Source organism: Phytobacter palmae (assembly GCF_039409775.1).
In the GTDB taxonomy this organism is placed as follows: Bacteria; Pseudomonadota; Gammaproteobacteria; order Enterobacterales; family Enterobacteriaceae; genus Phytobacter; species Phytobacter palmae.
In genome coordinates this window covers 173,014-228,460 of sequence record NZ_JBCIVJ010000007.1, presented here as the reverse complement: position 1 = coordinate 228,460, position 55,447 = coordinate 173,014, and the positions used below count along the sequence as shown (strand labels likewise).

The following is a 55,447-nucleotide window of genomic DNA, read 5'->3' as shown; positions in this document are numbered from 1 at the left end:
TGGCGCGGGTCACTCTGTGAAGTGGGATCCGAATCTGACCCCTTACATTATCGAGCCGATGAACTGCCTGGCATCCCGTGAATATGATGCTGTGGTGTTTGTCGGTCCAGCCCGAACCGGGAAAACCATCGGCCTGATTGATGGCTGGATTGTTTACAACATTGTCTGCGATCCCGCTGACATGCTGGTTATTCAGGTATCGGAAGAGAAAGCGCGTGAGCACTCCAAGAAGCGTCTCGACCGCACTTTCCGCTGCAGCCCGGAAGTGAGATCACGGCTCAGCCCACGCCGTAATGACAACAACGTCCACGACCGCACATTTCGCGCCGGTAACTACCTCAAACTCGGCTGGCCGTCGGTCAACATCATGTCGTCGTCTGACTATAAAAGTGTGGCGCTGACGGACTATGACCGCTTCCCGGAAGATATCGACGGGGAGGGTGATGCTTTTTCCCTGGGGTCGAAGCGTACCACCACCTTTATGTCCAGCGGGATGACGCTTGTGGAAAGCTCCCCAGGCCGGGACATCCGGGACACAAAATGGCGTCCCTCGTCTGCCCACGAAGCGCCCCCGACGACCGGGATTCTGTCGCTGTTTACCCTGGGGGTTGGTGCACTGGCCGTCGCCGTCGGGCTGCTGACGTATGCATGGTATAAGGGCTCAAACGAGCTGGATGAATATACCGAACAACTGATCCTGACCGGGAATTACGCCGGGAAAACTGCCAGCCAGCTCGATGGTATGGCCCGTAAGCTGGGTGACAGTACCGGGGAGGTCGGGAAGTATGCCGCCGCACTGGCGGCAGCGGTAGGGACGGGCAATTTAAAGGGGAACATGCTGGAGGCGGTCGCCTCTTCTGCTGTTGCTATGGAGGAAGCCACCGGGAAGGCAGTTGAGAAAACGATTGCTGAATTCTCGAAAATTGCAGATGACCCGGTTAAGGCCGCGCTGTCACTCAATGAGCAGTATCATTTTCTGACGGCATCCGTCTATGAACATATCACCGCGTTACAGAGAGAAGGGGATACAACGGGGGCGGCAAGAGTCGCAGTAGAAAGTTATGCGGATGCGCTGAAATCGCGTTCATCGCTTATTCAGGAAAACCTCGGGACTATTGAAACACTCTGGAAAAACATCAAGGATGCCGCCGGAGCTGCCTGGGATCAAATGCTTAATGTGGGAAGGGAGGTATCACCTGAGCAGACTTTGTCAGGTCTTAAGGAGCGCCTCGAAGCTCAAAAATCTTCACTTAAAACACTAACTGCTTTCCCCGCATCTTCGCCCGATTACGGGTACGGGCGACAAAGTAGTAATTTCCAGGATCAGCTTTCCAGACAAAAAATCATCGAGCAGCAGAACGTTGTTTCATCAACCGAGGCGGAAATTGATGTACTTGAAAGAGCATTGGCCCTCGAAGGCGACATGGCGGCTGTTCATAACAAGTCGGCTGAGGCTCAGGCAAATAATCTGGCAGCATCAATTCGCGCTAATAACTTCCGGGAAAAATACGAATCTAATGCAATAAAACGTGCCCGAGAGCTGGCCGCGCTGGAGAAAGACCGCGGTAAATTTTCTGAGTCTGAATATAAGATGCTCCAGGCCGGGATCGAAAAGCGGTATGCCGACCCCAAAACGGCAGAAACAAAAACCTCAGCCGGAGATAAAGCGCAGGATACTGCACGCGCGGAATTACAGGCATTGCAGTCGCAGCTAAAAACGCTGGAGCAGCATACCAGTGTTAATGATGTTATCAGCCAGCAACGCAAAGACCTCTGGAATACGGAAAATCAGTACGCTGTTCTGGAAGAAGCCAGTCGGCACCGTGCCCTTTCAGCTCAGGAAAAATCCCTGTTAGCGCACAAGAGCGAGACACTGGAATACAAGCGCCAGCTCGCTGATTTAGGCGATAAAGTGGCGGTTCAGCAAAAACTGAATCAACTGGCAGATCAGGCCAGTCGATTTGCCGAGCAACAGGCGGCGAAACGGGCAGCAATTGCCGCTCAGGACAGCGGTACGTCTGCCCGTGAAGCAGAGCGACAGGCCACACTGTCCCGGCTGAATGAGGCCTACAAATTCAACCCGGCCGCACAGCAGCGGGTTGTACTTGAACAGCAAAAAACATATGAGGCTGAGGATGCACTGCGCCAGAACTGGGTGGCGGGTGCGAAAAGCGGCTGGGCGGAATACCAGAGCGATGCGACCAATGTTTTCACCTCGGTCAGGGATGTGTCAAAAGCAGCTTTCACGGGACTGGCAGACCAGATGACGGCGGTATTTACCACCGGGAAATCAAATTTTAAAAGTTTCACGACTTCCATGCTGAAAATGCTGGTGCAGATCACTAATCAACTGATTGTGGCGTACACCGTGCAGCAGGCAATGGGCTGGATTGGTGGAGGGGTTAAACCCGCCGCATCGGGCCAGTCTTTTGCCGTTCCTTCTTACCCCAAATTCGACGTCGGCGGATATACCGGAGATGGGGGAAAATACGAGCCAAAGGGGATTGTTCATGGTGGTGAGTTCGTCTTCACCAAAGAATCGACAGCGCGCCTCGGCGTGGGAAACCTTTATCGCCTGATGCGAGGGTATGCCTCTGGCGGGTTCGTCGGCAATGCCACATCGGGCAGTCTGCAGACTGGCGTTAGTGTCTATGCGCCCGTATCTGTCACGACGCCACAATCCACTCAGGGTCAACAGGGTTCGGCAAATGCTGATGCGCTTGGTCGGGCTTATCAGCAGGTTGTCGACAAATCTATTCGGGAAGGCATTGAAAGAGAATCCCGACCGGGTGGAATGATTTGGGCTCTGACCAAAACGAGGTAAATATGGCTATTGATGCGTTTGCCTGGAAAATTCTGGCATCGGGACAGCCTGCTGTCACCGTCAAAGATAATATCCGTAAGGTTCAGTTTGGTGACGGTTATACGCAGGTAAGTGGAAATGGGCTTAATTCGGAGACCCTGAATTACGCATTTTCCTATACAGGGAATAAAGATACTGCACTTGAAATTTATGCGTTTCTCCGGAGCCATAAAACAAAGTCATTTTCTTTTCAGCCCCCCTATGGGGAACTCGCATTATGGCGTGTTCAGGCTGACAGCCTGCAACTCATCGTTAAAAGTAAAAAACTAATTACCATCACTGCAACCTTTGAACAGGCGTTTGCACCATGAGTCTGAATAATGATTATCAAAAACTGGAGCCGGGAAATGAAATCCGGCTTTTTGAAGTTGATGGTACCTCTTTTGGTGTGGGGGCGGTGCTACGATTTCACAGTCACAATATTGCTCATACCCCGGCAGAAATAACCGTAGCAGGTGGTGATGAATCAACGCTTCCGGCTAAATCCATCTGGTGGCAGGGTAACGAATACAAAGCCTGGCCCTGTCAGATTAACGGACTGGAAAAATCGACTACCGGCAGTGGCGCCACGCCAAAACTGACAGTGGCGAACCTTGACGGCTCCATCACGGCTTTGTGCCTTGCATATGACGACCTGTTGAAAGCGACGGTAACGGTACACGACACGCTGGCGCAGTATCTGGATGCGCGTAATTTCCCTTCCGGCAATGCCACGGCAGATCCCGCTCAGGAAAAGTTGCAGGTCTGGTATATCGACGGGAAAAATACCGAAACATCAGAGGCTATCGAGTTTCGGCTAACCAGCCCGATGGACCTGCAGGGTTTAATGATCCCGACCCGGCAGCTTCATTCTCTCTGCTCCTGGTGTATTCGTGGTAAGTACCGCAGCGGTGATGGCTGTGACTATGCAGGCACGAACTACTTCGACAAAAACAACAACCCGGTAACTGATCCTTCATTAGACCAGTGCAACGGCACGCTAACGGCGTGCAAGTTACGGTTCGGTGAAAATAACGAACTTTCCTTTGGTGGATTCCCAGGCACGTCACTCATCAGGAGCTGATATGCGTCAGAAAACCATAGATGCCATCATGGCGCATGCCGCCGGTGAATATCCTCGTGAATGTTGTGGTGTCGTGGCACAGAAAAGCCGCATTGAGCAGTATTTCCCGTGTCGTAATCTTGCCGTGGCACCGGAGGACAATTTTGTCCTTTGCCCGGAAGACTACGCCGCAGCCGAAGACTGGGGAACGGTAACGGCTGTTGTGCATAGCCACCCCGACGCGACAACGCAGCCCAGCGAACTGGATAAGGCGCAATGCGATTTGATGGCTATAATCCATGCAGAAGCCAATGCGTTAGAAGTTACTGCCGCTACAGGTAACATTTCTTTCCGTGTTAATGGGGGGATTCGTGCTGGTGGTACAAACTATGCAGGAGCACTGAATATATACAGAGGTAACGGTGATGCGAATGCATTGTGGGGACTGAATTGCTCAGACGGAAATCTGAATATTGCATGGGGGTCGGGTTCTGGCGGGACTATCGTAATGGGCGACTCATTTATTCAGCAAGTAAGAGGTATCCGGGGTAAGCAGGGCAGTATCGGCCCATATCAGGTCAATACCTGGCAATTTTACTGGAATACTTCTTCTCAATTAGAAGCCTGGGTTGACAGTATCAACATTGGTGCTGTAAACCTGTTAAGCACATCTGATAAGGGACTGAAAAATAGCATTAGATACGCTAATAACGCAGCAGAATCTCTTGCCGAAGTTATGGGGTGGATGCCTGCGTACTTCAAAATGAAAGCGCGTGGAATTATTCCAGAAACAGAAACCATGCTGGGCTTTATCGCGAACGATCTGGTTAAGGTCTCCCCGGAATGCGTTAGTGGGAAGGGTCTGCCAGAGGATTACGACATCGAGGCGGACCCGAATAACCCCGATGCATATTATCTGAATCAGGTTCCGATGATCGCCAAACTCACCCAGGCGATACAGGCCCAACAGAAACTAATCGACGATCTGACTGCTCGTATTGCTGCAATGGAACCGAAAAAATCTGAGGAACCAGCGGCAGAGTAATCAAAGCGTTATTCAGTGCTGAAAATTGATAGTCAGGAATGACATTGATCTGCCCGCTTATATAATCTCTATCGCTATAGTCGGTTTAATTTTAGGGAAGGAAAAAGAAAAGTTTTCGTATAGTTCGCTTCTGATTGTTGAAGGGTATTCAAACACGCAGCATAAAAAATCCCGCCGTTGTTTTAATGGCGGGCTGGAAAGAAAAAATTCCAAACGTAGATAAGCGTGTTGCTGCATAAACAGTTTTTGAATATTAGTATATTCGAAGAGGTTTTAAATTTGCGGTTCATATCGTATCAATGATTCTTTTTAAAAAGCAGACAGAAAGTGGAAGTTCGTTTTACAACCATAAACCTTCCTTTAAATATATAATAAAAAGTAACTCATTGTTTTCACTAGCAGTGATTTATTATTCTATGCAGCTTTATGTATTATATTTTGTACTCTTCGCGCACTGTTACTGCTGATGTTTTTATCGGTGACATACTTGGCACTATCACGCAACGCTTGGTTAAATGCAACCACTGTCACCGGTTTCGCTATGGATTTGACTCTATTAGAATGGCTTTGAAATATAAATTCGTCATTAGGGTATAATGAACGGCGTTTCTGGATAATATGCCTTACAGGATTCGCAGCCAGTAATTGAATAATTTCATTTTTTTTTAATGGTAAGTCTGACTCCGTAACATCTTCAAATCGTAATACCAGCAATTTCCCAACATTTATCTTAGTGTAGTAGATAGTAACCCACAAATCAGCCCAAGTGTCGCTAACTTGCCTAAGCCTGCTGTTGATCGATGAAAACTCCGTAAAGGTTAACTCATCAGCTTTAGCCATAAGATAACTACCCCTTATCCCAACAATAATACCGCTCTCCATGACGATAAAATACACAAAAGAAATAAAGAGGTAAACCTGCGACTTATAAAAAATCCTTTACTAACTCGCGAATCAGATAACAGATTTCCATGTGGAGGTTCATTGAGATTTCTATTGTCAGCGAAATAACCAGTCATCCGCCGATTCACACGTTTCCAGTAATACACCCTGCACCTATTTGTTATCGCCTTCCTTGTTCTTCAAACGAGCCACCAGCAAAGCAGATAACCCGACCATCCTGCCATAGTGGTTAAAATGTTCTGCTGATGGCTGCTGTCTTGACGCGAGCATAAATCAACGGGGCTTTATCCCACCAACAGGGAGAGTAACCCCAGATTACAGGATCAAGATGCAGTTGCTTATCGCGTTTACTGGACAGGAGAACTTGAAACGGCTATATCGTCGTCAAGGCCAACCCCGGCAAACTGGAACAGTGATGCACTGTCGCTCTGTCTCTGTATGGACGTCAGCAGTTCGCGAAACTGACGAGGCAGTCCTTCATTACGGAAGGAGGGAAAGCGATCGAGAGTGATGGTGTTGAAGGAGTTGAGGCGATTGGACGGGTGCAGTACTTCATCAATAGCAAAGTTGCGCCCCTTTTTCTGATTTAACATGACTTTAACTGAAAAGTTCGAAACATATATCTTCAAAGCTGAAACTGAATGATGATATTGTGAATAAGATATTTTCGACAATGTTATCAGCGGACTCACGAGACTTAATCCAAATTAAAGAGTGCCAATGTTGTATATGTCCGCACTAACATATAGGCGATCATTGATTGCACAGCAATTCTCTGAGGGTTATTTTAGAAATGGAAGAACTTAAATCAAATTCAGCTTCTGACCGCGGTTTTAATCCGGTCTATGCATCTGCCTGTTCGGGCGATATTGATGCCCAAATTAAACTCGGAAAGATGTACCGTGATGGTGACGGGATTGAGAAAGACGGTAATAAAGCCGTCGAGTGGCTGACCAAGGCAGCTAACCAGGGAAGCACTATAGCCAAATTTATTCTGGGCTATATGTACAAGGATGGCGACAGTGTCCCATTAAATTATTCGAAGGCCATTGAGTGGTTTACGTTAGCGTCAGAAGAAGGAGATCTTGATTCCCTGGTTTGGCTTGGGCTTCTTCACGAACGAGGCCACGGGTTTCCAAAAGACCCCTCTAGGGCTGTTGAGTATTACTCAATCGCCGCAGCCAAGGGAGACAGCTACGGACAAAATAATCTCGGAAACTCATATCGATATGGAAAGGGTGTGCCTAAAGATGAAAAAAAAGCCATCGAATGGTTATCAAAGTCTGCAGCACAGGGAAATGAGATAGCTCTGATGTCACTGGGCGAGATGTGCATTGAACAGGGTGACTATGAAAAGGGGAAGGAGTATCTTCGTCGGGCGGGTGAAGAGGGCAACGAAAGGGCCCTTGAAAAGCTGAGCAAGATTGAAGCAGTTCAAGAAAAACACAGAATCGAAGACAGTGTTAAAAAAATCACCTGTCCCTTCTGCGGCAAGCAAAGCGTTTGGAAGTCAAAATTTTGCCACGGCTGCACAGCTCGGATTACGTACGAACCTATAAGAGAATATGAATGGATAGGTATAGGTCTCGGTATTATTTTCGCTGTAGTTGGTATTGCAAATGATCCGAATAATATCGGTAGGATACTATTTTGTTCCTTCATTATATGGTGTCTATCCATCGTCCTCGGTAAATTGTTCGGTAAACAAAGAGCTATGTTCAGCAGAGTCTAAGTCTTCATCCTCAGAAATCGATTTTATTTTACTCTGATTTGGGCAGTGAGTTGCCGGATGGCAAAAATTCCGAAGTAAAGTTTGTCGATATAAGATAATAAGTAAAAACTTACTGAGCGTAGACGTACGCCACGTTTTTCGTCGTCACTGTCCCGGCGAGAAATTATCACAGCCGTGAAGATTCCCCCTTCACGGCTTCTTTTCAGGAAAATATCGTGACGCCCGAACGATGAAAATTTTTGAATAGTCGCTCGCGCTCATGGCCAAAAATGGAACGAGACAAACCTTTTCTTGCTGACGTGTATCTTGCGTCTATGTGACACCAAACGTCCTACCGTAAGCGCTACAGTTAAATCAACTTTTAAATGTTTAATCCGAAACGAGCCACATATCTGCTTCTTCAAACATCTCCTCGATCATGCGGTTGAGTCGCTCCTTCTCCGTTTTCGTGCAATCACTGTTCAGCGCGTTTGCCTGCATAGGTTTCACTCTCACCTCTGCACTTGGGAAAATCTTGTGAACTCTCTTTGTCAGTTCAACCAAGATGATGTCTTTCGCGCCGGGTAAATCCTCAACATTTCTTTTGTCGTAAACGAGCTCAACTAACATAGCTACCTCAGTCAAGTCACTGGTTGGATATACAGTTATTATTGGCTGGGTGTTTATACGGCGTCAAGTGATCGCTCATCTTGCAACGAATCAGTGGGGTATTTTCGACCGGAGGTTTAGCGCAAGGCCTTTATCCGTCTGGGCTGCAGTGAATTGTCTATGGGGCACCGGTGGGACATTTTAGCTTGATAAAGTTCGCCAAAGTTCGGAAACATCATTAATCGATTATTATGCCCAACCGTGAAATACGGCGCTCCTGGACGATATTTGTCGATTTTAAAAATTAAAAGGTCATGGTGTTGATATGTTCAGCCTCGGCGCGTTTACGCTGCATCGCAAAGGCGTAAGTGTTATTCATATCGGCAGGTTTTAACCACACCAGACCGTGTCTGGCATCCAGACGTTTTACCGTCTCGTAAGACTGCTCAGGCGTCATACGCTCTTTTATATGATTGAAGATAATTAGCGAGGTGCCGGTGTATTCCCACGTCATATCAACCTGTTTGTTGATCATCGCGTTGCGGGAAATCACCGTGGCAATGTTGGTTTGCGGCTGCACCTGAAACCCTTTCTTTTGCAGATACTGCATGGTCAGGGCAGAGAGAATGTGCTGCTCAGTAAAGCTTTTGGTCGCCAGAATCAGCGGGGCGGCGTGCACGCTGGCGGTAAAAAGCAGCGTTGCACTCAATAGCCCCAACAGGCGGGAAGTCAGTCTCATAGGGATTCCTTTTCTTATTATCAGGCCGAGTGAGGGCTCAGAAAACGCCCGAGCGCTGCCAGCAGCGTGTCCAGAATCAGGGCAAACAGAGCGGTAGCCGCCGCTCCCAGAATCAATGTCGGGAAATCGTTCAGATAAATGCCCGGGAAGATCAGCTCACCATAACTGCTGGCGCCGATTAAAAAGGCCAGCGGCGCGGTGCCCACATTGATTGCCGTGGCGATACGTACCCCGGAGAGGATCACGGGCAGCGCATTGGGTAACTCAACCTGACAGAGCCTTTGCCATTTGGTCATACCGATGCCGTTCGCGGCTTCCAGCAGTGCTGCCGGAACCGAGCAGAGTCCTGCATAGGTATTACGCACAATGGGCAGCAGTGAGGCCAGGAAAAGGGCGATAATGGCGGGTTTATCACCAATTCCGATGATGACCATCGCCAGGGCGAGCACGGCCAGCGGCGGCAGGGTATTACCGACATTAAAAATCTGCATGACGTATTCGGCGACACCGCGCGCAGCCGGGCGGCTAAGCGCAATCCCGCTGGGAATACCGACCAGCAGAGCAAAGAACATGGAACTGAACACCAGAATAAGGTGCTGTTGCCCGAGATAAATCAAATCCACCTGGCGGGCTCTGATGGTATCCAGACCAATACCCCAGACCAGGAGCGCCAGTACGACGACGATCGCCGCAGTAAACAGCAAGGCGCGTGAGAGTGCGGAAGTGTGCATTGCAGTGTGTCTCCCTGTGTGCATGCGTTATGGCAACGGAGGGTTGCATGTTGTTATGCCATGTTCGGCAGGGTATTTGAGCTATAGCAAGCACCTGGGAATGATTCCAGTCGAAAGAGAATCTTTTAAGATGCGGATTTTGCAGATGATTTACGCTATCGCTGATGGGATAACGGTTAAGAGGGTGGCTAAAGAATTGTCTTAAAATCGCGCCCTTAAAGTGACGTTGTCACGTAAGGGCGCAGTGTCAGGTATTACCGGGATAAGGCTTTTTGGGCAACAGGCATTAATAAACGGCTCTGCCAGTCACTGAGCGTTAATTGGGCAAGCCTACCGGCTGCCTGCCAGAACGGGTGGCGGGCTTCTGCAACAAAAACCTCAAGAAAGCGCCCGGCCCAGGGAAGAAGATGCCAGGCAAGGAGCTCATCACAGGCGGCGTCGCGCTGATTTTCAACAAGCCAGGCTGCCAGCATCAGCAGGGTACCAAAATGATCTTCCGGCTCATTCTGGCTGGCATCCCAGACTATCTGGTTGTCACGCATCCACTGGCGAAGCTCCAGGGTGGATTCGCCAAAGAGAACGTTTTCTTTATCCAGCCAGACGGATCCCCATGGCGGCGCAGGCAACGCCCACGGACCGATAAACAGCCGCTGCCATGCCTGGGGGATCGTTTCCTCGCTTTCAGCGCAGAATAAGGGTACGAGAGGTGCCAGCGCCTCTGGCGCCAGCGGCCATTGTGTATGCCATTCACCCTGGCTGAATGCTGCGATCAGCGCCTGTGTCTGCTCACTTTCCGGCGGGTAGTAAAATAACGCGCCCAGAACGCGTGCTGAAAAGGCGAAATCGTTTGTGTATAAAGTGTCAGTCATTACGTTCCCTGCATCTCTGCTTAACCCGCAACTGCCATACCGACAGTCATATGTAACCCATAGAACAGACCACGGCCCATCAGCTCGCCTGCAACTACCAGTACGATACCGAGAAGCAGGCTGGCAGCACGTGGCTGTTTTCGCATGATCAATGGACAGAGCCAGCAGCCGAGACCTGCAGCCAGCAGAACCATACGCCAGACCTGCATTTCGCTCCAGGCGGGCACCAGCATGCTGGCCTGCTGTACGGAACTGTGGATCCCGGCAAGGCTCATCCCTTGCAGAATAACCAGACCGAGGCTTGCCAGCAACGCTATCACACTCAGCGAGGCGAAAAGGGTGCCATTGAAACTGATTTGCGCCAGACGCAGCAGCAGTGCCGCCAGTAACGGGCCGCCGAGTAGCATAGTGAGAAAGAACCCGGCGGTGGTATAACCATTATGCCAGGTCGGAACGGTATCAATCTGATAGACACGGCTCATGGCCCAGACAAACATGACGCCCAGCACCATGCTGACCAGCAGCCAGATTTTTCCCAGCGCAGCCGGCATTTTACCCAGCACCGTCACCAGCCACCAGAAGCCGCCTGCGGCGAAGAAGATCGACCCCGCAGCGATTTCATTACTTAACGCGGACGCGCCCACCCGGTTTAGTGAGTTAAGTGCGCGCACAGGCGAACCGAGGTGCATCATGGAGGCGATAAAACCAATACCCATTAGCGCCCAAAGAAAGAACATGTGCAGCGCAATGCGCCGCTGACCGGGCGCATCGTCTTTCGCCGCCATCCATCCTATGCCGGTGACGATAAGGCCACCCGCCACGCATTGCCCTAATACAGTGAACAGGACCAGCGGCCACTCATGCCATCCGTTTCCCATCTCACACCTCCAGCGGATTTGCCAGGTAGCCCGTCGTATCCCCTGTCGGGCGGCTATTGGCGTTAGGTTTAATCACAATGCACGGCTTCGTGAAGTGCGAAGCAGGGAGCGGGGCGACAGCTGCCAGCTCCCCGTGCTTTTTACGCAGCTCTTCAATCGGCCCGAAATCCAGCGCGCGTAACGGGCAGGATTCCACGCAAACAGGTTTATGGCCTTCGGCGACACGGCTGTAGCAGCCATCGCACTTGGTCATATGACCTTTTTCCGCGTTGAACTGCGGCGCACCGTAAGGACAGGCCATATGGCAGTAACGGCAACCGATGCAGATATCTTCATTCACCACCACGAAACCATCTTCGCGTTTATGCATCGCCCCGCTGGGACAGACTTTAGTACAGGCCGGATCCTCGCAGTGGTTACAGGCGATAGAGAGGTAATAGGCGAAAACGTTCTGGTGCCAGACGCCGTTATCCTCCTGCCAGTCTCCCCCCGCGTATTCATAGATGCGACGGAAGCTGACATCCGGGGTTAAGTTCTTGTAATCCTTACACGCCAGCTCACAGGTTTTGCAGCCGGTGCAACGTGCGGAGTCGATATAAAATCCATATTGTGTGGTCATCGGTTACTCCTTAAACCTTTTCGATTTCGACGAGATTGGTGTGCTGCGGGTTACCTTTCGCCAGTGGCGACGGATGATGGGTCGTTAACGTGTTCACGCAACCGCCATGGTCAATGCGATCGCCATTCATATCGGCGTTGTGCCAGGCGCCCTGGCCCATGGCGCTGACTCCCGGCATGATGCGCGGTGTCACTTTGGCAGCAATGCGTACTTCACCACGGCCGTTGAACACCCTGACCACATCCCCACTGACAATGCCGCGTTTTTGCGCATCAATCGGGTTAATCCACACTTCCTGGCGGCAGGCCGCCTCGAGGATATCGATATTACCGTAGCTGGAGTGTGTCCTGGATTTGTAATGGAAACCAAAAAGCTGTAGCGGATAGTTATGACGCGCCGGGTCATCCCAGCCCTCCGGCGTTGAAGCGTAGACCGGTAAAGGGCTTATTACTTCCCCTTTGGGTATCTCCCAGGTGCTGGCAATCCTGGCAAGGCTGCTGGAGTAGATTTCAATTTTGCCAGATGGCGTTTTCAGCGGATTGGCCTGCGGATTGTCACGGAATTTTTTATAGGCCACATAGTGTCCGGCGGGGTCTTTACGCTTATAAATCCCCATTTTTTTCAGATCGTCATAGGAGGGCAGTAGGGGATCTTTTGCCAGCATTTTGGCGTAAAGGTACTTAAGCCACTCTTCCTGGGTGCGCCCTTCGGTGAATTTCTGGTAAATATCCGGCCCGAGGCGTCTGGCGATTTCACTGGTTATCCAGTAAATCGGTTTGCGCTCGAATTTCGGTGCGGTAACCGGCTGGATAAAAATCAGATATCCCATGTTCCCGGCGTAATCGTTCGGGATGATATCTTCCTGCTCAACGGTCATTAAATCGGGCAGCAGAATATCGGCATACATTGCCGATGAGGTCATGAAATTCTCAATGACGACAATCATTTCGCATTTCTTGTCGTCCTGTAAAACGTCATGGGTATGGTTGATGTCACCATGTTGGTTGGTGATGGTGTTACCGGCATAGTTCCAGATAAATTTGATGGGGACATCGAGTTTATCTTTACCCTGAACACCATCACGCAAGGCGGTCATCTCCGGGCCACGCTCTATGGCATCGGTCCAGGTAAAGCAGGATATTTTGGTTTTTACCGGGTTTTCCGGCATCGGCATGCGTTCAATGGTAATGGTATAGGTGGACTCACGCGCGCCGCTGTTCCCGCCGTTGATACCGACGTTGCCGGTCAGGATAGGCAACATCGCGATAGCGCGGGAGGTCAGCTCGCCATTTGCCTGACGCTGCGGTCCCCAGCCCTGGCAAATATAAGCAGGTTTGGTTTGACCGATCTCACGCGCCAGTTTGACAATGCGATCGACCGGAATGCCGGTCACGGCAGAAGCCCACTGCGGCGTTTTGGCAATACCGTCGTCGCCCTGGCCTAAAATATAGGCTTTGTAGTGACCATTGGCTGGCGCACCTTCCGGCAGGGTTTTCTCGTCGTAACCGACGCAGTACTTGTCCAGGAAAGGCTGATCGACCATATTTTCATTAATTAATACCCAGGCAATACCGGCAACCAGTGCGGCATCAGTACCCGGACGGATAGGGATCTACTCATCTTCGCGCCCGGCAGCAGTATCGGTATAGCGCGGGTCGATAACGATCATCCGTGCACCGGAACGTTCGCGCGCCTGTTCCAGAAAATAAGTGATACCGCCGCCGCTCATGCGGGTTTCGGCCGGGTTGTTGCCAAACATGACTACCAGTTTGGTATTTTCGATGTCAGACGTGCTGTTTCCTTCATTGGAACCGTAGGTATAAGGCATCGCACAGGCGATCTGCGCCGTACTGTAAGTACCATACTGACCGAGGAAGCCGCCATAAATGGCCATCAGGCGGGCAATGATAGAAGCAGAAGGGGAAGAACGGGTGATGTTGCCGCCCACGATACCGGAGGAGTAGTTAATATAGACTGCCTCGTTACCGTATTTTTCCACAATCCCTTTCAGGCTGCCTGCAATGGTATCAAGTGCCTCATCCCAGGAGATTCGCTCAAATTTACCTTCGCCACGTTTCCCCACGCGCTTCATCGGGTTGTTAAGGCGATCCGGATGGTTGATGCGACGACGGATTGAACGCCCGCGAAGGCAGGCACGAACCTGGTGATTACCGTAAACATCATCCCCGGTATTATCTGTCTCGACCCAGTAGACTTCGTTATCGCGTACGTGTGAACGTAACGCGCAGCGGCTACCACAGTTGACGGAGCACGCGCCCCATACAACTTTATCTTCTGCAGGTTGCAGGGCGCTTTGAACCGCAGCAGCAGCGGTGCGCATGCCAAAAGGAAGAGAAAAACTACCTGCTGCCAGCGCCAGCGAACCCAGCGCGGTGGATTTAACGAGTGTTCGTCGACTGATCCCGCCACCACTCTCAATAATGGACATAGCTCACTCCGTTATAGCTTATAATTGAAAGATATTACCCACTGAAATTACGAGCAGGCTAACTATGAGAGTAATGCTACTTAACGAGAGGCAGAGGGATCTTAATGGGGATCAATAAGAGGGCTAATCCCCATTCTTTTTGCAGGGAAATACACTTATTGCGCGGCGGGTTTATTGCTCTCTTGCGGCGTTATTTCTCCGGATTGTGAATTTGTGCTCCCACGGGTGCGGGTATAAAGAATTTTCCAGTTGTCATTACTACAATGGCCCACCACCTGGGCACCGGACCCGCTATTTTGGTCGTTAGGTTCGATGGTCAGCGTAAAGTCTGTTTCTGGTACGCCATTATTTATAATCTTTTGTTGTATATCACTTTTTACTCTTTCGCAGGAATCCGGTGCGGCATAAGCGGATGCCGAACCGATAAACAAAATTGCGCCTATCCAGAGGGAATGTTTCATTTGCGACTCCTTATACATTAATCACATTAAATGCGTGGCGACGAAGATGTAAGGCTAGGCGAAATCAGGCCAAAACAGAAATGCGCATTATCTTAGTTTTGTATCGTTATATTATTATGTATATAGCGTGGTATATTTTCCTGCAAAAAAAGGGCAAGTTTATCGATATTATTTTGCCTTGCTGAATCTGCAGGCCAGACCAGGTAATAACCATCGCCGGTATCGATCGCCACAGGGAACGGTGCGACCAGAAGGTGCTGCTCCATCGCGGTCTGGCTAAGCAGAAGATCGCCAATCGTTACACCATGTCCCCCCATCGCAGCCAGCATGCCCTGTTCAAGGGTATCAAACACTTTGCCGCCAGCCAGACTCAACCCGCTATATAAGCCGCTGCTGTTAAGCCAGCGCCGCCAGTCCCGGCGGTCGCGTGAGGGGTGGATAAGCTCGCAGGACGCCAGATTAACGCGCGCCTTATCAAGCAAATCCGGGGCGCAAAGGGGGATCAGCCATTCATCAAACAGACGTAAACAGCGCGTTCCCGCACCGAAATTTCCGTTGCCTAGCAGGATGGCGCAATCGAAAGGTTCTTTGGTGAAATCGACATTGTCGATATCCATCCAGATGCTGGACACTTCGACTTCCGGTGTCGCGTGTTGCGACCGGAACTTAGCCATCACATCCAGCAACCAGCGCATCGTCAGCGTGGAGGGAGCCTTTAGCCGTAGTTGTACATGGGTGCTGCGCAGTTGCCGACAGGCATTCTCCAGCTGTGAAAACCCTTGCTGTAACTGAACCGCGAGCATACGCCCGGTATCGGTAAGCATGACCTTTGGCCCATTTCGCTCAAAAAGCTGACAAGCGAAGTAATCTTCCAGCGTGCGGATATGCCGACTGACCGCGCCTGGCGTCACGTTGAGAAGTTCAGCAGCCTGGCTAAAGGAGCTCGACTGTGCCGCTACGGTAAAGGCGCGTAACGCATACAGATGAGGGAGGTTTTGATTCATAGCGCTTTTTTATATTGAGTTTTACTCACGGTTGAAGCCAGTTTAACTCGTTTTTCTTCCGCTGGGTCTGTCTTTACGCTGAACAGCAAAGATGTTGTGGAGAAAGGTATGATGGCTGAATTCAATCTTGCGCTACTGAGCACGTATATCATTGCAGTGCTTTTTTTACTCTTAACACCGGGTCCCGTCGTGCTGTTGGTGACCGGTACGGCGGCGCGGGTAGGTTATGCCAGGGCTTTTTTAACCCTGCTGGGAACGAATCTCGCCTCGCTGGTATTGATTACCTTTGCCGTTCTCGCTATCGCCGGGGCGGTAACGCTAAACAGCGGATATCTGTCGCTGCTGGGCATCGGGGGTTCGTTATTTATAGGCTGGGGGGCAGTACAGTCACTGCGCGAACTTCGGGCGCACAGGTCTGTACGGGAGAGTGATACAGCTGTGCAGACTGGCGGCTTTACGCGCGGTTTTTTCACCGGTATTTCCAATCCCAAAGATATTCTCTTTTTTGTCTCATTTTTCCCGCAGTTTATTGCTATCAGTCGCGATTTTACCACCAGCATTACCACGCTTTGCCTGCTGTGGATCTTGTTCGATTTTGCTGTCATGGCGGGTTATATCGTCGCCATCAAACGTTTTCTCCCTGTTACGCAAAGCCGCCGTTTTGCTGCCTGCGCGGCGCTTTTTTTATTGCTTCTGGCCGTCTGCGGAGTTGCCTTGAGCCTGACGGGGGTAAAATCGCTCTTTCTGTGATGAAAAGAGAGCGCCACTGCCCGAATAATTACAAGATTTGCTAAGATAAGCGTAACGCATTGTGATATTTGGGTGAACCTATTGAAAAAACAGATGATATTCATCGCACTTGCCGCCATTCTGGCGGGCTGCGATGACAACAAAGGACCTGTATCTTTTACGCCGGAGATGGCGAGTTTTTCGAACGAATTCGACTTTGACCCTTTGCGCGGTCCAGTAAAAGATTTCAGCCAGACGTTACTGAATGAGAAAGGTGAGGTATCGAAGCGCGTCAGCGGCACGATGTCCAAAGAAGGGTGCTTCGATTCACTGGAACTGCACGATGTGGAAAACAACACCGGGGTTTCACTGGTGTTGAACGCCAACTATTACCTCGATGCTGACACGCAGGAAAAGCGTCTGCGCCTGCAGGGGAAATGCCAGCTGGCGGAATTCCCCAGCGCGGGGCTGACCTGGGAGACGGATGAGCGCGGCTTTATCTCTTCCGCACGCGGTAAAGATGTGGAAGTGAACTACCGCTACGATGACGAAGGCTATCCGCTGGGGAAATCAACAACCTCGAAAGATATGCATTTGTCGGTTGTCTCGACCCCATCGGATGTAAAAGGCAAGAAGCTTGATTATACGTCGGTCAGCACGCTGAATGATAAACCACTCGGTAATGTCAAACAGACCTGCGAGTACGACAAGCATGATAACCCGGTAGCCTGCCAACTGGAGATTGTCGATACGAGCGTGACGCCTTCTGTGGCGAAGAAATACAGCATTAAGAACACCATCGAATACTATTGATGGCATTTTCCACCGCACTTACTGTGCGGTGGGTTTCAGTAATGTCCCGCCGCTGCTTTTATGGTTTTCCAGGTATTGCTGCTGGAAAATGCACATCCGAATAGTATTACGGTACTCACCGTTAATAAAAAATTCGTGGATCAATTCGCCTTCCACCATAAACCCGAGTTTACGGTAGATATGGATGGCTTTCTCATTCTCTTTATCCACGATGAGATAGAGTTTATACAGATTTAATACTGTAAATCCGTAGTCCATCGCCAGCTTTGCAGCGCGGGTGGCGAGGCCTTTTCCCTGATGCTCCGGTGAGATGATTATCTGGAACTCGGCCCGACGGTGGACGTGGTTAATCTCAACCAGCTCGACCAGGCCGGCTTTATCGCCATTACACTCCACCACAAAACGGCGTTCACTTTGATCGTGAATATGCTTGTCATATAAATCTGACAGTTCGACAAAGGCTTCATACGGTTCTTCGAACCAGTAACGCATGACGCTGGCATTGTTATCTAACTGATGCACAAAACGCAGATCTTCACGTTCGAGCGGGCGAAGTTTGACATGAGCAACGTCGGTCATATGAAATCCTTTTTGACAGCGGCGTAGACGGGCGTGGGGGAACGCCCGTGGCATGAAAGGTGTTATGGCGTAATCTGACGACCGGTGCGGCGATCAAGACAACGCAGGGTGTTGGGTTCCCAGTACGCGTTGACGTTGGCGCTTTTGTGGCAATTATCCTGGGCGTCAAAGGCGACGTCAGTTTTATCCCACTCTTTTTCCACACGTTTGTTGACCTTGTGGCGCAGCGAACGGGTGTCATCCCACTGTTCTTTTTCCATGGCTGCCTGCTGGCGACTTTGCGCGCTGTCGCCGGATTCAATCACTAACTTATTAGTCTGCGCTGGGGCACTGGCGGTGTACACGATGGCACCCAGCGTCAGCATTGCCGTCAGGCACAGGCGTTTGCTAAGTGAAATGTTCATTGCAATTTCCTTCGTTGAGGGGATCTAAAAACAACAGAGCAATTCTACTTGATTCATCCCTGGGCGGATACCCTGCCGGGTGTCCACATATTAGTGGGTTATCCGTTAAGATAGTTCAACCACGACATAATGAAAACGCGAGAGATGATCAAAACAACCCTGCTTTTTTTTCTGACCGCCCTATGTGAGATAGTCGGCTGCTTTTTACCCTGGCTGTGGCTGAAACGGGGCGCCACGCCGCTGTTGCTGATTCCGGCTGCGGTAGCGCTGGCACTTTTTGTCTGGCTGCTGACTCTGCATCCTGCCGCCAGTGGAAGAGTCTATGCCGCCTATGGTGGGGTCTACGTCTGCACCGCCTTAGTATGGCTGCGGGTGGTCGATGGAGTGAAACTCAGCTTGTATGACTGGACGGGAGCCGCCGTCGCACTTTGCGGCATGCTCATCATCGTTTCCGGCTGGGGGCGCGTATAAGCGCCTCTTTTTGTGATCACACGCGGCTTTTTTGATCGTTATACTTGTATGGTAGTATGTGTAAAGATAATTTTCTTCCATCACAGTGAAAGTGTAAGGAATGAAAAATGAAGATTGTTGGGGCCGAGGTCTTTGTCACCTGTCCGGGGCGTAATTTCGTTACAGTCAAAATCACTACCGATGACGGTATTGTGGGTCTCGGCGATGCCACCCTTAATGGTCGCGAGCTCTCCGTGGCGTCATATTTGAAAGATCATCTCTGTCCGCAGCTGGTGGGGCGTGATGCACACCGCATCGAAGATATCTGGCAGTTCTTCTATAAAGGCGCGTACTGGCGCCGTGGCCCGGTCACTATGTCGGCCATCTCTGCCGTGGACATGGCATTGTGGGACATCAAGGCCAAAGCCGCCAACATGCCGTTGTATCAGTTACTGGGCGGGGCTTCCCGTGACGGGGTGATGGTCTATTGCCACACTACCGGCCAAACCATTGATGATGTACTGGAAGATTACGCGCGGCATAAAGAGATGGGCTTTAAAGCGATTCGCGTGCAGTGTGGCGTACCGGGAATGAAGACCACCTACGGTATGGCGAAAGGTAAAGGTCTGGCCTACGAACCGGCAACCAAAGGTCTGTGGCCGGAGGAGCAACAGTGGTCCACCGAGAAGTACCTCGATTTCACCCCTAAACTGTTCGACGCCGTGCGCAGTAAATTCGGTTTTAATGAGCATCTGTTGCATGACATGCATCACCGTCTGACGCCAATTGAGGCCGCTCGCTTTGGTAAAAGCATTGAAGCGTTCCGCATGTTCTGGATGGAAGACCCCACACCGGCAGAAAATCAGGCCTGTTTTCGTCTGATTCGCCAGCATACCGTCACGCCTATTGCGGTGGGTGAGGTGTTTAACAGTATCTGGGATTGCAAGCAGCTTATAGAAGAGCAGCTCATTGACTATATCCGCACCACGATTACGCATGCGGGCGGAATAACCGGTATGCGCCGTATCGCTGATTTCGCTTCGCTCTACCAGGTCCGTACCGGTTCGCACGGTCCGTCAGACCTCTCACCGATTTGCCATGCTGCGGCGCTGCATTTCGACCTGTGGGTGCCGAATTTCGGCGTCCAGGAGTTCATGGGGTATTCAGAGCAAATGCTTGAAGTCTTCCCGCACAGCTGGCGCTTTGATAACGGCTATATGCATCCAGGCGAAAAACCCGGCCTCGGTATCGAGTTTGACGAAAAACTGGCGGCGAAATATCCCTACGATCCAGCCTGTCTGCCGGTTGCCCGGCTGGAAGATGGCACGTTGTGGAACTGGTAGTCACCTCGTTGATAAGGACGTTGATCAATTAACAAGCTTCTTACTTGGGAATACGATTATGGTAAGTTCAGTGGATATCAAAAACGCAACAGATAACACACCTGTTATCAAACGTGTCGCCACGGCGTCGGCAATCGGTACTGCGGCGGAATATTATGATTTCTTCGCTTACGGTACGGCGGCTGTTCTGTTTTTTGGCCACCTTTTTTTCCCCACCACCGATCCTCTTATTAGTACCCTGGCCGCATTTGCTACCTATGCAGTGGGCTTTTTAGCCCGTCCGCTGGGCGGTATCGTCTTTGGTCACATCGGCGACAAAGTCGGGCGTAAAAAAGCCCTTGTTATCACGATCTTAATCGTAGGACTGGGGACATTCTGTATCGGCTTATTACCAACGTATGAAAAAATCGGTATCTGGGCTCCGGTATTACTTATCCTTATCCGTGTATTGCAGGGTTTTGGCGTCGGGGGAGAACAGGCGGGAGCGGTATTAATGACCGCCGAGTACTCCATACCGACACGCAGAGGTTTCTTTGCGAGCTGGGTACAGATTGGCGCACCGGCTGGCTTCCTGTTGCCGATGGCGCTGTTTGCCTTACTAAACGGTCTTCTCTCGCCAGAGGCAATGATGGATTACGGCTGGCGTATTCCATTCCTGTTGAGCGCGTTGTTGGTTATCGTTGGCCTGTTTATTCGCTTACGTATTGATGAGTCGCCGGTGTTTGCCAAAATTCGCGAAACTAAAGCGGTAGAATCCCGGCCGGTTGTAGAAGTTATCCGTCATTATCCGGGCATTGTGATCAAAGGGGTGTGCGCGAAATTAATCGAAGCCTGCACTTTCGCCATGTTTACCGTGATTGTGCTGGCCTACGGTAAAGCGAATAACTTAAGCGCCAATATCCTGATGGATGCCATGATCGTCGCTGTGCTGCTGGAAATTATTGCCATTCCGGCGATGGGGGCGTTAAGCGACAAAATCGGTCGTAAGCCGGTTTATATCGCCGGAGCCTTATTACAGGTGATTGCCATTATTCCGTTCTTCCTTGCCATTAATCAGGACAGCTACTGGCTGACGCAGATTGCGATGGTCATGGTTATTACCTTTGGTCACAGCATGTGTTATGCCCCGCAGGCTTCGTTCTTCCCGGAATTATTCCCGACGCATATTCGTTGCAGCGGTATTGCCCTGATCTGGCAGGTCGGCTCGTTAATCGGTAGCGGTGTTCTGGGGCTGGTGGCGGTGAAAATCCTGCAAATGACCGGCGGTCATTATTACGGTATGGCAGCGTATGTCATCGTATTGGGTGTGATTTCTGTGGTGGGGCTTGCGCTGATGCCTGAAACCGCACCGCGCCGGCGTCAGGGTGAGTATCAACAGTGGGGACAACACGAGTAAAACCCGACTTACTGGTCTCTTCTTATCACCATCTCTGCGAGAGATGGTGATGCATTTATTAAAACAGACCGCAAAACCTCATCCTTCTTGTATGGTAGTTGACCTGCATCAAAGATGTCATACCAATCAAATGAGATGGTTTACAACATGATGATGTCACACACCGCAATGAAGCGATTTTTAACTATCAAATGAGTAAAACCATGGAAAATCAGCTGTTAAAGGCAAATGCTGTTGTTCCGGCATACGACCGTCAACGTCTTGTCCCTCGCATTGTGCACCTGGGATTCGGTGCGTTCCATCGCGCACATCAATCTGTCTATGCCGATATTCTGGCAACAGAGCACGGTAGCGACTGGGGTTATTGTGAGGTCAACCTGATTGGCGGTGAGCAGCAAATTGCTGATCTGAAAGCGCAGGATAATCTCTATACCGTGGCGGAGATGTCTGCTGATGCATGGACTGCGCGTGTTGTCGGCGTCGCAAAACGCGCGCTGCATGCGCAGGTCGATGGCCTGGAAGCAGTACTCGCGGCGATGTGCGAACCGCAGGTGGCGATTGTGTCACTGACGATTACGGAAAAGGGCTACTGCCACTCACCGGCTAGCGGGCAATTGATGCTCGATCACCCGTTTATCGCTGCCGATTTACAAAATCCACAACAGCCGAAATCTGCCGCCGGGGTGATTGTGGAAGCGCTGGCTCGTCGTAAAGCCAAAGGGCTCGGTGCCTTCACCGTGATGTCCTGCGATAACATGCCGGAAAATGGCCATGTAACGCGTAATGTAATTTGCGCCTATGCCCGCGCTGTCAATGCAGAACTCGCCGACTGGATTGAAGCAAATGTGACGTTCCCGTCAACCATGGTTGACCGTATCGTTCCCGCTGTGACGGCGGATACGCTGGATAAAATTGAACAACTGACCGGTGTACGCGATCCGGCGGGTGTTGCCTGTGAACCGTTCCGTCAATGGGTTATCGAAGATAACTTTGTGGCTGGTCGCCCGGAATGGGAAAAAGCCGGGGCAGAGCTTGTCTCCGATGTGGTGCCGTTTGAAGAGATGAAACTGCGCATGCTCAACGGCAGTCACTCTTTCCTCGCTTATCTGGGCTATCTGGCCGGTTACCAGCACATCAATGAGTGCATGGAAGACGACAACTATCGCCGTGCGGCCCATGCCCTGATGCTGCAGGAGCAGGCGCCGACGCTGAAAGTTAAAGGGGTTGATCTGGCGCATTACGCAGACTTACTGATTGCGCGTTACAGCAACCCTGCGCTACGTCACCGTACCTGGCAGATTGCAATGGATGGCAGCCAGAAACTGCCGCAGCGTATGCTGGACTCCGTACGCTGGCATCGTGTTCACCAGCATGCCTTTGATCTGCTGGCTCTGGGAATTGCTGGCTGGATGCGTTATGTGGGCGGTGTTGATGAGCAGGGCAATGCGATTGAAGTAAGCGATCCGCTGTTGGCTGTGATCCAGAAGGCCGTGGCGGGCAGCGCCGAAGGGGACGCTCGCGTTAACGCACTGCTGGGTATTGAAGCGATATTTGGTACTGAACTGCCGAAAGATGTGACCTTTGTTGAGCAGGTAACTCGCGCCTATCAGTCACTGCTGGCGAACGGGGCGAAAGCCACAGTTGCACAGTACGCGGCGAAATTCTGATCTAAATGCCGCCCTCGGGCGGCATCACACCATTAGTGCAGGCCAAGGCGAATCAGTTCAACAGGTTCGAACTGGCCTTCACAACCTTCCACTTCTACCGTTTTGCTACGACGCAGCTGAGCTGGCGTCAGTCCATTGGCATGGATAGCGACAATTTTCCCGGTACGACCTGTGCCATTAATCATGACGCGGCTGCCGGTGGTGATTGCATTACGGTTACGATCATAAGTCATCATGGTGGTTTCTCCTTTTATCATCCGCAAAACATGCCGGGGCAGAAGGCGTCCCCGTCACGGACGCCTTATGAAAACGCTTTTGCTAAGATGATTTTTTGTTTTTGATCAACGTCACACTTTTTAACGGGCAAAAACAGCACGACGTTTTAAAAACAGAAAGAAGGAGAGGGGTTACTCTTCACTAAACCAGTCTCGATTTTCCTGGCTGATGAGTTTTACAGAACCGCTAATTTCCTGGAGATGGCGGGTCATGGCGTTATCCACCGCATCGGCGTCTCTTTTCTCCAGCGCATCAAAAATATCCTGATGCTGGCGCAGCAGCATTTCCGGAGGAGAAACGTGGTCGAGACTCATATAGCGGACACGATCCATGGTCGCCTTCAGGTTTTCAATCGTATCCCAGGCAAGCTGACAATCGGCAATTTGCGCAAGCTTCTGGTGAAATTCGTCATCCAGCTGGAAGAAATCATTTAACTGCTTGCGCTCGATGGCGGTGCGCTGCTGATTAAGATTCTGCTCAAGTTGGTAACAATAACTGTCCGTCATCATCCCTGCAGCGCGGCGGGCGACCGCACACTCAATGGCCTGGCGCACGAAGCAGCCATTACGGACCTGAGCCAGAGATATTTTATTTACATAGCTGCCGCGCTGCGGACGGATTTGAATAAGACCGTTTTCCGCCAGCTTGATAAAGGCTTCACGCACAGGCTGACGTGAAACGTCAAAACGGATCGACACTTCTTTTTCAGAAAGCGGCGTTCCTGGCGGAATCAGGCAATGAACAATATCCCGACGAAGAATACGGTAGATTTGCTGGTTGACGGGTTGTGTCGGGTTGAGCTGGGTTTCAACGATCATTCGCACTTACTTTTTAAGAGGTTAACCCATCTACCATACCATTAAATAGATGCCGTTCCCATACCCGGCCCGCAGGCCGGGGCGGGAAAATTAGCCTGCGCGATGTACGCTCAGACCCGCATAGGTCTGGCTTACTGGCATCATCTCCAGGGTATTGATATTGACGTGTTTTGGCAGTGTAGCCACCCACCAGACCGCCTCGGTAACATCTTCCGGCGTCAGGGCGTTAGTGTTTTCATAGGTCTTTTCGGCTTTCGCGTCATCGCCTTTAAAACGCACATTAGAGAACTCGGTACCACCGACCAGACCCGGTTCGATATTGGTCACGCGAACGGCGGTGCCGTTAAGGTCGGTGCGCAGGTTCAGGCTGAACTGACGCACAAAGGCTTTGGTGGCGCCATAGACGTTGCCACCGGCATACGGCCAGTTCCCGGCCGTGGAACCGATATTGATAATATGACCACGATTGCGCTCCACCATACCCGGCAGCACTGCCCGGGTCATATACACCAGACCTTTGTTGTTGGTGTCAATCATGGTTTCCCAGTCATCCACACTGGCTTTATGGGCTGGTTCGAGTCCCAGCGCTAATCCGGCGTTATTCACCAGCACGTCGATTTCTTTCCATTCAGCAGGCAAATTCGCCAGCATCTCTTCAATGGCCGCACGGTTACGCACATCGACTTGTGCGGTAAACAGGTTGTCGCCCAGTTGATCTTTCAGTTCTTGCAGGCGCTCCTGACGGCGGCCCGTTGCAATAACTTTGTGTCCATTTTCGATGAAACGACGTGTGATACTCTCGCCAAAACCCGCTGTTGCCCCGGTAACCAAAATTATCATCTTGCTGTTCCTCAACGCTTTTTGTGGTGTATTACCATAACACGCACCGCTCAGTGGCGGTAACCTAAGTTAAGCCTGGCAAAAATTCTTCACTTTGTGCTACTGATAGATAATCACAGCCAATACCGTAGATGTCTTGTCTGGGGTAACTAACCGCATTCAGGAGTAAAATATGTCGGTAATGAATCCTTTCTTCGATGTCAGCACGCTGCCGTATCAGGCACCGCGCTTCGATCTTATCCATCAGGAACACTATCGCCCCGCATTTGACCGGGGAGTTGAGGAAAAACGGGCGGAGGTTGACGCCATTGCGCAAAACCCGGCTCCCGCCACGTTCGATAACACCTTGTTGCCGCTGGAGTGCAGTGGTGAGCTGTTAACGCGAGTAACCAGTGTCTTTTTCGCAATGACCTCCGCGCATACTAATGATTTTTTACAGCAACTGGACGAAGCGTTCTCCGCTGAACTGGCGCAACTGGCAAATGATATTTATCTCAACGACACTCTGTTTGCGCGTGTTGAGTCTGTCTGGCGCAATCGGGAATCAGCCGGTCTTGATGATGAATCATTGCGTCTGGTCGAGGTAATGTATCAGCGTTTTGTGCTGGCGGGCGCGACGCTTTCCGCTGACGATAAAGGTGTGCTGAGAGCATTAAATACGGAGGCGGCGACGCTCACCAGCCAGTTTAACCAACGCCTGCTGGCGGCTGACAAAGCCGGTGGCCTGGTGGTGGATTATCTTCACCAACTCGACGGCCTGAGCGATGAAGCTATCGCCGCCGCCGCTGATGCCGCGCGAGAAAAAGGGCTGACAGATCGCTGGCTTCTTTCGCTATTAAACACCACACAGCAACCGGCTCTGGCCGCGTTGCGTGACCGTCAGACGCGAGAGAATCTCTTTACTGCCAGTTGGTCACGTACTTCGCATGGGGATGCCAATGACACGCGAGCAATAGTATTACGCCTGGCGCACTTGCGTGCGCAACAGGCCTCGTTGCTGGGGTTTGCGGATTACGCCAGCTGGAAAATGGCGGACCAGATGGCGGAGTCTCCGCAGGCTGCGTTTGATTTTATGCGCGGTATTGCCCCGGCGGCACGCGCCCGCGCTGAACGCGAACTGGCGGATATCCAGAAGGTCATTAATGAACAGCAGGGGGGATTTACCGCCCAGGCCTGGGACTGGCCGTGGTATGCCGAGCAGGTTAGACGAGCAAAATACGATCTCGATGAATCACAGATAACCCCATATTTTGCGCTCAACACGGTACTGAACGAAGGGGTATTCTTTGCCGCGAACCAGCTCTTTGGTATTCGCTTCGTTGAGCGTACCGATATTCCTGTTTACCACCCGGACGTGCGGGTCTGGGAAATTTTTGACCAGAATGACGAAGGGCTGGCACTGTTTTATGGCGATTTCTTCGCCCGCGACTCAAAGAGCGGCGGCGCATGGATGGGGAATTTCATCGAGCAATCGACGCTACTATCCACCAAACCAGTTATTTATAACGTCTGTAATTACCAGAAACCGGCTGCCGGGCAGACGGCGCTGTTGTCGTGGGATGACGTCATAACCCTGTTTCACGAGTTTGGTCATACCCTGCACGGTTTGTTCGCCCGCCAGCGCTATGCCACGCTTTCGGGTACCAATACGCCGCGTGATTTCGTCGAATTCCCGTCGCAGATTAATGAGCACTGGGCAAGCCATCCTGAGGTGTTCACGCGCTATGCCCGCCACCATCAGACCGGTGAGCCGATGCCGGAAGCCTTACGCGAGAAAATGTTGCGCAGTACCCGGTTCAATAAGGGGTATGACATGACAGAGTTGCTCAGCGCAGCGCTGTTGGATATGAACTGGCACAGTCTGGATGGCGCAACTCAGGTCAGCGACGTCGATGCCTTTGAAGCACAGGCGATTCGCCACGAAGGGCTTGATATCGCAGCAGTACCGCCGCGTTATCGCAGCAGCTATTTTGCCCATATCTTCGGCGGTGGTTACGCAGCGGGTTATTACGCCTATTTGTGGACGCAAATGCTGGCGGACGATGGCTTCCAATGGTTTGTGGAGCAGGGCGGCTTATCCCGTGAAAACGGGCAAAGATTCCGCGAAGCGATTTTGTCCCGTGGCAATAGTACTGATTTAGCTGAACTTTATCGCCAGTGGCGCGGTCATGATCCGCAGATTGAACCGATGCTGAAAAACCGTGGACTGAGCGAGTAACGCGCATTTAGCCAGAAAAAAGAACCGGGTGTGATACCCGGTTTTTTTATGTATGGTTATTAAATATTACATAAATGTTAAATCAAAGCGCTAGCCGTAGAGACATATTGTGATTCAAACGACATAGTTGATAATGAAATAATTAATTCATGTAATAATTAACGAAGTATGACTATCTTTAGACGATGGTCGCATGGCTTTTGAATATTTGATTATTTCAATCATGCTGACTGATCCTCCTGGTTGTATTTTGTTTGCTTACTTCCGACTGTGAAGGGGAGAGTAAAGTAAGCCTGGAATCTGAGCCGTTTCGCTAAGTAACATTTGCTCTCAGATTATTCCTGAAATTAATATGCCAGCCAGTGTGATGTAATAATTACACTCCACTCAGGTACGTGTTTATTAATGTGAATGCAAAATGAGGAAAGTTCTTTTATTTATTAAGGATAAACCTGCTGAATTAATCGACGTCAGACCTTATGAACGTAAGATTAATTGTATTTATCCGGGGGCGGTTGTAAGAAGCCTGGCTATAGAGATTGCGTTTGTAACATTTAGCAATGGTAAATGTGGCGCCATCTCTTTTGTCGCAGACCGCTATGTTTCTCAAATGCATCTTTTAGAAGCTTATAATAAGCTTGTACTTAACAGTCAGGAGTAAATATGTTGTGGGCCTGCGTTAATACAGCAGGCCGCATCATTTACTGACGGCTTATGCGCCTCGTACATATGGCGACATTTTGCGCCATGAGGAAAAAAGATTCAGTGTCCCACCCCAGAACAAGCCATCAACAAGTCCGGTAATAACGCCGAACAAGGCGCTGAATGGCACTGTATGATGCATCGCAGGATGCAAAGATAACCAAACCAGCAGACAATATTTCGAGCCAAAGGCAATAATAATAAAGATCAACGTCAGGGGCGTGCCCGCCCGAATGATTTTTTCGCTATGTGGTTTGTTTTTTAAACGCGGTTGATTTTCCCACAACTTCCACCCGACCAGAATACCAAACGCCAGCCCGATTGACATCCCTGTTAATGAAGCAATATTAAAATTAAATTCCTCTTTTAAACTCCATATCCCCCAAACCAGAAAGAGCAGCGGTAAAATAAACAACTGGCTGACATTCATTTCTCGCTCTGAGAGTGCGGCATAACCCCGCATAATAAGAAAAACAAAAAGTATCCATACCCAGAACGGGGTGTGACTGATGATGTCGAAAATGGTCATGATTATACTCCTGACTGAATGTTTTACCCGGCGCAAGTATGCAGGGGGGCAGCAGAGAACAACACGACTTGCGCACGACACCGGGATGACATCAACACGACAGTGCGTTATTCCTGGCGCAAAGCGCTCTTTTAATTGAGGTGATACGTCCTGTAACGACATCGTTTTTGTTTATTCGATGTAAGGTGCGTTAAACTCTCCTCCCTTGTTGGTAGATGACATAGCTAATAATGATTTTTCCTGGTTCATCAGATGTGCAGGTTCCTGAAACAGAACTTGCACGCAAAAGCATGTTTAAAGCGTTGCTGTACCGTGACCGGACGCCAGTCGCAGTATTAATTTGCGCCGCAATTGTCGGTACGCTCGTTGGGTTTGCAGGTGTTGCATTCTTTCGCGCTGTGAATGCTGTGCAGCACTGGCGAACAGGCATTTTGCATCAGACAAACTTAAGCGGGTGGTCCCTTTGGATCCTGGCTTTTATTATCTCCGGGCTGCTGGCGATGCTTGGTTATCTTCTCGTCAGACGTTTTGCGCCTGAGGCATCGGGTTCAGGTATTCCGGAAATCGAAGGTGCACTGGAAGAATTACGCCCTGTACGCTGGTGGCGTGTTATTCCCGTGAAGTTTTTTGGCGGCATGGGAACGCTTGGGGCAGGTATGGTGCTGGGCAGAGAAGGGCCAACCGTTCAGCTCGGCGGTAATATCGGCCGCATGGTTACTGACCTGCTGCGGATAAAACATGGTGAGGCCCGCCATTCATTACTGGCTACAGGGGCAGCTGCCGGACTGGCCGCCGCGTTTAATGCACCGCTGGCGGGTATCCTTTTTATTCTCGAAGAGATGAGACCGCAATTTCGCTACAACCTTATCTCCATCAAAGCCGTTTTTATTGGCGTGATCATGGCCAGCATTGTCTTTCGCATCTTTAATGGCGAAAACCCGGTGATTGCCGTAGGGCAATTATCCAGCGCGCCAGTCAATACCTTGTGGCTTTATCTGGTGCTGGGGATGTTATTTGGCCTCGTGGGTGTGTTATTCAACCGCCTCGTGTTTCTTTTTCAGGACGGTTTTCAGCATATCTATGCCGGGCGAACGGGACGAACTCTGGTGATAGGGGGTTGTATTGGCGGTGGCTGTGGCATCCTTGCGCTACTTTATGCGCCTGGTGCCGGTGGTGGTTTTGAGTTGATCCCCGATGCCGCCCGCGGCGGTTTTACGTTTTATGCCTTAATTGTAATGTTTCTGGTCCGTCTGCTGACAACACTGCTGTGTTTTTGCTCCGGAGCGCCAGGCGGAATTTTCGCGCCAATGCTGGCACTGGGGACCGTACTGGGTACCGCCTATGGTGTAGGCGTTGCCGATTTATTTCCGGCCTATGGGCTTGAGGCTGGTACGTTCGCGATTGCCGGAATGGGGGCATTATTTGCTGCTTCTGTTCGTGCTCCACTGACGGGTATCGTCCTGGTACTGGAAATGACAGATAATTATCAGTTAATACTGCCCATGATTATTACCTGTCTTGGTGCGACATTACTCGCACAATTTCTCGGCGGAAAACCGTTATATTCTTCGATTCTGGCGCGTACACTGGCAAAACAGTCGCCGCAAGAAAGCGCTGCGCGCTCATAATCCTGCCGCGGCACTCTGCTCTGGTTCGACGGCTCTTATCCCGTGCCGTCGAATTATTCCGCAATCTGCTTGTTTCTGACAGCAGAACACGTTTATTAATCTGGATCTTTTTCCCGTTAACTTATTCTTGTTACGCAGCGCCATAGTATGCTGATAATGCCATTACGTCGTTATTGCCGGGCAATTCATTAAAAGTAATCCGTACTAAAGCCTGTTCAGGAGAGGGAGTGCGATTATAAAAAGCGTGATGGCCGGCGCGCCCGGGTACATCCTGACGCTATCAGAGAGATGTCTGAACGGTCAGGTGAAAAAAGGATAAATATTTCTGCTGTCATCCTGCAGCCGATTGCATTGCAAAAACTGACAGATGTACACCGGGAACACATAAACAATCTTCCGGGGAATATCATGTTACTTGCAGAGCAAGACGCCCTGGAAACATTCAAAACGAAAGTTAAAGCGTATTGCGAAAAATGCAATCGCCCAGCTAGTCAGAGGTGAAATGCATAAGGAATCGTTAAAAGCGTCGCCGTACAACCTGAAAGCGACGCTTTCACTGTAAACAATCCAGGCAGTTATTTGACGCTCTCATCCATTGTCACATTCATTGTGATGCCGCCTTTATTGTTTGGATCGTCAGTATAGGTAATCAGTACGTCTTTGCTGGCGACACGTAACCCTTCGGCTTTTGGCGTAGAAGAAACGTACCCTCCGTTATTAAACTCGACGGTTGTTGTCGTTACACCGCCATCTTCTGTCTCAGTAATGAAGAGGGAACCGCCATGTTTGACATTGACGGTCGTGATCACACCAATAACTTTATGTTCACCGGACTCAGGATCAAAAGAAATTTTAGGCATTTTTCTCTCCTCGGGCAGACAGGCTATCTGCATTCACTTTTTATCCCATATTTATATTAACGGCCTGATGGGGAATAAGTTGAGTTTTTTTCGCTATCTGTTATTAATTTTGTAGTTAAGAATATGTTTACTTTGCATTAATTCATTATGTCGCACAAAAGCGGAGAGCCTGGCTGGTGAAACATTTCCGGTGCGACTAAACTTATACGGTCAGGTTTGGCAAGCCGATAAGCCAATAGTTCTGACGTGATGAATCCCCCTCAGCGGCGGGGCTGGTCTCCATACCATGCAAGTCGTGAATAGCGACAGCGTTTCTGACTGACCGTCAGGAGCACCGGGAGGCACCCGGCATCACGGTTTCGACCCCCTTGCAAGACTCCTTTATCCTTTTTGAGTCTTTCTCTTTTGCCGTGCTTTGAGTGAACTTGCATAGCACTCATCCCGGCGAGTAGCACGCAGAGCGTACCCATGAAAGAGGGTTATTACTGGATCCAGCACCAGGGTATTGTGCAGGTGGCTTACTATACCCACGATAAAGTTGAAGATATGGATACAGGGAAAATAATGACCGGTGTCTGGCACCTTACGGAAGGGTTTGAGATCTGTCATGATTTTGATGTCGAAATCGTTGGCGGACCGCTTGTCTTCCCGGGTAAAGGCTAAATTTGCCTGAGCATGGACTCCTTAGCTCAACAGGCCCGCCTATTTTTATCCTGCTTCTGCCAATGTCCCGTTGCAGTAATATTTATGTAACAGTCTGGGCTGCGTATATGCTCTGGCAGAAATGTGATATCACCTGGAATACGTAACTAAGAATGTACGAAATGTGAACACTATTATTTCACTCCTCATTTGAGCGCATATACTTTTGTTGAGTCGCTCAGGAAAGGGGTAAGCCAATGATTTATTCATCCATAAAAACGCACTACCTTTCAGCAGAATCCGGCGATCGCCTAGTTCGTTATGACGTTATTGCGACAGACGCCGATACATATTTAGTGAAGGTCATTGACGAGCAAAAAAGTACGATGGCTGATCCTAAGCCATTGTTACTTATTGACCAGTTTCACGTAACGCGCAGTGATTATTTTGAACACTACGGTATTAACGTCGTGCAACAGGCGATAACGTTCAATTTACCTCCCTCATTTGAAGATTATCTTCTGCTTTATTGCCAGCGACACCGAAACAAGTATGCGTAGCGCTACGCCACTACTGCGACTTTATCCATAAAAAGGATCCGCTGCCGTTATACTTACCGTTTGTGATTGGTCTTTTGATGACAACAGACCTGGTTAACCCGAAGGAGAGAGACAATGAGACCGAAAATCATGCAGGAAGAGGTCGCGTTACTGGTAGAGGATTTAGATATGCTGGGCGAACAGAATCTCGTTGGTATTGAGGCGTATGAAGCGCTCCACCTGCTTGAAATGCGCCGTCAGACAGCGAAGCTAAATGATATCAAGCGGTTACTGGAAGAGAAAAATGAATGAGCATTGCGGACTCACTCACGACTTCGTTGTTAGCGTGATGTCCGCATCGTTCATCATCATGCCTCTATGGCCTTTTACTCAGCGGGCAGACCAGTTCACGGATAATTTCTATCTTCTGCTGCGGCGATAGCCACAGACACCGGGGCATCCACGCGGGTTTGTGTTGTTCGGCGAAAGAGTTAAATAGTTGATTGAGCCAGTTATCAATAGTCATACGCACCTCCTGAATGGTTAACAGGAGTGTACGTAATAATTGCGGAACAAAAACTGAGCTTATTTGCTCAACTGTTCCGTATTTAAGTATCTCCTCATATTGAGGAACATCGAACAGCCTCCCGGTGCAATAACAGACGTGGCAGATTTGCATATACAGGACATGGGTTTGTCTCGTTAGCAAAGTGCCTTATTCGTGAAAACGACAGCGGTGAACAAAGCGTATTTAGCGCAGGTTGTGCGCAATCTGCCGGCGTCCCGAGACGCCAGCATTCTTGCAGAGATTGCTGGCGCGAATAAGCTGACACAAAGATATGGTAGATTAACGCCTCCACTAACAACGGAGTGTTGTAATGAAAGCGATTGGTATCTTTTGTGGTTCATCTTCCGGGGAGAATCCGCTGTATATCGAAACGGCACGCTATGTGGGCAAAACCCTCGCGGCGGCTGACATTTCTCTTGTCTACGGCGGCGGTAAGGTTGGCCTGATGGGGGCCGTTGCCGATGCCTGCCTGGCGCATGGCGGACACGTGGTGGGCGTTATGCCACGTGGGCTGTTTGAAAAGGAAATAGCCCACCAGGGGCTGAGTGAACTTCACGTCGTTGAAAATATGCACGAGCGAAAAACCAAAATGGCGGCGCTCTCGGATGGCTTTATCGCATTGCCAGGCGGTGCGGGTACGCTGGAGGAGATTTTCGAACAGTGGACCTGGGCACAACTCGGTATTCACCATAAACCCTGCGCATTCCTTAATATCAATGGCTATTACGATCCGTTGAAGGCGATGGTTGAGAAAATGGTTGCCGAGGGATTTATGCATGGCCGCTACGCCGAAATGCTACCGTTTTCCACGGATGTCGAAAGTGTCGTGACCTGTTTTCGCAACTATCAGGCGCCCGCAAGCAAGTGGGTTAAAAATTAATCGCATTTAATGCTGCTACGGGATCTCCCGGCGCAGTTCACGCAGGACAGAGTGTCATGCCACACGCTATCTATCCCGTCGCCGCCGTTCTGGGGGTGATCGTTCATGAATCTCGCGTACTTCTTGTACGCCGTTCTAACCCACCGGACGCCGGTTTTTGGGGGTTCCCTGGGGGGAAAATCGAGGCAGGAGAAACCCTGGAACAGGCGGCAATACGCGAAGTAAAAGAAGAGACCGGACTGAGAGTGATTTGCCTGGCGAGAGATGTACCTCTTGAGGCATTCGATTACGACGCTACCGGAGAACTTCGCTACCATTATCTGCTGATCCCCGTTGTTTGTGCCTGGCAGGGAGGAGAACCGGTTGCCGCATCGGATGTGTTTGACGCGCGCTGGTTTGACTCTGGCGCTTTACTGAGCGGTGATTTTTCCTTCAGTAAAGATGTCGTGGATCTGGCGATAAAACAGATAAACGCTGTTCATTCCTGAGTCTTCACACTAACGCAATGTCGTTTCCGAAAAGCGGTATCACACTGGCAGGCCGCAACGTTCATAGCTGTGGCCCGTCAAACCGCTGCGCCTTAATGAAGCGCGTTATCCTTTCGAACGATATTTTGCTCGTAATGGAAAGCGGGCACTCCACACGCCGCAAAACGCCATATTCACCATTAACAGAAAGGCACCGACCCGGCGCATACCCGCGTGGTTAAGGTGCGATGGATATACTTGCTGATAATCCAGCCACTAATTCTACCCCCTGGGGCAACGTATCGATGTGAATACGCACCGGAATGCGCTGGGCCAGGCGTACCCAGTTAAATGTCGGCTCTACTTCGGGCAGGCCAAGCCCGCCCGCGTCGTCGTTATTATCACCAATCCCATGGCCGATACTCTCAACATGGCCGGTCAGTACTGGCTCGAATCCCATCAGCGCAATGTGCGCTGTATTTCCCACGCGAATATGGCGCAGTTTGGTTTCCTCAAAATAGCCCACTACCCAGAAGCTTTGAGCATCGACGATGGCGACTTTTGTTTCCCCGGCAGTCGCATAATCACCAGGGCGAAGCCTGAGATGGGTGACATAACCCGAAACCGGTGCCCGAACGGTGGCATGAGAGAGATTGAGTTCTGCCAGTTCCAGCGCGGCCAGCGCACCATGATAATTCGCTGTCGCGACACTCGCCGCGCTGTTTGTTTGCTGCAAATCCTCGCCGGATATCATGCCTTTTATCTGTGCGCGGCGTCTGGCGGCATCCTGGCGCATCAGCATTTCATGACGTTTAGCGTCGACATCAGCCTGCGCGCTGAGCAATGCCAGCGTCAACCAGTGTGGATCGATGGAATAGAGCACATCGCCGCGATTAACCCACTGATTATCTCTGACCGCCACGCTGGTAATCGGCCCTGAGACGTCCGGCGCAATTTGCACCACATCAGCACGAACCCGGCCATCACGGGTCCAGGGCGTCTGCGCATAATGTTTCCACAGCATGTAAGCCAGAATAGCTGACACGGCGGCAGCGCTGAGCGTCAGCGCGTAGCGGGCCAACAACGAGAGGAACGATTTCATGCAAATAACCCCAGTGCGTGAAGATCCTGCTGGAGCAGGAAAAAAGTGACGATATACAGTGAGAAACCAATCAGCGGGCGGCAAGGCAAACGGCAATAGAGCCTGCTGAAAGAGAGAAGCGGCACCAGTAACAGCGTGCAGGCCAGGCTAATAAGCGCAATGACCAGCAGTCCGGGGAGAAAGACGCCCCCAATGTTAATGTCATTCAGCATTCGCATGCTCCTTGTTGCTATCCTGTAGCGCGCAGTACAGGTCAACGAGCCTGTCAACAATCTGGCGCGATGGTTCATCAGCCACTGGCATGGAGAGGCTAATCGTTGACGCGATATGTTCGCGTAAGGCAATCATGTCTTTCGTGTGGATAAGCTGGTAAAGCAGGTCATTGATCTCTCTGGCGGTGCCCCTTTGCGCGTGCGAATAGCAGTGGCGTAAATGCATGACAGAGAGACCAATACGCAGATAGTGCAACATATGCTCAAGCACCTTCCCGGAGTCGTGCTGACTGCGTTGCAAACGCGGCAGTAATAATGCTGTTCTGTCTATCATCAGATTGGTCCAGTACATTTCGTCGGGTTTAAAAACACCTTTCACACTGCGCCGGATATCGCGTCGGCATAGTTTCAGCAGACGGTTAATGGCGGCATCTGCCTGCACGGTTTGCAGTAAACTCATGCTGACTACGGCAAAACCGATGGCGGAAAATAATGCAATGGCAGTATTGATAGCTGCGGCGAAGTCCCCGCTGTAATGCGCGCCCAGTTCGCAAAGAATGGGCAGAGTGAGTGTGATCCCCATGGCCATAAACGTTGTAGGCGGGCGCGCCTGCAGCGACCCGGCCAACAAATATGCCGGTGCAAGCACCGCAACCAATACCGGGAAGTCGGTCACTTGCGGAAGCAGGACAAAGCTGTAGATCAGGCTTATCAATACTCCCCAGACAGAGCCAATAATGTATTTCACAAGGTGTGGCGCCGGGGTGTCGAAACTGGCAAACAGCGTGCAGCAGACTCCAAGCACAGAGACCGCCGTTGCGCCATCGGGCCAGGCGGAGTAAATCCAGATAAGACAGCCGCTTAATATTATCGAGAAGGCGCCCAGCGCGGTGCGTGCTGCGCTAAGAGGATCACGGTGGAAAACGTAGCCTTTTGCAGCCTTTACCTCCACCAGCGCTGATGCTGGTTTCGCATGGCGAATCGCGTCAGAAAGACGTGCGCATTGCTGCAAAAGGTGGATGGCCTCTGTCAGGTGGCGCATAAAACTGACCCTTATCGCCCCCTCAAGCGTGGCAGTCTGCGAAACGTACAGCGCCGTTAACTGCTCACTGCGTTTTATTAGCCCGTCTGCGGTGATTTTTCGCTCGCTTTCCTCCCCGACGGTAAGCCAGGTATGCACATCCTGTAGCAATATCTGCAGGTCGACCGGCATCTCCTCCGGCGTCTGTAAGCGATCGCGTAATTCACAATTCACTATTAACAGGCGCGCCAGCCTGTCATGGATCGCTTTTCTTGCCAGTCGGACCGGCGCTGCAAGGGTAAAGTCATAAGGGATATGGTGGCTGATACCCTGCAAAAATTGCAGGGCCAGCGCCAGATGAAGACTATCAGAATGTTCATCGGGTTTGCCTGCAAGCGTGTCGGCCATCCTTAGCCGCGCTGAGCGTAGGGTTTGCGCTAATTTGTTGTTGAACACCCCTGAAATACGCGCAGGTAAGACATATCTGTGAACAAACGCGGCGCAGAAAATACCAATCATGATCTCCTGCACGCGAAGAATGGCGACGTTAAAAATAGTGCCGGGATCAAACACCGCAGGAAAACCAATCAGGCTCGCGGTATAACCGGCTAATACAAAAGCATACGCACGTGAAGTGCGTACAAGGAGGGATAAATAGAGGCAGAAGGTAATCCAGCCTGTGAGCATCACGCTGCAAAGTACGGGCGTGTTCACAAACGTCGGCACGATCAGAACGGTCGCCCCGGCTCCGATAACCGTCCCGGCCAGACGATAAAGGCTTCGGCTCAGTGACGCACTTACCGAGGTTTGCGAAACAATATACACGGTAATGATTGCCCAGGACGGGCGCTCAAGACCTATCGACAGTGCAATAAAATAAGCGAGCATCGCGGCGCTAAAGGTCTTTGCTGAATAGAGCAAAGCGTTAGCATCGTTTAGCAGAGCGGGTGAGGCCGCACGGCGTAACAGATCGCTGACAGCACGCAAAAAATGACAGTGAGAGAGAGCGAATGTATTCATGCCGGGAATTATTACCGGCTTGCGTATGCCATTAAATACTCTATTCTGTCAAAAAATACCTAAATGTTGCCAATCACATGAAACCGCAGTTCGTTACAACATTGTTTGACCCTGATGCCACATCTTGCCCCGCTGTGGCGCGCCATCTGGATTTTGTTGATTACGAGGCCGAAGTGCCGATGCATACGCACCGCAAAGGGCAACTGATTATTGCGCTGTATGGCGCGGTAATTTGTCGCGCGGAAAATGACATATGGATAGTGCCGCCAGATTGCGCTGTATGGATTCCCGGAGGGATCCCTCACAGCGCCAAAGCCACCTGGAATGCGCATCTCAACTATCTCTTCATTGAACCCGGTGCCGTAGCGCTTGCGCAAAAATGTTGCACGCTGGCGATTTCGCCGCTGATTAAGGAATTGGTGGATCGTTTAACGCGTGAGGGCGCTGATTACCCGCCCGATAGCCATGCGGCAAGGCTGACCAGAGTGACCCTTGACGAGTTAGCCACGATGCCGCAACAAAAATTAAGTCTGCCTGTGTCATCCAATCCCAAAATCCGTGCAATGGCTGATGCGCTGGTCAGTAACCCGGAGGATCGCAGCACCTTTAAAATATGGGCAAAACGGCTGGCGCTCAGCGAGCGATCGCTGGCCCGTCTGATGCTGCGTGAGACAGGGCTAACCTTCGGGCGATGGCGGCAACAGCTCCATCTGATTCTTGCCCTGCAGGCGCTGGCAAGTGGCGTCTCAGTACAAAATGTGGCGGCAAACCTGGGGTATGAATCGGTGAATGCTTTCATCACCATGTTCAAAAAAACGATGGGCAGCACTCCTGCGCACTATTTTGCGGAACGAAAAACGGACGTCCATTAATTAGCCAGGTTTTGTACGAAAGCTTAACAAAAGTGATCCAGACGGCGACCTGAAAAGAAAGTTAACGTGCGTCTTTGAAGCGAAATGACATGCATGTATAACTATTTAAGTAAGACAGACATGAGTGGTCTGTGGCGCCATTTATGATTCCCCTGAGTGTTGAATCCAGACGAGCATTTTTTGAATATGTACTGTTTTAAATAAACGCTATCGCTTTTCTCAGCCGGAGAATATGCCGTGAATGCCAACTTAAAATATGCCAGTAGTGAATTACGCGATCCTGTCCAGGCCGTAGCCGAATTTGCCAGCATGATTGGCCCTGAGGATATCGAAACCATCCTATTTTTTTGCTCTCCGGATTATGATCTTGAAATCTTAGGCAGCGAATTAAAAAAAACTTTTTCATGCACCCTTATAGGCTGTACCTCCTCGGGGCAAATTGGGCTGGACGGTTTCCAGCACTCCGGGATGCTGGGTCTGGGCTTAGGGCGTGATTTTCGCGCCACCGCGTTTATGATCCACCCCTTAATTGAATACTCTGCCGTTATTGCTGATATGGCTGAAAAAATCCGTTTTGACAGCGAGGCGAGGCCGAATATTAATCGCTTCGGTCTGTTGCTCGTCGATGGACTTTCGATGGCAGAAGAGCGCCTTGTCGCGAATCTTTATCAGCAGACAGGCAATGTACCTATCATCGGGGGATCGGCAGGTGATGACCTGCGTTTTGAACAAAGCTTTATTTACGACGGGAATGGCAAATTCGTATCAGATGCAGCGGTATTTGCGGTCATTGAGACCAGTTCTCCTCTCACCACCTTTAAAATTCAACATTTTATTCCCAGTGACGTGGAATTAGTCATTACAGAAGCCGATTCTGAGAAACGGATTATTTTTGAGATCAATGGCGAACCCGCGGCAAAAGTTTACGCCGAAGCCCTCGGCCTGAGCGTGGACGAGTTAACGCCCACGATATTTTCTCGTAACCCACTGGTGCTTTCATTCGGAGATGAACCTTATGTCCGCTCTATTCAAAAATGGAATGACGACTTTTCGTTAACCTGTTATTGCGCAATTGAAGAGGGGTTAATTATTTCGATTGGAATAGCGGAAGACCCCATTGAGACCTTTAAACAATCTTTTGAAAAGGTTCGTGAAATCATTCCTGATCCACGTGTCATCATCGGTTGTGATTGTATTCTTCGGCGTCTCCAGTTTGAGGAAGAAGGGCTTGAGCAACCTATCAGCGACATTATGCGGCAGAATAATGTGATCGGTTTTTCTACCTACGGTGAGCAATACAACGGGCTGCATGTAAACCAGACATTCACGGGTGTTGCTATCGGAGGATAAGTTATGTCTTCTTTTACCAAAGAACCCAATGCGAGCCTGTCTCTGGAAGATTATGAACGTAAACTTCTCGCTCGCGATAAAACGATAGATGTACTGAAGCGTCGCATCGCGCAAGAGGCCAGGCATAGCAACGCAACGCCTTTTGCTATTCTGGAACAAAATATTGGTCTGGAGAAAGTCGTTGCCCGCAAGACAATGGAACTTGAGAACGAGCGGCGTGAACTGGAAAAAGCTTTATCCGAACTGCGATTAGCGCAGGCGCAACTGTTGCAGGCGCAGAAAATGGAATCCATTGGCCAGCTTGCCGCAGGTATTGCGCATGAAATTAATACGCCGACCCAGTACGTTTCAGACAATGTTGGTTTTGTAAAAACCGCGCATTTGACGCTGACAAATGTACTGGATGCCGCGATTGCGGTGGTTGATGTGGCGCGTGTGAAGCTGGGTAATGAGCCAACGATAGAAGCATTCGACGCGGTTTTAAAACGTGCCCGAATTGATTTTCTGCGCAATCAGATCCCCTCCGCTTTAGATGAGTCCCTGGAAGGGCTTGGTCACATTGCAAAAATTGTTGCGGCCATGAAGGAGTTTTCTCACCCATCGCAAAACGAGAAAGAAGCTGTCGATATCCGTGAAGTCATCCGTACAACGGTGACAGTGGCGCGCAACGAATGGAAATATGTCGCCGATCTCGAAACCCGGATTGGCGATGATTTGCCCTTATTGCCATGTCTGCGCGATATGGTTAGTCAGGCCATACTTAATTTGGTGGTCAACGCTGCCCATGCAATTGCTGATACGCTTGAGAAAGGCGTTAAGGAAAAAGGCCGTATTGTTATCTCGGCTGAGCAAAACGGCGATCTTATGGAAATACGCGTACAGGACGATGGTAGCGGTATTCCCGCCGCCATTCGTGACCGTATTTTTGATCCCTTCTTCACGACCAAAGCCGTGGGTAAGGGCACCGGGCAGGGACTTGCCATTGTTTACTCGACGGTCGTCGACAAACACATGGGGCATATCCGCTGCGAGTCTGAGGAAGGCGTGGGGTCAACGTTTATATTGCAATTTCCGCTTCATTGCCGCAAGGAGGGTTGAACGGCATGCAGGTCATGTTTGTCGACGACGAAAACCGTATACTCTCGGGCATTGAGAGAGCCGTCATGATGCATAACCCCGACTGGGAATGTCGCTTCGCAAGCAGTGGTCCACAAGCGCTTGCCATGCTTGAAGAGACACCAGCGGATGTTGTGGTATCGGATATGCGCATGCCTTTTATGGATGGGGCTGAATTGCTCGCCCAGGTTCGCGATCGCAGGCCTGGTACGGTACGAATTATCCTCTCGGGCTATTCGGAACCCACATCAACCCAGCGTATGCTCCAGGTCGCTCACCAGTTTGTCTCTAAACCCTGTGACAGTACGGTGTTGATCGAGATGATCGAAAGCACGCTTACGCGACGCAGTGCTCTTGAGGAGCCACTGGTGATTGACAGAGTGGGGCAGCTCAGCCACCTGCCAGCAGTGCCGGAGATTATCGCTGAACTCCAACAACGCCTTTCTGACTCAGATATTCACTGTATCGCCGGACTCGTTGGACGCGATCCCGCGCTGGCGGCCAGATTTATGCAGATGGCGAATTCAGCATGGTTCACGCGAGGCGCGCACATTCACGATATCGGCAGTGCGCTCACCCAACTGGGCCTGGAACAGATAAAGTTATTCATCCAGACACCTGAATTTTTTACCGTCTGTAGCAGTGATCCCCGGGTCAATAAGTTACAACGTAACGCTTTTATCGCCTCACAACTTGCCGCCCGCATTTGTGGTCATCAGGGGCTGGAGTCGACGGCCGCACTGCTCGCCGGTATCGCTCTGCTTGTTCCTGATGCGCATGTGTCCTCAACGAGCCGCGCAACCGTGAGCGCCTATATGCTGGCGTTGTGGGGGCTGCCGGGGGATCTGGTAGACATTGTTGCCCGGCACGCGGAGCCTTCCCGCTTTGCAAATAATCTCTTTGGCGCGATCGGTGCCGTACATGTTGCGGTCGCGCTGGCGCACGACGACGTACCCGATCACGTTTATCTAGAACAGACAGGCATGCTGAACCAGCTCCCTCTGTGGCAGCAAATGCTTGCTCATATAAAGGAGACGCTTCATGACTGATACTGCCCTCGCTCGGGTGCTATGCGTGGATGATGAACCCAATGTGCTCGCCGCCATTGAACGAAACCTTTTTGGCGAATTTGAGGTAGTGGTGGCAAAGAGTGGCGAGGCGGGTCTTGACGCCGTTCGCTGGGGAGAAAAGTTTGCTGTCATCGTGTCTGATATGCGCATGCCGGGCATGGACGGGGCGACCTTTCTGGCTAAAGCGCGGGAAATTTCTCCCGATAGTGTCCGCATACTGCTTACCGGCCAGGCTGATGTGCAATCTTCCATCGCGGCTATCAATAAAGGCGCCATTTTTCGCTATCTGTGCAAGCCTTGCCCAAAAGACGAGCTGATTGCCACGCTCAATGACGCAGTGCGCCAGTATCGGCTTATCTGCGCCGAGAAAGAGTTGCTGGCCACCACCCTGACGGCTTCCGTGAAAACGCTGACCGAAGTGCTTGCAATGGTCGCGCCGTGGGCGTTTCAGCGCTCCGCTTTCGCGCAGTCATGTGTGACTCATGCGCTGTCGAAACTGGAGTGGCCCGATGAATGGATTTACACCATCGCGGCTGCGTTAAGCCAGATAGGCTGCGTCGGTATTCCTGCGGACATCGTCCAGGCAGATGCGGCCCAACGAAAACTGTCAGATGAAGAGAAAAAACTGCTGCTTGGCCATCCGGAGGTCGCTGGTCGGTTGGTTGAAAACATACCTCGCCTGGAGCTGGTGGCGGGAATTATACGTCACCAGGCGAAAGAACCGGCACCGAATGTTCCGCTGGAGGTTTTGCGAGGCGCGCATTTGTTACGTGCAGCGCTTGAACTGGAAAAATATGCTGTACGTGGCCGGAGCCTGGAGCGTCCATGGGAAATTCTGCGTGCGGCAACGCCACCATTGCCCGACTACATCATTAAGGCGTTGTCCGATTTTCGCACAAACGTCAGCGGCGTTCGTTCTGCCCATATTCGTGAATTGCTACCCGGATGGGTGGTTGAGGAAGATATCCTGACATCAAACGGGCTGATGGTATTGACCAAAGGACATGAACTTACTGACACCGCTATTTCAGCGCTTCAACGATTATTGTCTGTTAACGCCATTAAAGAGCCTATTCGCGTACGGGGAACAACGACCTCAGGGACGTAAATATAACCCTCTGTCGTTGAAAGGGGTGCAAGGGCAGAGGGGAAATTCCAGGCGCCTGGCAGGCACTGGCAGAAAATAATAAAAGCGAGACGCTGTCTGAACCGGATGCAATAAAAAAACCCGCACTCGGCGGGTTTATTTTTATCAGTAGATTTTATCTGCTCAGACTATTGTCTTCATCGCTGTTGTAAATATCACTGATAATTCGCGCAGCTTACAGCGCGGTAACGTTTCCGGCCGCAGGGCCTTTAGCGCCACTTTCGATAGTGAAGGAGACTTTCTGGCCTTCATCAAGCGTTTTGTAGCTGTCGCTCTGGATAGCAGAGAAATGGACAAATACATCTTTGCTGCCATCGTCAGGAGTGATAAAGCCAAAACCTTTATCGGAGTTAAACCATTTTACTAAACCAGTCATTTTATTAGACATAGATACTTCCTTAAATTTATGAGCCACGCAGAGTGGCGATAATGGCCTGTAATGTAAGAGTGACTTATTTGGCACTTAGGAGGAGACTCACGAAGAAGGGTATCTATGGATAACACTTGAACTGAGGACTGCTTTACTAAAACTGCTTTCATAAGGTCTGTATTCCAAACCGATGGCGCTATTAAGACATAGCGAAATTAATTAAGCAACGTTTATATTTTTTATTTTATCCACCGGCGATGTCTGACACTGCTATAACGAAACGGTGGAGCGTCTCTGTTTCTACCCGGCGCTGACCACCGTGGCGCAGGCATCGCAGTGGTGGCGGTTTATGCCAGGCAACTGCACCCGCCACCGCCACGATAAAAAAATACTGTCAGAGCCTGTTTAGTTTACGGGCGGAAAATCCACCACGGTATTATTGACCCGGTTAATCATATTGGTGAACAAAATCGCGCTGATCGCACTGATAATTTCCACCACCTGACGATCGCTAAAACCTGCCGCCAGGAAGCGGGAGACGGTTTCTTCCGCCAGTGTCCCGCGGGTTGAGACCACCGTTGAGACGAATTTTACCAGGGCATCGATACGGGCATCATCCGGATATTCTCCCCGGCGCAATGCCTGTGTTTGCGTGAGGCTGTAACCGGCCATTTTGCCCGTTAAGGTATGCGCGGCCAGGCAATAATCACAGCCGGAGAGTTCGCTTACAACCAGGTTGATGGCTTCCAGTTCTTGTTTACTAAGCGTACTTTTCGCCAGCGTGGCATTGTGTTGCAGCGCCTGGCCAAGGATCGCGGGCGCTATACCGATGGTCTGATAAGCGTTTGGCACTTTACCCATTGCGCGTTTGATCATCGTGAAAAGATCGGCGGTCTGGCCTGTGGCATTTTCGACCTGAATTGAGGTTAAACGACTCATGATTTTCTCCTGTCAGTTAATGTTAGTCACCGTATCGGCGATGGAGACATCATAGGGCGCCTGGCATGCTATTATTGGCCCCAAAGCCGCTGTTTTTTGTCTTATCGTCTCAGGAGTGGGAATGGATAACCTCAGTTCATTACTTGCAGTGCTGGCCCCGCAATGCGTTGTGAATCTTCATTGCCGGTTCAACGGACGATGGGCCGCTGACCATCAGCAACGGCCGGACGGCATTGTGCCATGGCATGTCATCATGCGGGGGGAGGCGCGCCTGCACATTGCCGGTCAAACCCTCAATGTGTGCGCAGGGGATATTCTGCTCCTCCCTCACGGCTCTCCCCATATTCTTGAAAGTCTGGTGGAGTGGGGACAGGTCGTACCGGCGCAGGGACATCACAATGGCATTCTGACGCAAGTGCGCACAGAAGGGCCGGGACCCTCCGTTGAGGTGTTGTGTGGGGAGTTCTATTTTGGCCCGGACTGTAACTGGCTATTCGCCGAAGAGAGCGAGCTTATCCATCTCCAGACTGCGGCGCGCGAAAGCTTTCCGGAGCTGGAAACGTTGCTGATGATGTTGGTTCGTGAAAGCCAGAACAGTTTGCCGGGCAGCATGGCGATGGTTAAAGGGCTGGCGAATACGCTGGTGGCGATGATGCTGCGGATTTTACTTTCGCTGCGACAGCCACCGCCGGGTATGTTGCGGCTGATGAGTGATAAGCGCCTCTCACCAGCATTATTAGCCGTCTTTGCGGACCCGGCATATCCCTGGACTCTCGAGTCTATGGCTGAGCGCTGCTTTTTATCGCGCGCCACTTTTGCCCGGCATTTTGCGCACAGTTATCACCAGACGCCACAGTTGTGGCTGACACATTTGCGCATGGCGCTCGCCTCGCGGTTGCTGATTGATGAAAGGGCGCTGGCTGTGGACGTCATTGCCGAACGCTGTGGATTTTTATCGCTGTCATCGTTCACCAAAGCCTTTAAAAAACGCTATGGCATCACCCCGGCTGTATACCGAAAGGAGAGCCAGCAAAAAACCTGAGAGCGGGTCAGCTGGCGGCGGTCAAAGAGAGGTGTGTTCAGGGCTACCTGCCCGTACGAAGGGACTGCGGCGGAATACCATAACCGCGAATAAACACTTCCCGCATATGACGCCGGTCGCGAAAACCTGCCTCACGGGCGATGGTATCCAGGGAGAGGCGGCTTTGCTCAATCATCAGTCTTGCCGCTTCAAGGCGTAATCCTTCGATAGCTTTGGCCGGAGATTTCCCCGTTTCCTGCCGAAACAGACGGCTGAGCTGACGGGCGCTGACATGCACGGCATCGGCCAGTAGCTCCACCGTCAACGTTTTGTGCAGGTTGTTGCGGGCATATTCGAGCGCGCTTTGCAGGCGATCTGAGCGCGGGGCCAGCGCCAGCATTTCTGAATGCTGCGTCTGGCCCCCTGAACGGCGCTGATTCATGACCAGTCGATGCGCCACAATACGGGCGATATCTGCGCCCAGATCTTTTTCCACCATACCGAGTGCCATATCGAGCCCCGCGGTCATTCCTGCCGAAGTCCAGATTGTGTCATCGATAATAAAGATCCGATCATCTTCAAGCTGAATACCGGGATGCAGCGTCGTTAAGCTGCGGGAGTGCGCCCAGTGAGTGGTCGCGCGTTTTTGCTCCAGAAGCCCGGCCTGCGCCAGCACAAATGCGCCGGTACAGATGCCGGCGATACGGCGCGCTTTGCGGGCGGACGTTTGCAGAAAATGGATCACCGCCGGACTTGCAGGCTCCTCAACCGGGGAAAGTACTCCTGCCACCAGCCAGGTATCTACCTGGGTTTCGTCGCTAAACTGTTCAGAATCAACGCCAATTCCTGAGGATGAGCGCACTTTGCCACCGGATTCGGAATAGACCGTCATCTGGTAAAAAGGTTTTTCAGTAATGAAGTTGGCAAACTCAAAGACCGTCAGTGTTGACAATGCCAGCATCTGAAAATGGTCAGAAATAATCAATCCTATCCGGTGCATCGCAACCTCTTTATGGCAATTCAACACTGACGCAGTGCGCAGAACGGGCACGTAGCCGCTCTGATATACCCAGGCTGGACAATGCCAGCAACAGAAACAGCATTGAGCTTATCATCACGCCGTAAAAACCGCTCACAGGATAGAGCCATGAGGCCACCGCTGAGCCAAAACCGATACCGCAGAACATAAAGGCGCTGGTTAAGGCCAGTGAAATCCCCCGCGTTTCTGCGGACGAAATTTCCACGATACGCCGCTGCTGCGTTGGCCATAACAGATCCGTTGAAAAGGCCCATACCACCAGCAAAATAAATAACCATGCCAGTTGAGCCGGTAACAGTGTCAGCAGCAGCATGTCTGCGACCAGCAACGTCATCCCGATGATCAGTAAGCGTTCAGCACTGTAAAGCCGCGCGGCACGACTGACAAAAAGATTTCCCACAATACCCGCTACGCCAATTATCGTTAAGGCAATTGAGACATCAGTGGCCTCGCCGTGCCAGCGATCGCGAATTATCGGCGAGATAAACGCATACATATCGTATACCCCGGAGGTAATAAAAAAGACCACCAAAAACGCAGACAGCGATTTACCTTCGGTCAGCACCTGGCCGACATGGCGTAAACGAATGTCGACCCCTTTTACTACATTTGGCACCACCAGCCACACACCAGCTGCCGTGAGCAGACTTACCAGCGCGACAAGGGTAAACAACATCCGTGCGCCCCAGGCATGAGCTATCCACGCGGCGAGCGGAATACCCACCATGCTTGCCATCGATACGCCCAGCAGAATCATGGCAATGGCGCTGCCACGCTCTTTGGCAGACACTAACTCCGAACCCAGCGCCACCAGTACCGGGCCAATCAGCGACGCACCCAGCCCCATCACGATGCGCGAGACAACCAGCAAGGTGTAATTCGGCGCGAGCGCAAAAATAGCCGCCCCCAGCGCGAACACCAGCATGCCTGCCAGCACCTGCGTTCTGCGCATCAACTTACCGAACATCACTTGCGCCAGCGGCGCGCCCAGCGCAAACGTCAGGCCGAAAATAGAGAGCAAGCGGGCACTTTGTGCATCGCTTAGCCCCCACTCATGGGAAATGGACGCCAGGCTGCCTGCAACGCAAAGGGAACCCGTTGCCTGAATAAAGTAAGCAACACTCAGGGCCAGGAGCGCGCGTCGTTGCGGCGTGGAAATGTGATTTTGCATCATAAACTCCAGCTAAGGGGCAGTAGTCTGCCCCGAATCAGATCACGCAACCGGGATCGGGTTTTCCACCATTGCCTGATTAAACGCATCTACCATGGCGTGTTCATTCGCACCGGGATTTGCGCGGGCAGGGAGCACGCTGTCGACAATCGCTTCGGGGTTATCCGTGGCCAGTTTTTCGAAGGTCTGCCCGATAAAGTCTGCCAGGGGCATCGCCCGGGAATCGCCGCTTTTATAGATCAGGTCGGTGTCCACCCAGGGCGGGGCGATCTCAATCACGGTTACACCTGCATCGCGGAGCAAAAAGCGCTGGGAGAGGGTGTAGGAGTGGATCGCGGCTTTGGTTGCGGAATAGAGCGCGTTTGTAACCAGTGGCAAAAAGGCCAGTATGGAACTGTTATTGATCAATACGGTATCTTTTTGCTGTTTGAGATGTTCAACAAACGCGGCGCTCACCCGAACAGTACCCAGCAGGTTGGTGTCCAGCAGCGTGGTGGCCATCTCGTCATCCAGTTCAGCGGCAGGATTATCAAACGGCATAATGCCTGCGTTATTTATCACAACGTTCAGCGTTGGATAGCGAGACAGAACCTCCCGCGCCGCGTCTTTAATACTTAAAGCACTTGTGACATCCAGTACCACGGAATCCATACCTGGATTGGCGGCAGTCACGGTGTCCAGCAGCGCCTTCCGACGACCAGAGATGATCACCTGGTTGCCAAGCTGGTGAAATTTTTCGGCCATGGCGCGACCAATACCCGAGGTGCCGCCAGTAATAAAAATGGTGTTTCCGGTGAGTTTCATCATGTCATTCCTGTTGGATTAAAGGGTTAGTGGCCTGCGCTGTCGCGGTAGCGTTCAGCCGGGATATTGCTTGAAAGGTGCGGCATCATGGCCTTGCGGCTGTTTTCCATCGCCAGCCACTCTGCTTCGTTATGCAAAGAGGGGATCGTGACAAGCTCACCCCGCACAAAGCCCATCAGCGCGGCATCCACCAGGTCATAAGCGCTCATCACTATCGATTTATCGAGTTGTTCCAGCGGAAGGCCACCGTTATCCCAGAACGGTGTTGCCGTCGCGCCCGGTAATACCGCCTGGATCTGTATCCCTTTATCGGCCAGCTCGTGGTGCAGTGACTGGCTAAAGGCCAGCACAAACGCTTTTGTTCCGCCGTAAACACCGTTCAACAATTCCGGTGCAAGGCTGACGATGGAAGAGATGTTAATGATGGCGCCGTTGCCACGCGCAACGAACCCGGGAACAACGGCATACGTCAGGCGAGTCAGAGCAATCACGTTAAGGTTAATCATCGCCTGCATCTGATCGACATCGCTGGATAACAGCGGCGTATGTGTGCCAGTGCCCGCATTGTTGACCAGCAGTGTGATGCTGGCATCGTCGCGCAGTTTTCTTTCCAGAGCGTTAAGTTGCCGGGGATCGCCAAGATCGGCGGCCACCACTTCAACATTGCGGGCCGTATCGGCAGTGATATGGCTTGCCATCTGATTCAGACGGTTGAGATTGCGGGCAACGATAATCAGGTCATAACCCATGTGCGCCAGCCTATTAGCGTAAATAGCACCGATGCCGGTTGATGCGCCGGTGATTACCGCAGTGCCTTTCCCGGGTTGTGTAGCGATGTTCATAGCAGGTTCCTTTCAGTCACATTTGATTCGATGAAAACATCATAAGTAAGAAAGGAGTGTCCTGAATGACGTTAATGGTCGTTATTTAGGACATCGTATGTCTTGCATTCGCGACATCCAGGCAGAGACTGGCAATCTTGTCACCGTTCCACAATGACGTTACAGGGATGAGTTGTTTAAACGAAGCGAGGAAGAGTTATGAAAAAAAGGCTGCAAAAATAATGGATAAGGCGTTAACTTGCTCTGCGAAATAGAGGTTAATCTGATAGCAAAACAGAAAGGAAAAAGGGAATGAGGGTTTTACTAAAAGCATTAGGCGCAGTTTTTATGATTTCGGCCAGTTCGTTTGCGCTCGCGTCATCTGTCTCTGCCTCCGATACCACGCCGCAGATGGCATACGAAGATATTTCGCGCTCTTTACCCGCGCTTGAGCCCATCACCTTTCAGGCCAGCGCAGAAAAACATAAGTTATTAGTTTTTATAGATAATCAGTGTGTTTATTGCAGTTTCGTTGTCAAAAATATTAAGAAATATACGGACGCAGGTTTGACCATGTCATTTGTGACCGTTGTTCCGCCATCAATAAAAGATTCGGTCATTGAAGATATGGCCAGAGTATGGTGTGCGTCAGATCGTCCGAAAAGCCTGCAAAATGCGATGGCGGGTTTCTTGCCGGCAAATGACGGCTCAGAACAATGTAAGAACCTGATCATCAAACAATCAGAGCTTGCAGACCGGCTTGGGGTAGGGGTAACGCCCGCGATGGTTGTGCTGGATCCCTCTGCCCACATCTTTCTCGGCAGTGTATCGCCGGATAAAATTCTCTCTGACTTACAGTAATACCGCGCAGCGAGATTTGCTTCAAAGGCCGCGCTGCGGCCTTTTTACGCGACAACACTCATTACACCTGCGTCAGCCCGCCATCGACGCAAATTTCCGCACCCGCGATATAGCGACTGTCATCACTGGCAAGAAACAGCGCGGCACTGGCGATTTCATCCGGCGTACCCATTCTCCCTAATGGAATGGCGCTGATGATCCCCTGACGGAACTCCTCCGATGCGGCGGCCATCATTTCTGTATCCACCGGGCCTGGCGCGACGACATTGACCCGAATACCGCGGGGGGCGAGCTCACGCGTCCATGTGCGTGCAAAAGAGCGCAGCGCGGCTTTGCTGGCGCTGTAAACGCCATAACCTTGTGAACCAATAACGTCAGCGATCGAACCAATCAGCACCACGCTGGCACCGGGGTTAAGCAAGGGCAGGGCCGCCTGCAACGCAAACACCGGAGAGCGGACGTTAAGCCCAAAAATCTGCTCAAAATGATCGTGAGAAATCTGTTCGAGTGTGGCGTGTTCAGACATACCGGCGTTAATCACCAGCGCATCAATACGGCCGGATTCGGCCTGTACTTTTTCCATAATCCGGACGATTTCGCTTTGCTGGCTGACATCGGCGCGCAGTGGCAGCGCATTATTTCCGATGATGGCAGCGGCGGCCTGCAACTCTTCGTCCCGGCGAGAAGTAAACCAGGTGGTCGCCCCTTCCTGGGCGAAGCGTTTGCTTATCGCCAGACCGATCCCTTTGGCGCCGCCCAGTACGACGGATACTTTATTATTCAAACTGTTCATCATTGCTCTCCTCAGTGAGTGGAAAACAGATGATATAAGTTTTATATTTAGTATCAATTACGCACTTTGTTTATACCAGATATCAGTGGATATACCGACATGACAGAGATTGACTGCAACAGCCTGAGAGAAGTAGGAAAAACGCGTCCGGTGCTCGAACACATCACCAACAAATGGTCGATTTTGATCCTGACCGTACTCTGTTCTGAACCCTCGCGCTTTAATGAAATCCGCCGCCGCCTGGACGGTATTACCCACAAGGCGCTGGCCGACGCTCTCAAACGCCTTGAGCGCAACGGACTGATCTATCGAAAAGTGCTGCCCACAATGCCGGTTGGGGTGGAGTACAGCATCACGCCTCTTGGGCATTCACTGCGCGAACCTTTCGAGGCGCTTTACCAGTGGGCTCTGGAACATGGCCCGACGCTGGAAGCTGCGCAAAAAGAGTATGATAAACAACGCCATGAAGAGGAGTTTGTCAGCTAGCGGAATGTTGTATTGCGAAAGGACGTTCCGTTGGTCATTTCCTCAGAAACCGCCATGAACAGCGCCCCGGAATATTTCTGAAACACGCTGGCAGAATATCAGCGTGTTTGCGGCTGTATAAACAAGAGTAAAAACAGTAGCCGGGAAGTAATATTTATTATCGATGCAACTTTCATATGAAGGGTAAATGAATTTCTTTTGTGTGTTTGCTGTGTATATTGCCTGCGTAAATGCTGATGCGCTGTACCAGGATTTCAGTGACCGCAAGCTGCCTGTTGATGGTTTTTTTCAAAAACTAAATAAATAGATGATCTTTATCAGTAGGATTATGATTAACGCTGGCTACAATAAAATAAAGCAAGAATGAATTGCGTTACAGAGACAGGGGATAACATATGAAATGGATTCTTTATAAGAAAAGACTGCATCGGTTAACCACTATTATCCCTGGCTGCGAATATCGACTGGCTATTCCCGAAGAAAGGTCGGCAGTGACAGTTGATCGCGTCGCACTGGAAAAAGTTGTACGCCAACATTATGGCCTGAAATGGCACTGAATAATAATGCAAAGTTAGCCGCATAATAAACGCCCTGGTGAAGGTCAGGGCTTAAAATTTTGCTTTTATATTCTGTTTACTTATCGCAAGGCCAACTTTTGGCCAGGCCAGCAGACGCTCTGACAATCGAGGTTCCATCACTGGCAACGCAGAGAATCACTGACCCATTTCGGCCATCCGGCCTGTATAAGCTAACCATTCACTACCCACAATACGCTCTTACCCCGCCACTCATAAGTCGTAGAATGTCAGGATTAGTTACATTTTTTTTCGCCTGCGGCTCAAAGGATGCCACGAAGCACTACCATGCCGATATGGGCTTTTTGTCCACTGGAAAATCAGGCTATTAGCCCGGATAATTCTCTTTTGTCTCTGTTATCAGGACAGTCAACATCGGTCCGCCTCAGCGAAAAACCCTGCATTCAGTAAGATTTTTTTCGCTTTTAAGGTTTCGTGAATGGCGAGCTGAAAACCCTATGCTAAATTTTTCCTGACTTCACCAGGAAGTCGAAAAGAGAGGAAAGGGTATGAAATTCAATGACGAGCGCACGGGACTCATTGGATTAGCCATTGGGGCTGCGGTTATTGGGCTGATATCGGGCGGTAAAATTATTAATCGGGACAATATCATCGAAGAGATAGAACGTCAGGGCAGAGACAGGGGCGATGGAGTGGAGGATGCCGTTTTCTCCCAGGCGGCGAATCTGGTAATGAAAGGGAAATAAAGGCCACGACGTTGAGCGGCGTCACACGAAGGTCATTACAAATGTGACTTCCGGACTTAGTTTGTCGTCGTTTAGTCTTTATTTAGGAAACAAAGGGTAGATTAACTTAATCGTTAATCCTGTGGCTACAGGGTAGCGTAAAGTCCAAAACACAAATCTATCCATGCAAGCATTTACCGTCAGTATGTACTGGCGGTTTTTTTTGTCTGTATCAGAGTAAAAAAAGGCCCCTCGCGGTGTATCGACGCGAGGGGCCTGTGTGGTGGGGGATTATCTCCGTTCATCAGTCGTCCCATTTATGGCTAAAATAAGCAGCAAGAAAACCAGAAAATAAAATGATTCCCAGCACTGCAATAAAGACATGCATATTTCCCAACATTATTACTCTCCTGTTATTGAATAATCCTGACCTCGCTTACCTTTCATTATTTGCCGCGTTGAAGGGAATAGTACCTGACTGAATCTAAACAATAGCTTAATTATGTTAATTATTTATTCGCGAGCGTAAATTTTTTGCGAAACTGTCCTGGGGTGAGTGCATATTGTTGCTGAAAGTGATGGCGCAGCGCGGCGGCATTGCTAAATCCAATTTGTCCGGCGATCGTGTCGATATTCATCCGTGACTGTGTCAGTAGCTCTTCGGCCCGGCGCAGACGAGCCTGCAAAATCCAGCGGGCGGGTGTGGTGCCAGTGGACTCGGCAAAACGGCGCAAAAAGGTGCGCGGGCTCATACCGACATGACGTGCAAGCGACTCAACGGTATGGTTTGCGGCAAGTTGCTGTTGCAGGAAATCAAACAATTTCCCCAGCGACTGACTCTCCCGCGAACGGGCGACGGGTGCCGTCACTTTTTGCGTTTGCATCCCGTCGCGATGGGGCTGAACGACCAGACGCCGGGCGACATTATTGGCGATATCGCGGCCGAAATCGGTTCTGACGACGTGCAGACACAGATCGATGCCCGCAGCGCTTCCGGCAGAGGTCATCACGCGACCTTCATCATAGTAAAGGGCATCTTCCAGCACTTCGATTGCCGGATAGCGCTGACGCAGCAGGTCAGTGTACCGCCAGTGAGTTGTCGCTTTTCGCCCGTTGAGGAGTCCGGCAGCGGCAAGTACGAATACCCCGGAGCAGATAGACATTATCCTGCATCCACGCTGGTGGGCCTGGCGCAAAGCATGGCAAAGTGTTTCCGGTACTGGCGTCTGCGCACCGCGCCAGCCGGGAACAATGATCGTGTCGGCCCGTTCGAGCAATTCCACGCCGCCTTCGCTGACAATGCGAATACCGCCTGTCGCACGCAACTCCCCCTCATCCACTGCTGCAACGGCAAAGCGATACCAGTTATCGCCAAGCTCCGGTCGCGGTAGACCGAAAATCTCCACGGCGACGCCAAATTCAAACGTACATAAACCGTCGTAAGCGAGAGCGACGACTAAATGCGGGTGTTCGTAGGGGGATGAAATTGTCATGTTTTCGCGGTTTTCTGGCATAAAGCTATACAGTCGCTGTCTCTTGTTTTCGTTAGATTATTGTTAACACAAACCAGGAGAAAGCACTATGAGCTATGTATCGGAAGTTCCTGCCGCCTCGCCTGAGGTCACTGCCAGCCACTTTTTACACCGTCTGAGCGTCGAGACCGATTGCGCCGACGTCCACCATGCATTGACGCATGCGGAGCAAGATTTTGTGCTGTTACATGTAGTGGGCAGCCCGGAGACCTTCGCCAGACGCCACATTCCCGGCGCGATTCATCTGCCGCATGCGCAAATAACTCCAGAGCGTATGGCGCAATGGCCACAGGACACCCTCTTTGTTGTCTATTGCGCAGGTCCACACTGTAACGGGGCGGATCGCGCGGCGCTCATCCTGGCACGGTTGGGGCTGGCGGTGAAAATAATGCCTGGCGGGATAACCGGTTGGGAAGATGAAGGCTACGGTTTCGCGACAAGTTGAAATTTTTTCACGAGCGATGAAAAAATCTCGTTTGCCATAAAGATGCTGCATGTGACACCTTATCTGGACGTTTAGCCATCCAGAAGGCTAAAAATTCAAATAACGAACTATCACGCCGGGAAACTATCTGGCCCGGCGTGCAAGGAGAACACCATGCAGCGACATCAGGCCCCGTTCCGTGCAGACGTAGTAGGTAGCTTTCTGCGTCCGGATACCATTAAACAGGCACGTCAACAATTTGCGCAGGGCAGTATCAACGCGCAGCAACTGCGGGCTGTGGAAAACGAGGCTATTCGTCAGGTGGTTCAGCAGCAGTGCGAATGCGGCTTGCATGTGGTGACTGACGGAGAGTTTCGCCGTGCCTGGTGGCATTTTGATTTCTTCGATGGTCTGCAGGGCGTTGAGCGTTATGACGCGGATAAAGGCATCCAGTTCAATGGCGTTCAGACCAAAGCCCACGGTGTGCGGGTGACCGGAAAACTCGGCTTTGGCGATCACCCTATGCTTGAGGATTTCGTTTATCTGAAAAGTATCAGCGGCAATGCCCAGCCAAAGATGACTATTCCAAGCCCGAGCGTGCTGCATTTCCGTGGTGGCCGTAAAGATATTGATGCCACGGTTTACCCGGACCTGGTGGACTATTTTGACGATTTAGCCACCACCTGGCGCGATGCGATTCATGCTTTCTACGCCGCAGGTTGTCGTTATCTGCAACTGGACGAT

At 51.0% G+C, this 55,447-nt stretch carries 59 protein-coding genes and 3 pseudogenes (2 of these 62 running past the window's edge); 31 read left to right on the top strand and 31 right to left on the bottom strand.

Translation table 11 applies throughout. From position 1 onward, the window contains the following. The 4 genes and pseudogenes from AAIG39_RS11445 to AAIG39_RS11430 all read left to right on the top strand — a co-directional run. A protein-coding gene (locus AAIG39_RS11445) for a phage tail tape measure protein (RefSeq protein WP_343193891.1) crosses the window boundary here: on the top strand, positions 1-2,824 show its 3' portion. The gene continues 113 nt to the left of window position 1, outside the view; 2,824 of the gene's 2,937 nt are visible here — the last part of the coding sequence; its start codon lies off the left edge, out of view; the stop codon is at positions 2,822-2,824. 2 nt (positions 2,825-2,826) lie between these two features. Beyond that, on the top strand, positions 2,827-3,174 hold the full coding sequence (locus AAIG39_RS11440) for a phage tail protein (protein WP_343193890.1): 348 nt from the start codon (positions 2,827-2,829) through the stop codon (positions 3,172-3,174). Further along, positions 3,171-3,926, top strand: a complete 756-nt coding sequence (locus AAIG39_RS11435; protein ID WP_343193889.1) for a phage minor tail protein L — start codon at positions 3,171-3,173, stop codon at positions 3,924-3,926. The genes AAIG39_RS11440 and AAIG39_RS11435 overlap by 4 nt, the downstream gene beginning before the upstream one ends. Position 3,927: 1 nt before the next feature. Then, positions 3,928-4,188, top strand: a pseudogene (locus AAIG39_RS11430) (C40 family peptidase); the annotation flags it as partial. A 1,176-nt stretch (positions 4,189-5,364) separates the two neighbouring features. Here AAIG39_RS11430 and AAIG39_RS11425 read toward each other — a convergent pair. Together AAIG39_RS11425 and AAIG39_RS11415 are read right to left on the bottom strand one after the other, a co-directional pair. Further along, complete coding sequence (locus AAIG39_RS11425; RefSeq protein ID WP_343193888.1) at positions 5,365-5,790, bottom strand: hypothetical protein; 426 nt, start codon at positions 5,788-5,790, stop codon at positions 5,365-5,367. 410 nt (positions 5,791-6,200) lie between these two features. Next, positions 6,201-6,446, bottom strand: coding sequence for a hypothetical protein (locus AAIG39_RS11415; protein ID WP_343193887.1), 246 nt, complete (start codon positions 6,444-6,446; stop codon positions 6,201-6,203). A 200-nt stretch (positions 6,447-6,646) separates the two neighbouring features. Between AAIG39_RS11415 and AAIG39_RS11410 the strand changes: the two genes are divergently transcribed. After that, positions 6,647-7,585 (top strand): tetratricopeptide repeat protein, encoded by a 939-nt coding sequence (locus AAIG39_RS11410; protein WP_343193886.1) that lies wholly within the window; start codon positions 6,647-6,649, stop codon positions 7,583-7,585. Between the two features lie 369 nt (positions 7,586-7,954). Here the strand turns inward: AAIG39_RS11410 and AAIG39_RS11405 are convergent, their stop codons facing one another. The 9 genes and pseudogenes from AAIG39_RS11405 to AAIG39_RS11365 all read right to left on the bottom strand — a co-directional run bounded on the left by AAIG39_RS11405 (position 7,955) and on the right by AAIG39_RS11365 (position 15,923). Then, the gene (locus AAIG39_RS11405; protein WP_343193885.1) at positions 7,955-8,194 is read right to left on the bottom strand and encodes a DinI family protein; all 240 of its coding nucleotides are present in this window, start codon (positions 8,192-8,194) and stop codon (positions 7,955-7,957) included. A 289-nt stretch (positions 8,195-8,483) separates the two neighbouring features. Next, positions 8,484-8,912, bottom strand: a pseudogene (locus tag AAIG39_RS11400) (glycine betaine ABC transporter substrate-binding protein); the annotation flags it as partial. 20 nt (positions 8,913-8,932) lie between these two features. Continuing rightward, positions 8,933-9,643, bottom strand: a complete 711-nt coding sequence (gene osmY, locus AAIG39_RS11395; RefSeq protein WP_090088781.1) for an osmoprotectant ABC transporter permease OsmY — start codon at positions 9,641-9,643, stop codon at positions 8,933-8,935. 254 nt (positions 9,644-9,897) lie between these two features. Beyond that, positions 9,898-10,512 (bottom strand): Tat proofreading chaperone DmsD, encoded by a 615-nt coding sequence (gene dmsD / locus AAIG39_RS11390; protein ID WP_090088783.1) that lies wholly within the window; start codon positions 10,510-10,512, stop codon positions 9,898-9,900. A gap of 20 nt (positions 10,513-10,532) precedes the next feature. Then, on the bottom strand, positions 10,533-11,390 hold the full coding sequence (locus AAIG39_RS11385; RefSeq protein WP_343193884.1) for a dimethyl sulfoxide reductase anchor subunit family protein: 858 nt from the start codon (positions 11,388-11,390) through the stop codon (positions 10,533-10,535). 1 nt (position 11,391) lies between these two features. Further along, complete coding sequence (locus tag AAIG39_RS11380) at positions 11,392-12,009, bottom strand: DMSO/selenate family reductase complex B subunit (protein WP_343193883.1); 618 nt, start codon at positions 12,007-12,009, stop codon at positions 11,392-11,394. A gap of 10 nt (positions 12,010-12,019) precedes the next feature. Continuing rightward, positions 12,020-14,458 (bottom strand): annotated as a pseudogene (gene ynfE / locus AAIG39_RS11375) (selenate/tellurate reductase subunit YnfE). A gap of 155 nt (positions 14,459-14,613) precedes the next feature. After that, positions 14,614-14,919: a DUF1161 domain-containing protein gene (locus AAIG39_RS11370; RefSeq protein WP_343193882.1), complete on the bottom strand. Its 306-nt coding sequence runs from the start codon at positions 14,917-14,919 to the stop codon at positions 14,614-14,616. Between the two features lie 92 nt (positions 14,920-15,011). Next, on the bottom strand, positions 15,012-15,923 hold the full coding sequence (locus AAIG39_RS11365) for a LysR substrate-binding domain-containing protein (RefSeq protein WP_090089245.1): 912 nt from the start codon (positions 15,921-15,923) through the stop codon (positions 15,012-15,014). 108 nt (positions 15,924-16,031) lie between these two features. Here AAIG39_RS11365 and AAIG39_RS11360 point away from each other — a divergent pair, with 108 nt between their 5' ends. Further along, on the top strand, positions 16,032-16,673 hold the full coding sequence (locus AAIG39_RS11360) for a LysE family translocator (RefSeq protein WP_090089244.1): 642 nt from the start codon (positions 16,032-16,034) through the stop codon (positions 16,671-16,673). A 93-nt stretch (positions 16,674-16,766) separates the two neighbouring features. After that, entirely contained in the window at positions 16,767-17,465 is a 699-nt protein-coding gene (locus AAIG39_RS11355; RefSeq protein WP_249572301.1) for a YnfC family lipoprotein, read from the top strand. 18 nt (positions 17,466-17,483) lie between these two features. Here AAIG39_RS11355 and speG read toward each other — a convergent pair whose 3' ends face one another. Both speG and AAIG39_RS11345 read right to left on the bottom strand, forming a co-directional pair. After that, the gene (gene speG / locus AAIG39_RS11350; protein ID WP_090089240.1) at positions 17,484-18,044 is read right to left on the bottom strand and encodes a spermidine N1-acetyltransferase; all 561 of its coding nucleotides are present in this window, start codon (positions 18,042-18,044) and stop codon (positions 17,484-17,486) included. A 62-nt stretch (positions 18,045-18,106) separates the two neighbouring features. Continuing rightward, positions 18,107-18,448 (bottom strand): DUF1283 family protein, encoded by a 342-nt coding sequence (locus AAIG39_RS11345; protein WP_039078872.1) that lies wholly within the window; start codon positions 18,446-18,448, stop codon positions 18,107-18,109. 144 nt (positions 18,449-18,592) lie between these two features. On the opposite strand from AAIG39_RS11345, the gene AAIG39_RS11340 reads away from it, so the two are divergent. The 4 genes from AAIG39_RS11340 to AAIG39_RS11325 all read left to right on the top strand — a co-directional run bounded on the left by AAIG39_RS11340 (position 18,593) and on the right by AAIG39_RS11325 (position 23,304). Further along, positions 18,593-18,919 (top strand): YnfA family protein, encoded by a 327-nt coding sequence (locus AAIG39_RS11340; protein WP_090089237.1) that lies wholly within the window; start codon positions 18,593-18,595, stop codon positions 18,917-18,919. A 107-nt stretch (positions 18,920-19,026) separates the two neighbouring features. After that, positions 19,027-20,241: a D-mannonate dehydratase ManD gene (manD, locus tag AAIG39_RS11335; protein WP_090089235.1), complete on the top strand. Its 1,215-nt coding sequence runs from the start codon at positions 19,027-19,029 to the stop codon at positions 20,239-20,241. A 58-nt stretch (positions 20,242-20,299) separates the two neighbouring features. Next, positions 20,300-21,637 carry an MFS transporter gene (locus AAIG39_RS11330; RefSeq protein ID WP_343193881.1) on the top strand — a complete coding sequence of 446 codons (1,338 nt, stop codon included), beginning with the start codon at positions 20,300-20,302 and terminating at the stop codon, positions 21,635-21,637. Between the two features lie 203 nt (positions 21,638-21,840). Further along, positions 21,841-23,304 carry a mannitol dehydrogenase family protein gene (locus AAIG39_RS11325; protein WP_343193880.1) on the top strand — a complete coding sequence of 488 codons (1,464 nt, stop codon included), beginning with the start codon at positions 21,841-21,843 and terminating at the stop codon, positions 23,302-23,304. A 32-nt stretch (positions 23,305-23,336) separates the two neighbouring features. On the opposite strand, the gene ydfZ is transcribed toward AAIG39_RS11325, so the two are convergent. From ydfZ to ydfG, 3 genes are all read right to left on the bottom strand, one after another. Beyond that, on the bottom strand, positions 23,337-23,540 hold the full coding sequence (gene ydfZ / locus AAIG39_RS11320; protein WP_090089230.1) for a putative selenium delivery protein YdfZ: 204 nt from the start codon (positions 23,538-23,540) through the stop codon (positions 23,337-23,339). A 171-nt stretch (positions 23,541-23,711) separates the two neighbouring features. Beyond that, positions 23,712-24,398, bottom strand: coding sequence for a GntR family transcriptional regulator (locus AAIG39_RS11315; protein ID WP_047370189.1), 687 nt, complete (start codon positions 24,396-24,398; stop codon positions 23,712-23,714). 90 nt (positions 24,399-24,488) lie between these two features. Further along, positions 24,489-25,238, bottom strand: coding sequence for a bifunctional NADP-dependent 3-hydroxy acid dehydrogenase/3-hydroxypropionate dehydrogenase YdfG (gene ydfG, locus AAIG39_RS11310; RefSeq protein WP_090089228.1), 750 nt, complete (start codon positions 25,236-25,238; stop codon positions 24,489-24,491). A gap of 172 nt (positions 25,239-25,410) precedes the next feature. On the opposite strand from ydfG, the gene dcp reads away from it, so the two are divergent. Continuing rightward, positions 25,411-27,456 (top strand): peptidyl-dipeptidase Dcp, encoded by a 2,046-nt coding sequence (gene dcp / locus AAIG39_RS11305; protein ID WP_343193879.1) that lies wholly within the window; start codon positions 25,411-25,413, stop codon positions 27,454-27,456. Between the two features lie 418 nt (positions 27,457-27,874). Beyond that, on the top strand, positions 27,875-28,117 hold the full coding sequence (locus AAIG39_RS11300) for a hypothetical protein (RefSeq protein ID WP_343193878.1): 243 nt from the start codon (positions 27,875-27,877) through the stop codon (positions 28,115-28,117). 51 nt (positions 28,118-28,168) lie between these two features. Here AAIG39_RS11300 and AAIG39_RS11295 read toward each other — a convergent pair whose 3' ends face one another. After that, the gene (locus tag AAIG39_RS11295; RefSeq protein ID WP_343193877.1) at positions 28,169-28,687 is read right to left on the bottom strand and encodes a DUF6622 family protein; all 519 of its coding nucleotides are present in this window, start codon (positions 28,685-28,687) and stop codon (positions 28,169-28,171) included. Between the two features lie 230 nt (positions 28,688-28,917). Between AAIG39_RS11295 and clcA the strand changes: the two genes are divergently transcribed. Then, positions 28,918-30,315, top strand: a complete 1,398-nt coding sequence (gene clcA / locus AAIG39_RS11290) for a H(+)/Cl(-) exchange transporter ClcA (protein WP_343193876.1) — start codon at positions 28,918-28,920, stop codon at positions 30,313-30,315. A 575-nt stretch (positions 30,316-30,890) separates the two neighbouring features. Here the strand turns inward: clcA and AAIG39_RS11285 are convergent. After that, the gene (locus AAIG39_RS11285) at positions 30,891-31,175 is read right to left on the bottom strand and encodes a hypothetical protein (RefSeq protein ID WP_090084117.1); all 285 of its coding nucleotides are present in this window, start codon (positions 31,173-31,175) and stop codon (positions 30,891-30,893) included. Positions 31,176-31,643: 468 nt separating this feature from the next. On the opposite strand from AAIG39_RS11285, the gene AAIG39_RS11280 reads away from it, so the two are divergent. The 3 genes from AAIG39_RS11280 to AAIG39_RS11270 all read left to right on the top strand — a co-directional run bounded on the left by AAIG39_RS11280 (position 31,644) and on the right by AAIG39_RS11270 (position 32,668). Further along, entirely contained in the window at positions 31,644-31,838 is a 195-nt protein-coding gene (locus tag AAIG39_RS11280; protein WP_090084118.1) for a hypothetical protein, read from the top strand. 236 nt (positions 31,839-32,074) lie between these two features. Beyond that, entirely contained in the window at positions 32,075-32,377 is a 303-nt protein-coding gene (locus tag AAIG39_RS11275; protein ID WP_090084120.1) for a hypothetical protein, read from the top strand. Between the two features lie 114 nt (positions 32,378-32,491). After that, complete coding sequence (locus AAIG39_RS11270) at positions 32,492-32,668, top strand: hypothetical protein (RefSeq protein WP_249572293.1); 177 nt, start codon at positions 32,492-32,494, stop codon at positions 32,666-32,668. Between the two features lie 64 nt (positions 32,669-32,732). Here AAIG39_RS11270 and AAIG39_RS11265 read toward each other — a convergent pair whose 3' ends face one another. After that, on the bottom strand, positions 32,733-32,882 hold the full coding sequence (locus tag AAIG39_RS11265; protein ID WP_343193875.1) for a hypothetical protein: 150 nt from the start codon (positions 32,880-32,882) through the stop codon (positions 32,733-32,735). 352 nt (positions 32,883-33,234) lie between these two features. On the opposite strand from AAIG39_RS11265, the gene AAIG39_RS11260 reads away from it, so the two are divergent. Both AAIG39_RS11260 and AAIG39_RS11255 read left to right on the top strand, forming a co-directional pair. Continuing rightward, complete coding sequence (locus tag AAIG39_RS11260) at positions 33,235-33,804, top strand: LOG family protein (protein WP_249572291.1); 570 nt, start codon at positions 33,235-33,237, stop codon at positions 33,802-33,804. A 56-nt stretch (positions 33,805-33,860) separates the two neighbouring features. Beyond that, on the top strand, positions 33,861-34,292 hold the full coding sequence (locus AAIG39_RS11255; RefSeq protein ID WP_343193874.1) for an NUDIX hydrolase: 432 nt from the start codon (positions 33,861-33,863) through the stop codon (positions 34,290-34,292). Between the two features lie 217 nt (positions 34,293-34,509). On the opposite strand, the gene AAIG39_RS11250 is transcribed toward AAIG39_RS11255, so the two are convergent. Genes AAIG39_RS11250 through AAIG39_RS11240 form a run of 3 tightly spaced genes read right to left on the bottom strand, consistent with a single transcriptional unit; the run spans position 34,510 to position 37,626 of the window. After that, positions 34,510-35,373, bottom strand: a complete 864-nt coding sequence (locus AAIG39_RS11250) for an efflux RND transporter periplasmic adaptor subunit (protein WP_090084125.1) — start codon at positions 35,371-35,373, stop codon at positions 34,510-34,512. After that, positions 35,370-35,585 (bottom strand): DUF1656 domain-containing protein, encoded by a 216-nt coding sequence (locus AAIG39_RS11245; RefSeq protein WP_090084127.1) that lies wholly within the window; start codon positions 35,583-35,585, stop codon positions 35,370-35,372. Before AAIG39_RS11245 ends, AAIG39_RS11250 begins: the two co-directional genes overlap by 4 nt. Beyond that, positions 35,575-37,626 carry an FUSC family protein gene (locus AAIG39_RS11240; RefSeq protein ID WP_343193873.1) on the bottom strand — a complete coding sequence of 684 codons (2,052 nt, stop codon included), beginning with the start codon at positions 37,624-37,626 and terminating at the stop codon, positions 35,575-35,577. The genes AAIG39_RS11245 and AAIG39_RS11240 overlap by 11 nt, the downstream gene beginning before the upstream one ends. 77 nt (positions 37,627-37,703) lie before the next feature. Between AAIG39_RS11240 and AAIG39_RS11235 the strand changes: the two genes are divergently transcribed. From AAIG39_RS11235 to AAIG39_RS11215, 5 genes are all read left to right on the top strand, one after another. Continuing rightward, positions 37,704-38,498: an AraC family transcriptional regulator gene (locus tag AAIG39_RS11235; protein WP_249572288.1), complete on the top strand. Its 795-nt coding sequence runs from the start codon at positions 37,704-37,706 to the stop codon at positions 38,496-38,498. Between the two features lie 237 nt (positions 38,499-38,735). Next, positions 38,736-39,848, top strand: a complete 1,113-nt coding sequence (locus AAIG39_RS11230) for an FIST N-terminal domain-containing protein (protein WP_249572287.1) — start codon at positions 38,736-38,738, stop codon at positions 39,846-39,848. 3 nt (positions 39,849-39,851) lie between these two features. Then, positions 39,852-40,946, top strand: coding sequence for a sensor histidine kinase (locus AAIG39_RS11225; RefSeq protein ID WP_343193872.1), 1,095 nt, complete (start codon positions 39,852-39,854; stop codon positions 40,944-40,946). 5 nt (positions 40,947-40,951) lie between these two features. Continuing rightward, the gene (locus AAIG39_RS11220) at positions 40,952-42,013 is read left to right on the top strand and encodes an HDOD domain-containing protein (RefSeq protein ID WP_343193871.1); all 1,062 of its coding nucleotides are present in this window, start codon (positions 40,952-40,954) and stop codon (positions 42,011-42,013) included. Beyond that, positions 42,006-43,142 (top strand): response regulator, encoded by a 1,137-nt coding sequence (locus AAIG39_RS11215; RefSeq protein ID WP_090084137.1) that lies wholly within the window; start codon positions 42,006-42,008, stop codon positions 43,140-43,142. The genes AAIG39_RS11220 and AAIG39_RS11215 overlap by 8 nt, the downstream gene beginning before the upstream one ends. A 214-nt stretch (positions 43,143-43,356) precedes the next feature. Here AAIG39_RS11215 and cspE read toward each other — a convergent pair whose 3' ends face one another. After that, positions 43,357-43,569, bottom strand: a complete 213-nt coding sequence (gene cspE / locus AAIG39_RS11210; RefSeq protein ID WP_016495754.1) for a transcription antiterminator/RNA stability regulator CspE — start codon at positions 43,567-43,569, stop codon at positions 43,357-43,359. A 387-nt stretch (positions 43,570-43,956) separates the two neighbouring features. Further along, positions 43,957-44,490, bottom strand: a complete 534-nt coding sequence (locus AAIG39_RS11205; protein ID WP_343193870.1) for a carboxymuconolactone decarboxylase family protein — start codon at positions 44,488-44,490, stop codon at positions 43,957-43,959. Positions 44,491-44,611: 121 nt separating this feature from the next. On the opposite strand from AAIG39_RS11205, the gene AAIG39_RS11200 reads away from it, so the two are divergent. Beyond that, the gene (locus AAIG39_RS11200) at positions 44,612-45,532 is read left to right on the top strand and encodes an AraC family transcriptional regulator (RefSeq protein ID WP_090084140.1); all 921 of its coding nucleotides are present in this window, start codon (positions 44,612-44,614) and stop codon (positions 45,530-45,532) included. 43 nt (positions 45,533-45,575) lie between these two features. Here the strand turns inward: AAIG39_RS11200 and AAIG39_RS11195 are convergent, their stop codons facing one another. Genes AAIG39_RS11195 through AAIG39_RS11180 form a run of 4 tightly spaced genes read right to left on the bottom strand, consistent with a single transcriptional unit; the run spans position 45,576 to position 49,367 of the window. Next, positions 45,576-46,511: a GlxA family transcriptional regulator gene (locus tag AAIG39_RS11195; protein WP_090084141.1), complete on the bottom strand. Its 936-nt coding sequence runs from the start codon at positions 46,509-46,511 to the stop codon at positions 45,576-45,578. 10 nt (positions 46,512-46,521) lie between these two features. Beyond that, positions 46,522-47,721 carry an MFS transporter gene (locus AAIG39_RS11190; protein ID WP_343193869.1) on the bottom strand — a complete coding sequence of 400 codons (1,200 nt, stop codon included), beginning with the start codon at positions 47,719-47,721 and terminating at the stop codon, positions 46,522-46,524. Positions 47,722-47,763: 42 nt separating this feature from the next. Next, positions 47,764-48,525 (bottom strand): SDR family oxidoreductase, encoded by a 762-nt coding sequence (locus tag AAIG39_RS11185; RefSeq protein WP_343193897.1) that lies wholly within the window; start codon positions 48,523-48,525, stop codon positions 47,764-47,766. A gap of 26 nt (positions 48,526-48,551) precedes the next feature. Beyond that, positions 48,552-49,367: an SDR family NAD(P)-dependent oxidoreductase gene (locus tag AAIG39_RS11180; RefSeq protein WP_343193868.1), complete on the bottom strand. Its 816-nt coding sequence runs from the start codon at positions 49,365-49,367 to the stop codon at positions 48,552-48,554. A gap of 291 nt (positions 49,368-49,658) precedes the next feature. Here AAIG39_RS11180 and AAIG39_RS11175 point away from each other — a divergent pair, with 291 nt between their 5' ends. Next, positions 49,659-50,207 (top strand): thioredoxin fold domain-containing protein, encoded by a 549-nt coding sequence (locus tag AAIG39_RS11175; protein ID WP_343193867.1) that lies wholly within the window; start codon positions 49,659-49,661, stop codon positions 50,205-50,207. A 61-nt stretch (positions 50,208-50,268) separates the two neighbouring features. On the opposite strand, the gene AAIG39_RS11170 is transcribed toward AAIG39_RS11175, so the two are convergent. Continuing rightward, on the bottom strand, positions 50,269-51,000 hold the full coding sequence (locus AAIG39_RS11170) for an SDR family NAD(P)-dependent oxidoreductase (protein ID WP_343193896.1): 732 nt from the start codon (positions 50,998-51,000) through the stop codon (positions 50,269-50,271). Between the two features lie 99 nt (positions 51,001-51,099). Between AAIG39_RS11170 and AAIG39_RS11165 the strand changes: the two genes are divergently transcribed. The 3 genes from AAIG39_RS11165 to AAIG39_RS11155 all read left to right on the top strand — a co-directional run bounded on the left by AAIG39_RS11165 (position 51,100) and on the right by AAIG39_RS11155 (position 52,768). Further along, positions 51,100-51,486 (top strand): winged helix-turn-helix transcriptional regulator, encoded by a 387-nt coding sequence (locus AAIG39_RS11165; RefSeq protein ID WP_343193866.1) that lies wholly within the window; start codon positions 51,100-51,102, stop codon positions 51,484-51,486. A gap of 395 nt (positions 51,487-51,881) precedes the next feature. Next, positions 51,882-52,043 (top strand): hypothetical protein, encoded by a 162-nt coding sequence (locus AAIG39_RS11160; protein ID WP_249572280.1) that lies wholly within the window; start codon positions 51,882-51,884, stop codon positions 52,041-52,043. Positions 52,044-52,570: 527 nt separating this feature from the next. Continuing rightward, entirely contained in the window at positions 52,571-52,768 is a 198-nt protein-coding gene (locus AAIG39_RS11155) for a hypothetical protein (RefSeq protein WP_343193865.1), read from the top strand. 283 nt (positions 52,769-53,051) lie between these two features. Here the strand turns inward: AAIG39_RS11155 and mgtS are convergent, their stop codons facing one another. Together mgtS and ftrA are read right to left on the bottom strand one after the other, a co-directional pair. Continuing rightward, positions 53,052-53,147, bottom strand: coding sequence for a protein MgtS (mgtS, locus tag AAIG39_RS11150; protein ID WP_039078912.1), 96 nt, complete (start codon positions 53,145-53,147; stop codon positions 53,052-53,054). 109 nt (positions 53,148-53,256) lie between these two features. After that, entirely contained in the window at positions 53,257-54,261 is a 1,005-nt protein-coding gene (ftrA, locus tag AAIG39_RS11145; RefSeq protein WP_343193864.1) for a transcriptional regulator FtrA, read from the bottom strand. A gap of 67 nt (positions 54,262-54,328) precedes the next feature. Here ftrA and AAIG39_RS11140 point away from each other — a divergent pair, with 67 nt between their 5' ends. Together AAIG39_RS11140 and AAIG39_RS11135 are read left to right on the top strand one after the other, a co-directional pair. Further along, positions 54,329-54,724 carry a rhodanese-like domain-containing protein gene (locus tag AAIG39_RS11140; protein ID WP_343193863.1) on the top strand — a complete coding sequence of 132 codons (396 nt, stop codon included), beginning with the start codon at positions 54,329-54,331 and terminating at the stop codon, positions 54,722-54,724. 153 nt (positions 54,725-54,877) lie between these two features. Continuing rightward, positions 54,878-55,447 carry the 5' portion of a cobalamin-independent methionine synthase II family protein gene (locus AAIG39_RS11135; RefSeq protein WP_090084157.1) on the top strand. It continues 534 nt past the right edge of the window, so only the first 570 of its 1,104 coding nucleotides appear in the window; it begins with the start codon at positions 54,878-54,880; the stop codon falls past the right edge of the window.

Bases quoted from the DNA above. Each gene is read 5' to 3' on its own strand.
- AAIG39_RS11440 (WP_343193890.1), top strand. From the start codon at position 2,827: ATGGCTATTGATGCGTTTGCCTGGAAAATTCTGGCATCGGGACAGCCT.
- AAIG39_RS11435 (WP_343193889.1), top strand. From the start codon at position 3,171: ATGAGTCTGAATAATGATTATCAAAAACTGGAGCCGGGAAATGAAATC.
- AAIG39_RS11425 (WP_343193888.1), bottom strand. From the start codon at position 5,790: ATGGCTAAAGCTGATGAGTTAACCTTTACGGAGTTTTCATCGATCAAC.
- AAIG39_RS11415 (WP_343193887.1), bottom strand. From the start codon at position 6,446: ATGTTAAATCAGAAAAAGGGGCGCAACTTTGCTATTGATGAAGTACTG.
- AAIG39_RS11410 (WP_343193886.1), top strand. From the start codon at position 6,647: ATGGAAGAACTTAAATCAAATTCAGCTTCTGACCGCGGTTTTAATCCG.
- AAIG39_RS11405 (WP_343193885.1), bottom strand. From the start codon at position 8,194: ATGTTAGTTGAGCTCGTTTACGACAAAAGAAATGTTGAGGATTTACCC.
- osmY (WP_090088781.1), bottom strand. From the start codon at position 9,643: ATGCACACTTCCGCACTCTCACGCGCCTTGCTGTTTACTGCGGCGATC.
- dmsD (WP_090088783.1), bottom strand. From the start codon at position 10,512: ATGACTGACACTTTATACACAAACGATTTCGCCTTTTCAGCACGCGTT.
- AAIG39_RS11385 (WP_343193884.1), bottom strand. From the start codon at position 11,390: ATGGGAAACGGATGGCATGAGTGGCCGCTGGTCCTGTTCACTGTATTA.
- AAIG39_RS11380 (WP_343193883.1), bottom strand. From the start codon at position 12,009: ATGACCACACAATATGGATTTTATATCGACTCCGCACGTTGCACCGGC.
- AAIG39_RS11370 (WP_343193882.1), bottom strand. From the start codon at position 14,919: ATGAAACATTCCCTCTGGATAGGCGCAATTTTGTTTATCGGTTCGGCA.
- AAIG39_RS11365 (WP_090089245.1), bottom strand. From the start codon at position 15,923: ATGAATCAAAACCTCCCTCATCTGTATGCGTTACGCGCCTTTACCGTA.
- AAIG39_RS11360 (WP_090089244.1), top strand. From the start codon at position 16,032: ATGATGGCTGAATTCAATCTTGCGCTACTGAGCACGTATATCATTGCA.
- AAIG39_RS11355 (WP_249572301.1), top strand. From the start codon at position 16,767: ATGATATTCATCGCACTTGCCGCCATTCTGGCGGGCTGCGATGACAAC.
- speG (WP_090089240.1), bottom strand. From the start codon at position 18,044: ATGACCGACGTTGCTCATGTCAAACTTCGCCCGCTCGAACGTGAAGAT.
- AAIG39_RS11345 (WP_039078872.1), bottom strand. From the start codon at position 18,448: ATGAACATTTCACTTAGCAAACGCCTGTGCCTGACGGCAATGCTGACG.
- AAIG39_RS11340 (WP_090089237.1), top strand. From the start codon at position 18,593: ATGATCAAAACAACCCTGCTTTTTTTTCTGACCGCCCTATGTGAGATA.
- manD (WP_090089235.1), top strand. From the start codon at position 19,027: ATGAAGATTGTTGGGGCCGAGGTCTTTGTCACCTGTCCGGGGCGTAAT.
- AAIG39_RS11330 (WP_343193881.1), top strand. From the start codon at position 20,300: ATGGTAAGTTCAGTGGATATCAAAAACGCAACAGATAACACACCTGTT.
- AAIG39_RS11325 (WP_343193880.1), top strand. From the start codon at position 21,841: ATGGAAAATCAGCTGTTAAAGGCAAATGCTGTTGTTCCGGCATACGAC.
- ydfZ (WP_090089230.1), bottom strand. From the start codon at position 23,540: ATGATGACTTATGATCGTAACCGTAATGCAATCACCACCGGCAGCCGC.
- AAIG39_RS11315 (WP_047370189.1), bottom strand. From the start codon at position 24,398: ATGATCGTTGAAACCCAGCTCAACCCGACACAACCCGTCAACCAGCAA.
- ydfG (WP_090089228.1), bottom strand. From the start codon at position 25,238: ATGATAATTTTGGTTACCGGGGCAACAGCGGGTTTTGGCGAGAGTATC.
- dcp (WP_343193879.1), top strand. From the start codon at position 25,411: ATGTCGGTAATGAATCCTTTCTTCGATGTCAGCACGCTGCCGTATCAG.
- AAIG39_RS11300 (WP_343193878.1), top strand. From the start codon at position 27,875: ATGAGGAAAGTTCTTTTATTTATTAAGGATAAACCTGCTGAATTAATC.
- AAIG39_RS11295 (WP_343193877.1), bottom strand. From the start codon at position 28,687: ATGACCATTTTCGACATCATCAGTCACACCCCGTTCTGGGTATGGATA.
- clcA (WP_343193876.1), top strand. From the start codon at position 28,918: ATGATTTTTCCTGGTTCATCAGATGTGCAGGTTCCTGAAACAGAACTT.
- AAIG39_RS11285 (WP_090084117.1), bottom strand. From the start codon at position 31,175: ATGCCTAAAATTTCTTTTGATCCTGAGTCCGGTGAACATAAAGTTATT.
- AAIG39_RS11280 (WP_090084118.1), top strand. From the start codon at position 31,644: ATGAAAGAGGGTTATTACTGGATCCAGCACCAGGGTATTGTGCAGGTG.
- AAIG39_RS11275 (WP_090084120.1), top strand. From the start codon at position 32,075: ATGATTTATTCATCCATAAAAACGCACTACCTTTCAGCAGAATCCGGC.
- AAIG39_RS11270 (WP_249572293.1), top strand. From the start codon at position 32,492: ATGAGACCGAAAATCATGCAGGAAGAGGTCGCGTTACTGGTAGAGGAT.
- AAIG39_RS11265 (WP_343193875.1), bottom strand. From the start codon at position 32,882: ATGACTATTGATAACTGGCTCAATCAACTATTTAACTCTTTCGCCGAA.
- AAIG39_RS11260 (WP_249572291.1), top strand. From the start codon at position 33,235: ATGAAAGCGATTGGTATCTTTTGTGGTTCATCTTCCGGGGAGAATCCG.
- AAIG39_RS11255 (WP_343193874.1), top strand. From the start codon at position 33,861: ATGCCACACGCTATCTATCCCGTCGCCGCCGTTCTGGGGGTGATCGTT.
- AAIG39_RS11250 (WP_090084125.1), bottom strand. From the start codon at position 35,373: ATGAAATCGTTCCTCTCGTTGTTGGCCCGCTACGCGCTGACGCTCAGC.
- AAIG39_RS11245 (WP_090084127.1), bottom strand. From the start codon at position 35,585: ATGCTGAATGACATTAACATTGGGGGCGTCTTTCTCCCCGGACTGCTG.
- AAIG39_RS11240 (WP_343193873.1), bottom strand. From the start codon at position 37,626: ATGAATACATTCGCTCTCTCTCACTGTCATTTTTTGCGTGCTGTCAGC.
- AAIG39_RS11235 (WP_249572288.1), top strand. From the start codon at position 37,704: ATGAAACCGCAGTTCGTTACAACATTGTTTGACCCTGATGCCACATCT.
- AAIG39_RS11225 (WP_343193872.1), top strand. From the start codon at position 39,852: ATGTCTTCTTTTACCAAAGAACCCAATGCGAGCCTGTCTCTGGAAGAT.
- AAIG39_RS11220 (WP_343193871.1), top strand. From the start codon at position 40,952: ATGCAGGTCATGTTTGTCGACGACGAAAACCGTATACTCTCGGGCATT.
- AAIG39_RS11215 (WP_090084137.1), top strand. From the start codon at position 42,006: ATGACTGATACTGCCCTCGCTCGGGTGCTATGCGTGGATGATGAACCC.
- cspE (WP_016495754.1), bottom strand. From the start codon at position 43,569: ATGTCTAATAAAATGACTGGTTTAGTAAAATGGTTTAACTCCGATAAA.
- AAIG39_RS11205 (WP_343193870.1), bottom strand. From the start codon at position 44,490: ATGAGTCGTTTAACCTCAATTCAGGTCGAAAATGCCACAGGCCAGACC.
- AAIG39_RS11200 (WP_090084140.1), top strand. From the start codon at position 44,612: ATGGATAACCTCAGTTCATTACTTGCAGTGCTGGCCCCGCAATGCGTT.
- AAIG39_RS11195 (WP_090084141.1), bottom strand. From the start codon at position 46,511: ATGCACCGGATAGGATTGATTATTTCTGACCATTTTCAGATGCTGGCA.
- AAIG39_RS11190 (WP_343193869.1), bottom strand. From the start codon at position 47,721: ATGCAAAATCACATTTCCACGCCGCAACGACGCGCGCTCCTGGCCCTG.
- AAIG39_RS11185 (WP_343193897.1), bottom strand. From the start codon at position 48,525: ATGAAACTCACCGGAAACACCATTTTTATTACTGGCGGCACCTCGGGT.
- AAIG39_RS11180 (WP_343193868.1), bottom strand. From the start codon at position 49,367: ATGAACATCGCTACACAACCCGGGAAAGGCACTGCGGTAATCACCGGC.
- AAIG39_RS11175 (WP_343193867.1), top strand. From the start codon at position 49,659: ATGAGGGTTTTACTAAAAGCATTAGGCGCAGTTTTTATGATTTCGGCC.
- AAIG39_RS11170 (WP_343193896.1), bottom strand. From the start codon at position 51,000: ATGAACAGTTTGAATAATAAAGTATCCGTCGTACTGGGCGGCGCCAAA.
- AAIG39_RS11165 (WP_343193866.1), top strand. From the start codon at position 51,100: ATGACAGAGATTGACTGCAACAGCCTGAGAGAAGTAGGAAAAACGCGT.
- AAIG39_RS11160 (WP_249572280.1), top strand. From the start codon at position 51,882: ATGAAATGGATTCTTTATAAGAAAAGACTGCATCGGTTAACCACTATT.
- AAIG39_RS11155 (WP_343193865.1), top strand. From the start codon at position 52,571: ATGAAATTCAATGACGAGCGCACGGGACTCATTGGATTAGCCATTGGG.
- mgtS (WP_039078912.1), bottom strand. From the start codon at position 53,147: ATGTTGGGAAATATGCATGTCTTTATTGCAGTGCTGGGAATCATTTTA.
- ftrA (WP_343193864.1), bottom strand. From the start codon at position 54,261: ATGCCAGAAAACCGCGAAAACATGACAATTTCATCCCCCTACGAACAC.
- AAIG39_RS11140 (WP_343193863.1), top strand. From the start codon at position 54,329: ATGAGCTATGTATCGGAAGTTCCTGCCGCCTCGCCTGAGGTCACTGCC.